This window comes from Variovorax sp. OV700 (assembly GCF_900099805.1).
In the GTDB taxonomy this organism is placed as follows: domain Bacteria; phylum Pseudomonadota; class Gammaproteobacteria; order Burkholderiales; family Burkholderiaceae_C; genus Variovorax.
The window spans coordinates 1-57,671 of the sequence record NZ_FNDR01000004.1; the positions used below are offsets into that span (position 1 = coordinate 1).

Sequence of the window (57,671 nt, forward strand, 5' to 3'; positions counted from 1 at the left end):
CCTTTAGCGCACACCTCCAAGCGGGTCTGCGATTCGGGTCAGATGCTTCCCGCAGCCTGCGCATCAGGCAAGGGCGGCCTTCGTCGGACTATTACCAACCTTACTTGCGCGCGAGTAGAAAAAGGCCGCTTTCCATTCATCTTCGTTCAACGCAGATCTCTTCTTCCGACGCTTGTCGTCCTCGGGCATTTAAACGCGCGCACCGCTTTCCCGAGGCGACGTGTCGACAACGAAGGAGTTTTGAATGACGTTGAAAGAACTGGCGTATGTTGCACAATCCCGGCTCCAGTCTCGCCTAACCTTCCCGGTCAAACGTGGGCATGTTCTCGAACTGCTTGCGGCGGCGGCGGGGTTTCGATCGTGGGCCGCGTTTGATTCGGCCGCACTGCTGGCAGACACAGGAACGGATGGCCGGGCCTTGCAAGCACGAGCGCTGATAGCCGGCCGCGCGATTCAACTCGAGTACTCGACGGCGGATGCCGAGACCACGGCGGCCATGCTGACCGAGCTAATTGGTGAACTGAAGCTGTCATTTGTTGAGTGGCAAACGCTTGCAACCGCGCTGCATGCGCCGCGCCCACCAGGGCACGAGTACCTCGACGACGAGGACGAACTGACGGACGAGGAGTTGGAGGACAACGATTGGGGTACAGAGCCCCAATCCAGCTCGGGCGGTCACCCGCCGGGCCACGTACCTCTTCCTGCCAGCTCTCCACTCCTCCTCGACAGCCTCGAACGTGCGGTTCAGCTTCGTCCGGCCGACGCGATTGCGCACTTTGCGCTTGCTGCGTATTACCGCTGCGGGCGGCCAAGCCCCTACCTGTATGAGGAATCGCTGAAGGGCCGAAAGCTGTCATCGATCGAGCAGGCCTGGGTCGACGACTACTTGCACGACGCGCCGTTGTACGAAAAGTACATGCAGCACCTTAAGGCTGCGGCGTCGCTGGGTGACCGAACGGCCGCGCTGGAATGTGCGGAGGTGCTGGGCGGCAGAGCGCTGTACGAGATTGCGGACCAGATGGATGGCCCCGTAGATGCCCGGCGCATGGTAGAAGTTGCCCCCGACGACACGCAGCGAATGAAGTGGCTCCGCGTCGCCGCTGCCGAGGGCGCAACCGATGCACTGGCCGTGCTGGCCCGGCGCGGTGACGCAGCCGCGCTGGCGCAACTGGCTGCGCGCGGCGACATAGACGCAATTCGAACACTGGCTACCGAGGCACTGGACTTGGGCAACGCGATGGACGCTTGGCAGTGGCAGCAACTGGCGTTGCTGTATGGGCACGACCTCACCGTTTCGACCATGCGGGCCTACCACGATGGTGGCGAGCGAGACGGAGAGTTCTATGACAGCGACTTTGGTGGGGGGCTGTATGCAGCGGGCGACGAAGGCCTTGAGCTGCCCCGCATCAGCAAATCGCAGATGGCCGATGCGGTGAAGCGAGCAAGGGTCATTTACCAGACGGCCGGAGCGCGGCGCTAAGGCCTAGACCGTCGCCTGCTTCTAGATTGATTGTGGCGAAAGAGAGCCACTCGAATTGCGAGTGGCTCTCTTTCTACTTGGCGCGCAGGTCGTCGGCCGACTTGCCGGCGTCGAGCGCCGCTTTAAACCAGGCAGGACGGGGGCCACGGCCGCTCCATTCGTTGCCTTGGTCATCCTTGAACTTGGGGGCACCGGTTGCAGCAGCTGTTGCCTTCTTGGGCTTGCCGGTCTTCTTCCCTGCCTCCTTCTTGGTCACGGCAACGCGGCCAAGGGCCTTTCTGAAGCCTAGGTCGGCCGCCGTAAAGCGATACACCGAGATGGCTTCCTTGATGCGGCTGAGCACGCCGTCAGCCTCCTTTTTGCGCAACTGCTCGGCCTCCTTCTGGAGCTGCTCGATCTGCTTTTGCACTTGGAGGAAAGTCTTTGCCATGAATAAGCCTTGAATTAGATGAAGGCGCGAGCATAAACGCGAAAAGAGAGTAGCTCCTGTCAGAGTGGAACGCCATTTCGACGCGAGACCCGACTTGCGGCGCAATAGGGCAAAGCGGTGTTCGACATGACAGCTATGTTGTTCCGAGTCGCGGGTGCACTGCCTTCAAACATAATCCGGCATGACCTCGCTCAACGACACCCCCAGATACAAGCTTAGCTACAACGGCACCCTTCGCACCCAAACGCGAGACCAATTGCTGGCTAGTGAAACCGTACGCGAATGGCAATACGTGCCACACGACCACGACGCGCTCGAAGAGATTGCAGGTCGGCTTGGCTGGGCCGCACGCACCAACACCACCTGGACGTACGGCGCGCTCGTCAAGGACGTGACCTTCTGCATTCCTTCAATTAACGAAGGTAAGCCCTATCTCCCGAATATGGACGTGAGCGGTGACACAGTGATCCGCCGAAAAGACCTAGAACTGGTAGACGAGTTCCTGACCTATCTGAGCTTGCATTCCTACAAGGAGGCGGACCTGATCGCCTCGGCACTTGTGACCGGGCCGGCAGCGGGGAAGCCAAATGCGGAGTTTCTTCGACTCGCGCGGAAGGTCCGGCGGGCGACACCTCGATTCACCCCTGACACCGAGCTTTGGGCCAGGGAATTACGGCTCAACTACAGCTACTTTGCCAACCTCAAGTAGTTGCTCTTTACTGCTCCGATAGGCTCCGAGTTCGCGGAGTCAGTCGGTGCCGACGCTCGGGCCTTTCCGTTACCAGGTATCGGAAAGGCCCGACGTCGATCTTAGAAGACTAGGCGACGGGAATATCTCGTGGCGTAGCAAGCATGGCACTGCCTAACGGCATTCACCCGCTACGGCAAACCGGCTAGTCACGAGCACCAACCGCTGAGGTTTCCAGAACAATCCGAGCCCAGGACTCCCATGTGTTCCAGTCGTCGACTCCAACGCGAAGGCGCTTCTCTGGGTCACGAGAATTCCGACAGGTCAACTCAAGCCCTGCAAGAAGATTCTTCTCACTGAGCGATTTTAAGCTGAAGGCGCCGCGTAGCTGCGCCCGCAGCAAGACGCCCGGATGCCCTTCTCGGAAGAGATCGACGGAATGCAACGCAAATTCCCGAGTCTGCTCCCACATGGCGATGTCCAGTACTTGTCTCCTAGTTGCCGTACAGGGCATCTCGGCTTTTTCGTGAGCATCAAGATGCTGACCAATCTGGAACCCACAGATTCTTCCCTCAGCATCGACCATGGTTTCGAGAGCACCGGCAAGGGTGGATTGGTGAACAGGTTCCACTTCTTCTATGGTCCGCTTGTCTAGGAAAAAAGCCGCATCGATATGCTCCACCGTGATGCGCGACTCGTCGAAAGGGCCCGGCTCGCCGCACAAAGCAGCAAGATATCGCATCAGCCACACCAATAGGCGGCGGTCCTTCCTAGCGCACTCGTCAATGATTACTCTTAGATGAGGCGGATCCAACTCGCCAGCGCTACGCAAACCGAGTTGAACCACGACTGGCCCGCCCTGATCGACCAAGGCTCCGAAACTGTATCGATACGCACTAGCTCCACTGAAATCGAAGCTCGCCGGCTCACCATTGCCGTCGAGCCCTGCGAAGGTGGCGGTGTCCCCCTCCACTTTCATTTTGCAGAAGGGGTAGTTCTCGCCCAAGGAGCGAACGAGCTCCTTCTCAGAAAGCGGAGCATCGGCGCCCGGGGGAACAAGTTCAATGCGAAACGCGAGACGGCGAATCACGATGAAGTCATTTGAATAGTTGAAGTTCATTTCTATTCCACGAAAAGATTAAGCACTGGTGGTTGTGCGAATTGAAGGAGCAGAGGGCATTCCTCTTCCCACGTATCTGCAGTTCTGGACGCTCGCCCCGAGGCATCTGCCGCTCGTTTCAAACGACGATCAGAGCTAAAGGATTGAGCCGAGCGCGCCTACCGAGCGCGCGACTGGTCAAGACCTCGGCGGCCGGCTTTCATGCGCCCCCACAAGTCGCTGCGATCGCAGACTGTCAGCCCGCCGACCAAGGCGTCACGCACAGTTTTCAGGGCCTCCCGCTGTTCGTCGGCGCTCAATGGGCTGTTGATATCGATGCCAGTACGCTCTAGGACCCGCTGGCGATATTGGCGCCGGGTCGACGGCGCAACGGCAAAGGCGTTCGCATCGCCAAGTTGCCAAGCACGCATGCGCAGAGCCAGCGCGCCTGGCAGCCCTTCGATGTCGGCGATCACGGGCAAGGGGCGCGCCGTGCCGGCAACCCGGTGAAACCAGTCCCAGAGCTGCTCAAACAAGTGCCAGGGGCGGAGTTCGTGGGCAATGACTACCCCTTGGCTCCGCAGCTCCTGCCCCGCAAGGCTAAGTTCGAAGCGCATCGAGTTCTCGGCGGCGGCCAGCAGATGCGCACGACGCCACACGCTGCGGCTCGGCGGTCGCTTGATGAGTTCGCGGTCCTTGCGATAGATCGTGAACGTGCGACGACGCGACCACGAACCGAGGGTTACCGTCTCGTTTTTAATTGCGGCCCAGTCGCCGTCCGCTGTGACGGCCAGGCGCCGCAGTGCGGCCATTACGGCGGCAGCTTGTTCCCCGCTCTCGCATTTCAGGTGCGCCGCGGCGTCAACGCGAAGCAACTCCATGGCACCGTCAGCCAAGGTGGTTTCGACCTCACTGTCGATCTCGAGACCCAGGCGCTCCAGAACTTCGTGACCCAGTTCATAGCAAGCGTCATCGAGGTCATAAAGACCGAAAACGTTCTGGCCGGTCAAGAACTTCGCGACGGATGCCTCGATAACCAAGCTCTGGTTGTCGGCGGGAGACCAGACGTTGGCACGCACACCCGGAAATTTACTGTCGACTGTGAACCGGGCACCGTGTCGGCGCAGGTTTGGGTTTCCTTCGACCATGTCGACGAGCGGCTCATGCTCGAGTCGAAGGCGGAACTTCACCGTGTCGATCAACGATGAGCCGAAGCCATCCGTCTGGTCGTAGAAAACGTTGTCTTTATCTTGAATAGGCATAGCAGCCCCCATTCCGCAGGAATCATGTCCATGCGGAGGTATTTGGAAGAAAATGGAACCGCCCGAAGGCGTTGAACTAGAGGTTGTTAGCCTCATGGTTCGAAGAATCTGAAGCTCATAGAGCACCATCTGCCTCGAACTGACACACCTGCCGTTACACCTACACAACAAGAAGGAAGTGATGTAAATGTGGCATGTTGTGGCGTATTACCGGGCCTGGGAAACTTCACAGCCCCTTGCGGCGACGGCCTTCTCTTTGACGGCTGTTACGGCGTAACGCCGTAACTGGGCAACCGCGCCTGGCTAGCCGTCATACCGAATCGATTTGCGGATGGCGTAAAAGCGTTTGGGCATGTCGCTCTCTGGTGTCCGCACCGAATACATGAGTCCATCCTTGTTGTGCTTGAGCATCCCCGATGCTTTAAGCACGCGCAGAACGTCCCTCTCCGCGTGGTTCTTCGCGATCTTGCCCAGTGATGACTTGAACACCAGATACAGATCTTCGTCCGCTACCGCGTGCTCGTAGCCCCACAGTCCGTCCTTCTTGCGATCAACCAGACTCAATGGCGGAAAACGACTCGGGTTTTCATCGATGGAGGCTCGAATCTCCTCGAGGATCTCTTGATCCATCGAACTGAGGCCACCTCTCGCACGCTCGTTGTGCGCCATGATGACTGTCGCGAACGCGTCTTTGATCTCGTCCACGGTAAGGTCGATGAGTTCATGTCGTCGGGCGAATATGAGTGCAAACAGCCATCCCGCATAGCCGTTGAGCATGCGCTTGAGGATGCGATCCTTCGTCTTCACTTTATTTTCCAGCCATGCGCGGATCTTCGGTATCAAGATTTTGGCGCTCTCGCGAAGCTCATCGTGATTCGTCACGAGAACTTCGACCCACGCGTCCCAAAGCGCCCCATAGAGCGATTCACTGCTCGAAGACAAATACTCCGCGAACGCCGCCGGCTCCATCGACTCAGGTACATCGTGAAATGCACCATGAGGGCCGTCGACGATGAGCTCGAGAACGCGAGCGCCGATGCCTGCATCGATGGTTACGTTTCGGCTGCGCACCATCTCGGCGATCGTGCGTTCGTTAGAAGCGATGAGTACGCAATGCAGGGCCTTGCCTTCTATGGCTTGCTGCGATGCGTGCCCCACCACTCGTTTGCCCGCGTTGCCGTGGTCGAACACCAGGTTGATGAGGTTGCTTGCATCGCTGACCTGGCGAGTCTCCTGAAAGAAGACGGGCTGGTCCGGCTGGAGGGACATCTGCTGCTGAAGCCCGAGCACGGTGCCAGAAGCAGAGTCGACGGGCCCAGGCCGGATGATCGATTGCACGGCTTCTTGAATAGCGGTCTTGCCAATCGAACTTTCTCCAACGAGCAAGAGCATCAGCCGCTCGAGTGCCAGCGGTCGAATCAGCAGTGCGGAGAGTGCCGCACCCAGAGTGACGATCATGTATGGGTTCTTGGCAAAGTGGGTGCCGATCTCGGCCTTCCACTCTTCAAGATCACCCAGAGGTTCGACGATCTCTGAGTTGACGGCGTCTTCAATGACGACGACTGCATCGGGTTCCTCACCGATCCAGTGCGCTTCTCCGCGCCAAACAACCGCCTTGTAGGATTCTCCCTTCCATCGCACCACGTGATAACCGGAGGAGGACAGCACCACGGCAGAGCCGCGCACGGCCTTCGCGATCTGGGCTCCGAGCTCCACGTACTCTCTCTTGGTCAAGTCGATCGGCAAGTTGCTCGCTTGCGACGCCTTGGCGAGGCTATCGATTTTTCCGTTGACCAGCTCAAGGGCATCGAGGAAGTGCCACTTGTTCCCTATTTGGATGGCGTGTTTGTTAGTGGCATTGCCATTGACATCGATTGCCCGGCGCACAGATTTGATCGCTTGCCGCAGTGCGCCATCTCCGGGCAGCACTTGGTCTTTTTCAGCGCTCCTCTTTTCGTTCTTTTTCACAGCGCCTCCTCCTTCTTAGAAGCGGAAGCCTTCTGCCCGGCGAGGAAGCCCTCAATCTCAGCGTCGCTGATGCGCACGCAGCGGGTGCCGACGCGGATGGCGGTCAGATGACCGTCATCGACCAGTTTGCGCGCTGTTCCGAGGGAAATGTTGAGGCGAGCGGCAAGCTGCCGAAGAGACGACATGGTCGTCAGTGGTTTCGAATTCATGAGTGATCTCCGATGGGTTTAAACAGATCTCAGCCGGGGCGGAGGTGTGTGTTGCGCAACGGGATCAATGATCGAAGCAAAGCTCGCTTGCAGTTTGCAACCTGCAGGGCGAGTAGCAGCCTGCAAGAATAGAACTTGCAGGTTGCAAGGCACGAATTTCTCAGCCTATTTGAAGACGCGCCAATTGACGAGGAAAGGCCCCCGCCCTACCGGCCAACAAGGCCCTGAGGAGTTAACCTTCCTCAGCTTCGCTACTCGGCTTCGACTTGGGATACGCAACGGCGTAGCCACGTAGCGCATCCCTAAGGTAGGTCCGAACGTTGCTGTCACTCATACCGGCGAGGTCGTGAGCTGTGGCTTTCTCTTCGGCGACGACGGCTTTGACTTCCTCTACGAGCGTGGTGAAGTTGAACGCGCCCTCGCGTAGATAGCGCGGGCGCGCCATCGTCTTCTCAGCGCGATGCAGAAGGACGAGAACCGCGCCGAGCACTTGAATTGCGCGCTCTTCCTTGCGGCTCGATTTCTCATTCGCGTTCGACTCTCGATTCACCGCGAAGGCGAAAGAGCCTGTCGCCGTGCTCAACGGCAGCGCCAGAGCACCGCCTATCGGCTCGATCGGCGCGGTGTGCATTTCTTGTCGGACGTCGGTGGCGCCGTCCATCAGTTCCAGATGCCGTGCTCGCATCAATGCGTTCTTGGCGTTTTTCGCAAGTGTCCATCCGGACTCCGATGCGAACTCAAGCGCGTTGCGCACGGTGACTCGACGTGGCAGGGTGTTTGCGCGTGGAATCCATTTGCTGATCCCATATTCGGCCTCGAGCGCCTTCTCGCGCTTGCGGAACTCGAGCTTCTTTCGCTCCCTGTTTTTCAGCAGCGCAATGACTCCCTTCTCGGGGGCCAGACCCATGGTCAGCAGCGCCGCCTGCCGTAGTGACACGCTCGGCCGTCCGAGCCAATAAACCCAACGGGGGGCCTTCAGCCGTTGCGACGGAAGCTTTGCAGATTTTTTGACGGGGGTCAGCTTCTTCTTCGCTTTGAGTGTACGTTGCACAGCGAATGTGCTTTTTTTGCCAGTTGCCATGCGGCGGATTCTATTCAGATCGGCAGTCTCGCCTTCACGCACGCTCGGGTCAACAATCGCACTACGGCGGTGTAGGTGCCCCAACCCACGATAACCACAGGCACGTAAACACCTGGTTATCGGTGGTTGGACTTTTCGCCAGCTCCAGCTCACGAGATGCCACCGCTTGCCAAGGCCGCTGAATGGACCCGCGAGTGGCCCACAGCAAGACGGCGCGTACCGCTGCACAGAACTCTCGCACGGTCTTCATGTTGACTCGCACGCAACGTCCGGACTGCCTCCTGACAGCGGCTGAGCGCTGATAGGGGCAAGGGAGCATAAAAAGCCGCCCAGGGAAAAAGCGCCTCGACGCCAGCTGCTGTTACTTTGCCTCAACCAACCTCACCAAGCGCCGTACCAACAGGCCCCTAAGCGCGGACCAGCGGCTTCGGGCCTCCGGCTGCCGCCAACGGCGGCCGATCATTTTTCAAATATCAAAGCACGTTTTCGTTATTTAACGGCACAAGCATCGCTGACTAGCATCCGGCTTCATCCAACCGGTCATAACAGGTCAGCCGCATGCAAGTCGCCAGGGCTCTCGAGCCGATAGCCTTTTCTCCCGTTCCGCTCTACACCCAGGTGCGCGAGGTGCTGCGCGAACGAATCCTCGACGGCACCTACGCACCGCATGCGCAACTGCCTTCCGAAAGCGAAATGGTCGCGCTGTTCAAGGTCAGCCGCATCACGGTGCGCCAGGCGCTGAGCGACCTGCAGCGCGAGAACCTGATCTTCAAGATCCCGGGCAAGGGCACATTCGTCGCAAAGCCCAAGGCGTTCCAGCACCTGGGGCAGCTCGAAGGTTTTGCCGAAGCGATGGTGCGCATGGGCTACGAGATACGCAACCAGGTCACGAGCCACAAGACCGTGCCCGCCTCCCCTCGCGTGGCGCAGCAGCTGGGTTTGGCAGAGGGCACGCCGGTGGCGCAGATCAAGCGTGTGCGGCACCTCAACCGCGCGCCGGTGTCCTACGAAGTGACCTACCTGCCCCACGCCATCGGCGAGCGGCTTCGCCAGGCGGATCTGGCTGGGCGCGACATCTTCCTGATCCTGGAAAACGACTACGGCATCGCCCTTGGCCACGCCGATCTGCAGATTGACGCCATGCTCGCGGACGAGGTGCTCTCCCGTGCACTGAGCGTGCCCGAGGGCACGGCCGTGCTGCGCGTGGAGCGCCTCACTCACACGGCAGACGGCGCGCCGCTGGATTTCGAAGACCTTTACTTTCGCGGCGATGCGTTCCAGCACCGGCTTCGCATCGCCCGCGCCAACCCGACGACGAAGGCCAATTCATGAACATCATCGCCCGAACCGTCGACGTGCTGGTCATCGGCGGCGGCACGGCCGGTCCGATGGCCGCCGTCAAGGCAAAAGAAGCTAATCCGAAGCTCGAAGTCTTGTTGCTGGAGAAGGCCAACGTCAAGCGCAGCGGCGCCATCTCGATGGGGATGGACGGCCTGAACAATGCGGTCGTACCCGGTTTTGCCACGCCCGAGCAGTACGTGAAGGAGATCACCACCGCCAACGACGGCATCGTCAACCAGAAGACGGTGATGGCCTATGCGCGCAACAGCTATTCGATGATCGAGGAGCTTGACCGATGGGGCGTCAAGTTCGAGAAGGACGAGACCGGCGACTACGCGATGCGCAAGGTGCACCACATGGGCACGTACGTGCTGCCGATGCCCGAGGGCCACAACATCAAGAACGTGCTGTACCGGCGCCTGAAGCGCACGCGCGTGGAGATGTCGCAGCGCCTGGTGGTAACGCGCCTGCTCACCGCAGCCAACGGCAGCATCGCGGGCGCCATGGCTTTCGACTGCCGCACGGCCGAGTTCCACGTGATCCGCGCCAAGGCCGTGGTGCTGGCCTCCGGCGCGGCCGGGCGCCTGGGTCTGCCGGCTTCCGGCTACCTCTTCGGCACTTACGAAAACCCCACCAATGCGGGCGACGGCTACAGCATGGCCTACCACGCGGGCGCGGAGCTCTCGGGCATCGAGTGCTTCCAGATCAACCCGCTCATCAAGGACTACAACGGCCCTGCCTGCGCCTACGTGACGGGCCCTTTCGGCGGCCACACCACCAACAACAAGGGCGAGCGCTTCATCGAGTGCGACTACTGGAGCGGCCAGATGATGATGGAGTTCTACAACGAGCTCCAAGGCGGCAACGGCCCCGTCTTCCTCAAGCTGAACCACCTGGCCGAAGAGACCATCGCCACCATCGAGCAGATCCTGCACACCAACGAGCGCCCCAGCCGCGGCCGCTTCCATGCCGGGCGCGGCACCGACTACCGCGACCAGATGGTGGAGATGCACATCTCGGAGATCGGCCTTTGCAGCGGCCATTCGGCCTCTGGCGTGTGGGTGGACGAGCACGCGCGCACCACGGTGCCGGGCCTGCACGCCGCAGGCGACCTGGCCTGCGTGCCGCACAACTACATGCTCGGCGCCTTCGTCTATGGCCGGCTCGCGGGCGAAAGCGCGGCGCGGCATTGCGCGGAAGTCGAGCTGCCTGCGCTCGACGAAGAACAGGTGGCGCGCGAGCATGCCCGCGTCGGCGCGCCGCTCCTGCGGCATGCCAACCTGCGGGGTGGCGGCCTGCCGCCCGCGCAGGTCGAATACAAGCTGCGCCGCATGGTCAACGACTACCTGCAGCCGCCCAAGGTCACGCGCAAGATGGAGATCGGCCTTTCGCGCTTCGAGCAGATCCACGAAGACCTCGAACAGCTCGCCGCCCCCGGCCCGCACGAACTCATGCGCGCGATGGAAGTGCACGCCATTCGCGACTGCGCCGAGATGGCCGCACGCGCTTCGCTCTACCGGACCGAAAGCCGCTGGGGCCTGTACCACCACCGCGTGGACTTTCCGGAGCGCAACGACCGCGACTGGTTCTGCCACACACAGCTGCGAAAGCAGGGCGACGCGATGGTGAGCTTCAAGCGTCCGGTCGACCCCTACATCGTGCCGCTCGACGCCCATGAGATGTCGGCCTACCAGCATCTGCGCGTACCCGCCGAGGCGCGCGATCCGGTCGCGGCATGACGCCCTCCCCTCCGCAAAACAAAGAGAACCCCACATGCCTCTCGCCTTCAACCCCACCAGCGTGCCCGTGCGCGTGGACGAGGACAAGTGCATCGCCCACAAGGGCTGCACCGTCTGCGTCGATGTCTGCCCGCTCGACGTGCTCGCCATCGACCTCAGCAAGGGCAAGGCCTACATGAAGTTCGACGAATGCTGGTACTGCATGCCTTGCGAGAAAGACTGCCCCACCGGCGCGGTCACCGTCGACATTCCCTACCTGCTGCGCTGAGCCGCGGCCACTGCATTCAAACCGGAGCATCACGATGAAGACCCAGAGAATCCTGAGCCGCACCCTGTCTTTGTGGGGCGCCACCCTCGGCTTGTTGCTGGCATTGCCCGCTGCGCAGGCTGAAACCATTCGCGTCGCCATCGGCACGCAAGACACCACCATCAACTGCGCCACAGGCGGCCTTTTGATCCGCGAGCTGAAGCTGCTTGAAAAATACCTGCCGCGCACCGGCAAGTACAAGGACGCGCAATACCAGATCGAATGGAAGAACTTCACCTCGGGCGCGCCGCTGACCAACGAAATGGTCGCGGGCAAGCTCGACCTCGGCTCGATGGCCGACTTTCCGGGCAGCTTCAACGGTGCGGCCTTCCAGAAGGCGGGACGCAGGAGCATTTTCATCACCGTGCTCTCGGGCAGCACCACGGGCAGCGGCAACGGCATCGTCGTGCCGAAGGATTCGAAGGTGCAGTCGCTCGCCGAGCTCAAGGGAAAGACCATCTCAGTGCCCTTCGCGTCCACTTCGCACGGCATGCTGCTGCGTGCCATCCAGGCGCAGGGCTGGGATCCGCTGAAAGACGTGAACATCACCACGCAGGCGCCCGAGGTGGCCGGCCCCGCGCTGCAGGCCGGCAAGGTCGAGGCGCATGCGGACTTCGTGCCCTTTGCCGAACTGTTTCCCTACCGCGGCTTCGCGCGCAAGATCTACGACGGCTCGCAGGCAAACGCGCCCACCTTCCATGGCAGCCTGGTCGACGAGGACTATGCGAAGAAATACCCCGAGGTCGTGGCTGCCTATCTGCGCGCCGCGCTGGAGGCCGACCGCCTCGTGGCTGCAGAGCCTGAAAAGTACAGCGAGCTGATCGCCAAGGTCACGGGCATCGAGGCGGAGGTCAACTACCTGTTCCACGGCCCGCTCGGCCTGCAGACGCGCGACCTGAGCTGGAAGCCCGAGTACCGCCAGGCCGTGAAGACATCGCTCGACACGCTGCGCCTGCTCAAGCGCACCGACAACGACATCGACGCCAATGCCTTCGTGCACGACAGCTACATTCGCGCCGCCTTCAAAGAGGCCGGCCTGGACTACGACAGGCAGCTGAAAAACTATGCCCGTGCCCCGCTGGTGGCCAAGGACGCCGCCACGGGCAAGCCGATCACCGATGTGAGCCGGGTGGCCCAGGTGTGGGTGGCCGGCGAGCCGCTCGTGCGGCACTATGCCTCGCCCGAGAACGCCTTTAGCGACCTGCAGAAGCTCGAGAAGTCGGGCAAAAAGGCGCGCGTGGTCTATGCGCAGGACCGCAACAGCGGCAACAAGCTGCTGGCGGCCGACGCGTGGTTTGTGCTCGGCGCCAAGGGCGAGGTCGATGCCTTCCTGCTCAAGGACCAGGCCGAAGGCTGGGCCGCAAAGCACGGCGGCAAGGTGGCGGACTTTGCGGGCGTGCGCGCCGCGCTGGCCGGCTGAGTCGTTCTTCTTCGCGAGCTCCACCATGGCCAGCTTCTTCAACGGCAACCTGCGGCGCACGGCCTGGCGCATTGCTGCGCTGGTGCTGTGCGTGGTTGCGTGGCACCTCGCCACGCGCGAGCGCATCAACCTGGGCGTCGTCACTTTCCAGAATGTGCCTCCGCCGGGTGAAGTGGCCGAGTCGGCCTGGTCGCTCCTGCAATCGCCGCTGGTACTGCAGCACCTGGGGGCGAGCCTGCGCCGCGTGTTCATCGGCTTCGGGTTGGCGGCCATCACCGGCGTGGTGCTCGGCCTTGCGATCGGCCGCGCCCGCTGGGCCGAAGACAGCTTGCTGCCGCCGCTCGAGGTGCTGCGCCCGATTCCGGCGGTGGCATGGATACCGCTGGCGATCCTGATGTTTCCGTCCTCGGAGGCGTCGATGGTGTTCATCACCTTTGTCGGTGCGCTGTTTCCGGTGCTGCTGAACACCGTGCACGGCGTGGAAGCCGTGGACGCGCGCCTGGTCGCTTCGGCGCGCAGCCTGGGCGCGGGCCGTCTCGCGGTGTTCCGCGAGGTGGTCCTGCCCGGCGCGCTGCCGAGCGTGGTCACCGGGCTGGCCATTGGCATGGGCACCGCGTGGTTCTGCCTGGTCACGGCCGAGATGATCTCGGGCCAGTTCGGCATCGGCTACTACACCTGGATGTCGTACACGATCCAGAACTACGCCGACATCGTCGTGGGCATGCTCTTCATCGGCGTGCTCGGCATGGGCAGCAGCGCACTCGTTCGACGGGCCGGGCAGGCGCTGATGCCGTGGCGCGCCGTGCAGGAGAAAAGAAAATGAAGGCCGACGTGCAGACCGGGCGGATCGCCCTTGACGGCGTGCGCGTGCGCCTTGGCCATGGTGCCCAGGCCTTCGATGCGGTGCAGGACATCACCCTGCACGTGAATCCCGGCGAGTTCGTCTGCCTGCTCGGCCCTTCGGGCTGCGGCAAGTCGACGCTGCTGGGTGCGCTGGCCGGCCATCTTTCGCCGGCAGGCGGCAGCATCAGCGTGGACGGCGAGCCTGTGCGCGGGCCGCATCCGGACCGAGGCCTGGTCTTCCAGCACCACACGCTCTTTCCGTGGAAGAAGGTGCTCGACAACGTCGCCTTCGGACTGAAGATGCAGGGTGTGGGCCGCCGCGAACGGCACGCGCGTGCGCATGAAATGCTGCGCCTCGTCGGCCTGGACGACTTCGCCGGCTTCTATCCGTCGCAGCTCTCGGGGGGCATGCAGCAGCGTGCGGAGATTGCGCGGGTGCTCATCAACCATCCACGCGTGATGCTGATGGACGAGCCCTTCGGCGCGCTCGACGCCCAGACCCGCCTCATGATGCAGCGCCAGCTGCTCGACGCCTGGGCGCGCGTGCGCACCACCATCGTCTTCATCACCCACGACATCGACGAGGCGCTGTTCCTCGGCGACCGCGTGCTCGTGATGGGGCCGCGGCCGGGCCGGATCGTGGCCGAGTTCGAGCTCGGTTTCGAGCGGCCACGCGATCCGTCGCTGGTCACGTCTTCCGAATTCACCGCGCTCAAGCGGCGCTGCCTGCAGCTGCTGCATCCGCATGCGGGCGCCGGCGCACCGCTCGAGCGCCTCACGCCGCTCGGCGCGCCTGCCGCCGCGCAGTTGCGCTTCGCCATCTGAAAGAAAAATGAACCCCGCCCTCCTCGATGATCCCGAACTGCAAGCCATCGCCGCGCGGCTGAACTCACCCGACGCCGAAGTGCGCCGCATCGCCGTGATGGACCTTGGCGACCTGGCCGACGAGGCGCACACGCCGCTCCTGGTCGCCGCACTGCGCGACGACGCACCCGCCGTGCGCGCCGCCGCGGCGCTGGCGCTCGAAACCATGGAAAACCAGGCGGCCGTCGAAGGGCTGGCGCAAGTGCTCGATGACGCCGATCCCCAGGTGCGCGAGGCCGCCGCCCACAGCCTTGCTGAACTGAAGGAGCCTGCGTCAGCCGCCTGGCTGCTGCCGTATGCAGGCGCCGGAGCAACGCGGGTGCGCGCCGCCGTGCTGCGCGCGCTGCGCGAGTTGCGGGTACCTGCCAGCGCTGGCCCTGCCCTGGCAGCCCTGCAGGAGCCGCGGTCTGCGCAGGACAGCGCCGAGGCCATCGCGCTGCGCCGCGAGGCGATCGGCGTGCTCGGGTATCTGAAGCACGCCCCAGCCCTCCCCGCACTGACCGGCATCGCCATGTCCGACCCCGTCGATGAAGTGCGCCGGGCGGCAGTGGGCGCGCTGGCGTTTGCCAGCGGCAATGCCGACGCGCGCGCCGCACTGGAAACCGCGCTGCGCGACGCGAGCTGGCAGGTGCGGGAAGAAGCCGCCACATCGCTCGGCAAGCTGCAGCAGCCGGCCGCGTCCGAAGCGCTGCTGGTGGCCCTGGACGACCCCTATTGGCAGGTGCGCCTGCGCGCCGCACGCAGCCTGGGGCGGCTGCGGAGCACCGGGAGCGTCGCGGCGCTGCTCGCGACGCTGGGCCACGGCATCAGCAACCTGCGCAAGGAAGCGGCGCTTGCACTGGGCGAGATCGGCGATGCTGCCGCAGTGCCGGCGCTCGAAATCGCCGCCGCCGACGCGGACCCGGAAGTGCGCAAATCAGCCCGGCTGGCCATCGCGCAGATCGGTGCGGCGGCACATGGCACCTGAGTCCATCGTCGACCATCGCGCGCGCGCTGTGCTGGAGTTTCGCTGGGCGGATGGCACGCAGCACCTGGCGGCATACCAGCTGCTGAGATCGAGTTGCCCTTGCGCCGATTGCAAGGCCCAGCGCGCGGCCGGGCACGATGGTCAAGCGAGATTGTTGCCGTCAGCTGCAGCCGTGCGGCTTGCGGACATTCGGCCCGTGGGGGCGTACGGCGTGCAGTTCGTGTTCGGCGACGGCCACGACCGGGGCATCTTTCCCTGGCGCTTCCTGAGAGAGCTGCTGGACAAAAACCGCGCCCAGGCGCTGGCGAGCGCTGATCAAGGCTGAAGGTACAAGTCCGCGAAGCTTCCCCGGATATGCTCCCCGGTAGGGGCATAGTTGTGTACCTTCGTCGCCAGCACAGTAATCGCAGGATTGGCCCCCAGTTCAATGGAGGGGATATCGCGATACACGATCTGCTGGAAATCGGTGAACAACTGTCGGCGCTTGCCTTCGTCAGTTTCGACTGCCGCAGCCTCCAACAGGCGATCGACTTCCGGATTCACGTAATGCGGCGCATTGGAGAACGGCAGCCCAACCTTGAAGTTCTTCGACCAGAACACGCGCTGCACGCCTACTGTGGGATCGAACTGGTTCGTGAGGCTTTCCAGCGTGATGTCAAATGCTCGCTCGGTATAGGCCTTGTTGACGTAGGTCGCAAAGTCGTAGCTCTCGACCACGGCATCGATGCCGATGCGGCCCAGCGACTGGCGCACGAAGTCCGCCGCTCGCCGCTCCTGAAACGGGTTGTAGAGCACCCGCAACTTCAGGCGCGTGCCACCGGCGCCGCGCTTGAATCCCGCCGCCTCGAGCGCCGCTTCGGCTTCCTTTGGATTGAAAGGATATGGCTGGATGCTTGCGTCGTGATAGCGCGAGATGCCCTTCCCTATCGGTGATGCCGAAGGTGTTCCATAGCCATACCACACCGTCTTCGCGAACGCATTGACATCGATGGCCTGGGCAATCGCTTTTCGCACTTCGCGCCTCTGCAACGCAGGCGTGTCCAGGTTGAAGTAGATCTGCTGATGGCTGCCGAGGTAAGGCGAGATGCGTGTGTCGATCTCGATGCCCGCCAGCTTCTTGAATCGCTCGACGTCCGAGAGTGGGATGCCGCCCGTTCCGTTCGCCAGGTCGGCCGCGCCCGACTCCAGCGCAGCTGCACGCGCCGCGGCATCGGGCACGAAGCGCACCACCACGCGATCGAGATACGGTTTGGGCTTGTCCCAGTAGTTCGGGTTGCGCTCGAGGATGATGTGGCTGCCCTGCACCCATTCCTTGAACACGAAGGGACCGGTACCCACCGGGGCGCTGTTGTACTTGCTGGACGCGATATCGGTGCCTTCGTAGAGGTGTTTCGGCACGATTGGCGATTCGGTCGAGGCCAACGCCGTGAGCAGGAACGGCGACGGCTTGCTCAGCACGATGATGGCGGTGTGCGGATCGGGCGTCTTAACGTCCACCACATTGGCAAAGGTACCTCGTCCTCGCGGGTGAACCTGCTTGAGCGTCAGGATCGAGAAGGCCACGTCAGCCGACGTGAAGTCTTTGCCGTCATGCCATTTCACTCCCTTGCGCAGCTCGAAGGTGTATTGCAGGCCGTCCTTGCTCAGCGACCAAGCGGTGGCGAGCAGCGGCTTGGGCTTGAGGTCGTAGTCATAGGTCAGCAGGCCTTCGACGATCTTCGGACCGATCTCGGCATTTCCGCCGGCCGTGGTCGTGAGCGGAACGATCGAGGAAGGAACGGGGTTGATCAGCCAGGTCAATGTGCCGCCTTGGCGCGGCTGGGCAGCCGCCGGCAATGCGGCAAAGGCGAAAGCGGCAGCCACGGCCCATGCCGCGAAGTGCGGCATCGCCCGCGTGTAGGTCCAACGTGTCATGTCTTTGTCGCTCAGAAGGCCGGAATCACGGCACCCTTGTATTTGTCCTGGATGAACTTGCGGACCTCGGCCGTATGGAGCGCAGCCACCAGCTTGGCGATGGCCGGCGAACTCACGTTGTCCTTGCGCGACGCAATGAAATTGGCATAGGGCGACTTGCGGCCATCCTCGATGAAGAGCGCATCCTTGGCCGGATCGAGCTTGGCCTCGAGTGCATAGTTGGTGTTGATCAGCGCGAGATCGACATCTGGCAGCGCGCGCGGCAGCTGGGCCGATTCGAGTTCGCGGATCACCAGCTTCTTCGGATTGGCAACGATGTCACGCGCGGTCGACTTGATGTTGGACGGATCCTTCAGCTTGATCAGCCCCTCGCGCGCCAGCAGTGACACCGCCCGGCCCGAGTTCGAGGGATCGCTCGGGATCGCCACGACGGCGCCCTCGCGCAGCTCGGACGCCTTGCGAATCTTCTGCGAATAGGCGCCGAAGGGCTCGATGTGCACGTCGCTGTTCGGAACCTCGACGATGTCCGACTTCCGGTCCTTGGTGAACGACTCCAGGTACGGGCGGTTCTGGAAGAAGTTGGCGTCCAGCTGCTTGTCGCTCACGGCAAGGTTCGGCTGCACATAGTCGTTGAACACCTTCACCTGCAGGTCAACACCCTGCGCCTTCAACTGCGGGCGGATGAACTCCAGGATCTCCGCGTGCGGTACCGGCGAAGCGGCCACGCGCAGCGCCTCTTGCGCCTGCGCGGCGGCGCCGAAACCGGTGATGGCGAGTGCCACGACGAAATAGGCGCGTCGAAATGAAAGCAACATGTTCAGGGTTCCCTCGAGGAATAGGTTTTTTCGGACTGCTTTCCTCGAATCGGGAAAGCTTGGGCGTCGCAGGTTAGCCGCGACACTCCCGGGCCCAAACAACGGATAAGCGCTTGCATATCTGTTTTTCGCATGCGCTGGGGCGAAGAGGCCGCGCGTAGCCTGCGGAATTCTTTTCGATGAATGCACGCGCGCGATCGCGGTGCTGCCGCGTCCGTTCAGCCGCGCGCAGGAAACACCGGCTCGCCCAGGTTCAGCATCAGCCGGTTGGCCCACGCGAAGATCGCCACCGCATGCACGGCGTCCAGGATCTCGAGCGGGGTGAGGCCGGCGGCACGCACGGCATGCAGTTGCTCCGCGCCGAAGCCGCCCGGCTCGCGCGTGAGCGCGATCGACAGCTGCACGATGGCGCGTTCGCGTGCCGTGGTGCCCGCCGTTTCCGGGTCGGTGAAGACCTGCGCGATCACGTCGTTGCGCCGCGCCAATTGCTCGAAGCGCTGCGCGTGCACCGAGGCGCAGTACACACAGCCGTTGACGCGCGACACCACCGCGCTGGTCAGCTCGCGCTCAGCGCGCGACAGGCCGCCCGGCGCGTACATGATGGCGTTGAACACCGTGGCGCGCTCCTGCAGGATGCGCGGCTGGTGCACCAGCAGCAGGTAGTAGTCGGAGCTGCGTGCCTTCGGATGGCTGCTGTCGAGCACCCGCACCTGCTCGGCCGAGGCCTGCGTCAGGTCGATCACCGGCAGCCAGGCCTTCCAGCCCAGCGTCTCGCTGGTGTAGCCGTCGATGCGCAGCGGCTCGCCCGGCGGCGGCAGGTTGGCCGGGTGGACGAAGGGCGCGGCCTGGTCGTCCACGACCGACGCTCTGCTGTCGTCGCTGTCGCCACGGAGGGCGGCCAGCGCCTGCAGGCCCGCGATCACGCGCACCTGGTAGGCCACGAACGCAATCAGCTGCGCCAGCGCCACGACCTCCGGTGTCGCCAGCCCGGCGGCCGGCAGCTTGAGCAAGGCCTCGCGGTCGCCTTCGACCGGACGATCGGCCAGCGTGCGCGTGAACGCTAGAACGGCCTGCAGCCGCGGGTCCGTGCCGAGCGATTCGACCGGAGCGCCATCGGCCGCTGCCTGCTGCGCCGCGCTCAGCGGCGCCAGCGCGTCGAACCGCGCGCGGTAGTGCGCCTGCAGCGCAACGCTGCCCGCGCTGCGCGCGATGGCATGGGCCGCGAGCAGCCGCTCGACCAGCGGCGGACCCGACAGTGCCGGATCGACCAGGGCCTCGTAGCTGCCCTGCGTGGCGGCCACCACCTTGTCGCGCTGGTGGCGCACCGCATGGATGGCGCTGCCCGCGGCGAGCGGCACGCAAGCTTCGACCAGATCGGCGGAAAGTTTCGAATCAGTCATGGGTTGTGTCTCCGGAAGATGCGGGGCGCGCGGCCACGGCCTGCTGCAGGAAGCGCAACACGCCCTGCCAGGAAGCCTCGTCCGCATGGGCGTTGTTCGCTGGCGAGCCGCCCGAGGTGCTGCGCCGGCCCGACACTGGATGCGCATAGCCGAGCTGCGTGGTCGGCACGTAGGGGAACAGGATCGAATGGCCCGCGCCCTCGAAATCGAGGTGGGCCACCACATGCGGATGCGCGAACTGCGCGAGGCGCTCGGTCACCATGCGGCTGTAGAGACTCGACGGCCAGGAGCCGTCATCGGTCGCCGACAGCAGCATCACCGGTCCGCGGATCTGCTCGACCGGGATGCGCGCGCGCTCGACTGCCTCGGGGTCCTGCAGCGCGGTCAGCAGCGCGTCGGCATGGCGGCGCGGCTCCGGGCCTTCGTCCCAGGGCGCCCAGGTTGCCGTGCGGTTGTGCTCCCACACATGCGGCAGCGGCCGCCCACGGAAGATCCAGGCCGGGCCCTCGCGGCCGAGCGCCGGGTCGCAGGCGTTCTGCGCGCAGTGCACCACGGCGCCGGGCACGTAGCCGACCACGGCCGAGACCGATTCCGGAAACAGCGTGCCAAGCAGCAGCACCAGTTCGCCGCCGCGCGACTGGCCGCTCAGCGCGACGAAGCCCTGCGCCGGCCGCACCGTGCGGTGCAGCCAGGCCAATGCCGTCTCGAAGTATTCGAGCCGGGTGTTCGAGATGTAGTCCGACAGGCCCGGCGCCTTGAAATAGGCGAGCGCGAAGGCCGCATAGCCGTGCGAGGCGTAGAGCGCGGCGCGCGGCTCGTTGATGCCGCCGCCGGAGCCGTTGAGGATCATCACAGCGGGATGCGGCCCCGGTCCCGCAGGCAGGTAGAGCGTACCGACCAGGCCTTGTTCGCGCACCTCGCGGCGCGTCACGTCCTTCCCCGCCAGGCGCTGCACGAAGCCGCCATGGACTTCGCTCGCATCGCCGGCGCGGCGCACGGCGATGTCGGTGCGCAACGCCGCGCCCGGCTCCGCGCCGAACTGCTCGCGCGCACCCGGTGTGTCGGGCACTTGCGACCAGACCAGGCCCATCGCCGACACGCCGTCGTAGCTGCCGGAGAGCGGCGCGTCGCGTTGCAGGTCGACGGTGCCCTGCGCATCGGCCGCGAAACGCGCCGATGCGCGCCAGGGCACGCCCGCACCGCGCAGGGTGTAACTGACGATCTCGATCTGCTCGCCCGGCGCCAGCCCGTCTACCGCGATGCGCCGCGGCACGTCGATCAGCGCGTCTTCCGGCGTGATGCTCAGCATGTGCACGCCCTCACTTGACGGGCGTGACCTGCATCGCCGTCGTGCGGTCGCTCAGCAGCGGCACGACCTTCAGGCCCTTCTTCGCGGCCCAGATGTTCTGGTAGTGGTAGAGCGGAATCTGGCCCACGTCGTCGGTCACCAGCTTGGCGGCATGGCGGAAGACGGCTTCGCGGCGCCTGGCGTCGAACTCGACGGTGGCGGCGTCCAGCGCCTTGTCGACCGACTCGTTGCTGTAGCGGCCCCAGTTGTTGGAACCCCGTCCGCGCTTGGCGTCGGGTGTGGTCAGCGTCTGCAGCAGGCCGTAGCCGGCCTCGCCGGTGCCGTTGCCCCAGGCGATCACGCTGACCGCATATTCGTTCTTGTTCGCGCGGCCCGAGTACACGGCCCACGGTACCACCTCGACACTGGTCTTCACGCCGATGCGGCTCCAGAACTGCGCCACGGCCTGCACCGTCTCGGGTGCCTGCGGGTAGCGGTCGCCCGGCACGTGGATCGCAATCTGAAAGCCCTGCGGAAAACCGGCCTCGGCCAGCAGCTTCTTCGCCTGCTCGGCGCTATAGGCGATGTCCTTGACGTCGGGGTTGTAGCCGAAGCTGCCCTTGGGCATCCACTGGTTGGCCTCGGTCACCGTGCCCTGCAGCACGCGATCGACGATGGCCTTGCGGTTGATGGCGAGCGACAGCGCCTGGCGCACCCTCACGTCGAGCAGCGGGTTCTTCTCGAGCGGCTTGCCCGCGTTGTCGGTGATGAACTCGTTCGGGCCGGCCTTGAAGGTCGGCTGCAGAAGCAGCACCCGCAGGCCCGGGTACGTGTACACGCTGACCTTCGGGTCCTTGCGCAGCTTCTCCACGTCGGTGACGGCCACCTTGTCGATCACGTCCACGTCGCCGGCCAGCAGTGCGGCCGTGCGTGCCGCGCCGTTGTTGATGAAGCGGTAGTTGACCTTCTCCCACAGCGGCTTCGGGCCGTAGTAGCCGGGGTTGCGCTCGAACACCGTGCGGTCGCCCGGCACGTACGACACGAACTTGTAGGGGCCGGTGCCGACCACGGCGCGGCCCGCGTTGTAGTCCTCGGTCTTCGACTTCTCGCCGACAAGCTTGCTCACGATGTAGATCGAGGCGATCTCCAGCGGCAGCATCGGGTTGGGCGTGTTGGTCTTGACGATCAGCGTGGCCGCATCCTTGGCGGTGGCCGACTCGACCGTGCGCAGCGCGCCCGAGTACGAGGCCACGCTGCCAGGCACGTTGCGCGCGCGCTGGAAGGCAAACACGATGTCTTCCGCCGTGAAAGGCGTGCCGTCCTGCCACTTGATGTCTGTGCGCAGCTTGAATTCCCAGGTCTTGTCGTCGAGCGCCTTCCAGCTCGATGCGAGGGCGGGCTCCAGCTTGCCGCCGTCGCGCGAATTGATGATCGAGTCCCAGAAGTGCAGTGCGAGCGAACGGTCGCCGGCATGGTTGTTGAGCTCGGGGTCGACCGAGGAGATCGGGTCGGCAAAGCCGATGGACAGCGTCTGGGCGGAGGCGATGACACCGGTGGCCAGCAGCGCGGCGGCAACGATGGGAAGCAGGCGGTTCATGAAGATCCTTGGAGGAAGACAGTGAAGCAAGAGGTCAGTTCGTGTCGTACGTCGTTTCGTACAGATGGCAGGCCGTGGCATGCCGGATCGCGATGCCGCGCAGCTGCGGCACCTCGGTGCGGCAGCGCGGCATCGCCTGCGGACATCGCGGATGAAAGTGGCATCCCGAGGGTGGCGCGATCGGGCTCGGAATCTCTCCGCGAATGGCGCTGAAAGTGGTGCGCCGCGCGTCGATGCTCGGAATCTCGGCCAGCAGCGCCTGCGTGTACGGATGGGCCGGCCGGGCGAACAGCTCGGCCACCGGTGCGCTTTCCACCACGCGGCCCAGGTACATCACGACCACGCGGTCGCACAGGTGCTCGATCACGCCGAGGTCGTGGCTGATGAACAGATAGGCCAGCCCAAGCTGGTCGCGCAGGTCCATGAAGAGGTTGAGGATCTGCGCCTGGATCGACACGTCCAGCGCCGCCACTGCCTCGTCGCACACCAGCATCGACGGCTGCACCGCGAGCGCGCGTGCGATGCCGATGCGCTGGCGCTGGCCGCCGCTGAACTGGTGCGGGTAGCGATGGCGCAGCGCGGGGTCGAGTCCGGCGCGCCGCAGCTGGGCGCACACGTAGTCGTCCTGCCCGGCTGCATCGGTCAGACCATGCAGCAGCGCGGCCTCGCCCACGATGCGCGAGACGCGCAGGCGCGGGTTCAGGCTCGCATACGGGTCCTGGAACACCATCTGGATGCGCAGCCGCGCCGCGAGCTGCTCCTCGGCCGACAAGCTCGCCACCGGCTTGCCGCCGACGATCACTTCGCCCTCCGTCGGCGCGAGCAGGCCCGCGGCGATGCGGCCCAGCGTCGACTTGCCGCAGCCCGATTCGCCGACCAGGCCGACCACCTCGCCGGGACGCGCCGACAGGTCGACACCGTCGACCGCGTGCGTGACCACCGGCGGCTTGCTCAGGCCGATGCTGCGCAGAGTGCGGCCCACCGCGCCGGGCGGCGGCGTGGCGCCGAAGCGCTGCGCGACTTGGCGCAGTTCGATCAGCGGCACATCGTGTTCCAGCGCGGGAGTACGCGCCGCGGCGCGCGGCGCGACCGGCACCGCGGGCGCGAGCTTGTCGCGCTGCGGATGAAAGCAGCGCACCTCGTGCCACGGCGCATCGTGCCGCGGGCGCGACATCTCGGGCCGCTTCTCGCAGGCCGCGTCCGCATGCGGGCAGCGCGGCGCGAAGGCGCAGCCGGCCGGCATGTCGAGCAGGCTCGGCGTCATGCCCTGTATCTGCCGCAGCCGCGCGCCGCGTTCGTTGGCGCTCGGCAGGCTGTCGATCAGCCCCCGCGTGTATGGATGCTGCGGATGGTCGAGCACATCGGCCACCGTGCCGTGCTCGACGATGCGCCCGGCATACATCACGGCGATTTCGTCGGCTAGGCTCGCCACCACCGAGAGGTCGTGGCTGATCCAGATCAGCGAGGTGCCGGTGTCGCGCACCAGCGTCTGCACTTCCGAGAGGATCTGCGCCTGGATCGTGACGTCCAGCGCGGTGGTCGGCTCGTCCGCAATGATCAGGTCGGGTCCGTGCAGCATCGCAATGGCAATCGCCACGCGCTGGCGCATGCCGCCCGAGAGTTGGTGCGGGTAGGCGCGCAGCCGCTCCTCGGGGCTGGAAATGCCCATTCGCCCCAGCGTGTCGCGCGCATGGCGGCGCGCCTCTTCGGTGGAGACGCGCTTGTGCGCCTTCACCGCCTCGATCATCTGCGTGTCGACCCGCAGCACCGGGTTGAGCGTGGCCATCGGATCCTGGAAGATCATCGCGATGCGGTTGCCCCGCAGCTCGCGCCGCTCGGTCGCCGGCAACTGCGTGAGTTCGCGACCCTGGAACAGCACCTGCCCGCCCTCGACCTTTCCCGGCGGATCGACCAGACCCATGATCGAGAAACCCGTGACCGACTTGCCCGAACCCGACTCGCCCACCAGCCCCAGCACCTTGCCGCGGCCCAGCGTGAAGGACACGCCGTCGACCACCGGCAGCACGCCAGCGCGCGTGTGGAAGCGCGTCTGCAAGTTGCGCACCTCGAGCGTCGGCACCTCGAGGTCTTGGACGGGAACGGCGCTCATTTCTGCAGCCTCGGGTTGAGCACGTCGCGCAGCTGGTCACCGACCAGGTTGATCGCGACGATGGCGGCCAGCAAGGCAACGCCGGGGAAGAAGCTGATCCAGTACTCGTTGGACAGCAGGTACTGGTAGCCGTTGGAGATCAGCAGCCCGAGCGATGGCTCGGTGATCGGCACGCCCAGCCCCAGGAACGACAGGGTCGCCTCCAGCGTGATGGCGCGCGCGATCTGCAACGCGCCGATCACCAGCAGCGGCGGCAGGCAGTTCGGCAGGATGTGGCCGGTGACGATGCGCCAGCGCGGAATGCCCTGCCCCTGCGCCGCGTCCACATACTCACGGCGCGCCTCGACCAGCGCCTGGCCGCGCGCGGTGCGCGCGTAGTAGGCCCATTCGAGCAGCACCAGCGTGAGCATCACGTTGCCCACGCCCTTGCCGACGTAGGCCAGGATCATCAGCGCCATCAGGATGGTCGGGAAGGACAGCAGCAGGTCGACCAGCCGCATCAGCAGCGCGTCGACCTTGCCGCCCGCATAGGCGGCCACCAGCCCGACCAGCGTGCCGATCACCGCGGCGATCAGCGCAGAGCCCACCCCCACCGTCAGGCTGATGCGCAGCCCGTAGACGATGGCCGAGTACAGGTCCCTGCCCTGCCCGTCGGTGCCGAGCCAGTAGATGTAGCCACCCTCGCTGCTGCGGGAGCCCGGCGGCAGGCGCGCGTCGAGCACGTCGAGCTGCAGCAAGTCGTAAGGATTCTGCGGCGTGATCCACGGCGCGAGCAGCGCGGCGAGCACCACGATGCCGAGCACCACCAGTCCGCCGATCGCGATGCGCGAATGCAGGAAATCGGCGGCCACGCGCCACCAGATCGAGCGCTCGTCGTAGCTTTTCACTGCACTCATTTCGCGCCCTCCAGCCGCACGCGCGGGTCGAGCAATTTGTAGAGCAGGTCGACGATGAGGTTCAAGGTCACGAAGATCACGACGACCACCATCAGGTAGGCCACCACCACGGGCCGATCGAGCGAGTTGATGCTGTCGAGGATCAGCTTGCCGGCCCCCGGCCAGGCGAAGATGCTCTCGGTGACCACCGCATAGGCGATGGTCGCGCCGAGTTCCAGCCCCAGCACCGTGACCAGCGGGATCATGGTGTTGCGCATCACGTGCATCAGCACCACGCGCGTGGGCGTGAGGCCCTTGGCGCGCGCGAATTTCACGTAGTCCTGCGGCAGCACCTCGCGCACGCCGGCCCGCGTGAGCCGCAGCACCAGCGAGATCTTGAAGAGGGCGAGGTTGAACGCCGGCAGCAGCAGGTGCTGCCAGCCGTCGAGCGTGAGCCAGGACCACTGCACGCCGAACAGCTCGCGCGTGGCCCCTCGCCCGCTCGCGGGCAGCCAGCCGAGCTGCACGCTGAACACCATGATCAGCATCAGCGCGACCCAGAAGGCCGGCAGCGAGAAGCCGACGATGCTGGTCGCCATGAGCGTGCGCGACACCGGATGCTCGGGCTTCATGCCCGCGAACAGCCCCAGCGGCACGCCCACCACGATGGCCATCAGCAACGCCGCGAAGGCCAGCTCCATCGTTGCGGGCAGGCGCTGCAGGATGAGACGCACCGCATCTTCCTGGTAGACGAAGCTGCGGCCCAGGCTGCCGTGCAGCGCGCCATCGACGAAGGCCAGGTACTGGCGCCACAGCGGCTGGTCGAGTCCGAGCCGGGCGATGGCGGCCAGGCGCTCCTGCTGGTTCATGTCCTCGCCGATGAGGATGTCGATCGGGTTGCCGATGGCATGCAGGCCGACGAAGACGATCAGCGTCATCGCCACCACCACAAGCAGCGCCTGCAACAGCCGGCGCAGCAGCCAGCCGGTCACGGCTTCACCTCGCGGCCGGGCGCAGCGTCATGTTCGATGGACTCGGTGTAAGGCGGCAGCGCCGAGGGCGTCCATTCGTCGCCGTCGAGCTCGGGCTCGGCATAGCGCTGCATGGCGTCGAAATGCCGCCTGGCGTCCTCGCTCAGAAGACTTGCCGCGAGGCCGCGCGCCAGGCGCTGGGCACCGTCGGTGATCTGCGGAATGTCGCCGGCCGCCGCGCCGTGCGAGAGCGAGGCCGCGTAGTTGAAGCAGTGCACGCGCTCCAGGCCCGGGCAGGCGCCGGGCGTCCTTGGCTGGAACTCGAACAACGGCCCGAGGTCCGGCGATTCCGCGAGTTCGCTGTCGGTCGTGCCTTCGGGCGGCGTGAAGCGGTCCTGCCACACGCGCACCTGCGACGCGAAGGCGGCGAACTCGGGCCGCAGCGCCCAGTCGGTGCGAAAGCCCGTGCTGAACACGATGAAATCCACCGCCAGCGGGCCCTTGGCCGTGTCTAGGCGCAGCGCACCGTCGGCGCGCCGCGCGGCACCCAGTACCGGCGTGCCAAGCTGGAAGTGCGCATTCGCATGGCGCGACACGCGCAGCGTGCTGCCGTGCGGCGGGGGAACCTGCTGTACGTTGATGTAGTGGCGCATGCGCCATTTCCACTCGTCCGGCAGTTGCCAGAAACCGTGGACCATGCCCGGGTTGCCCGCGCCCTTGCCCTTGTTGATGCGCGGCAGGTCGGCGCGGCGGATCAGCAGGTCGACGCGCGCAGCACCGGCCTCGAGCGCGGCCGCGGCGGCGTCCATCGCCGAGGCGCCGCCGCCGACCACGGCGACACACTTGCCGCACAGGCTCGCGGCGTCCCAGCACTCGGACGAATGGGCCCAGCGGTCGCGCGGCAGCGAAGCCGCCCAATCGGGTACCCAGGCGCCGCCCAGGCCGTCGCGGCCGGTCGCGAGCACCACATGGCGCGCCTGCACGCTGTACGGCTTGCCCTCGACGGCAAGGTCGGCCAGGTCGAGTTGCACCACACCGTCGGTGCGGGGCAGCACCGTCCTCACCTGCTGTTCGTTGCGCACGTCGAGACCGAGCACATGGCGGTACCAGCGCAGGTACTCGGCCCACTGCAGGCGCGGAATCTTGTCGAGCGCGTCCCAGGCCGCAAGGCCCCATTGCGCCTCGAACCAGGCGCGAAAGGTCAGCGCCGGCAGGCCGAGCGCGGGGCCGGTGAGCTCCTTGGGCGAGCGCAGCGTCTCCATGCGCGCGGTGGTGGCCCAGGGGCCTTCGAAGCCGGCGGGCGACCGGTCGTAGATGCGGGCGTGCAGGCCCAGGTGCGTGAGCGTGGCCAGCAGCGCCAGGCCCGCCATGCCGCCGCCGACGATGGCGACGTCGAGCAGCGCATCGCCCTGCGCCGGGTTCGGCGGCACCCAGCGCCTGGCCGGCAGGCCGAGCCACGACAGGTCTTGCCGCAGGCGCGCCTCGAGCGCGGCCAGGCCGACAGGGGCGGCCGCGACGGGTGGTTCGGTGGGGGCGTTCATCGCTGGTGCCTCAGGAAGGACTGTCGTCGCCGGCTGCGGCATCGCTGCTTTGATCGTCATGGTCATTGCCGCGGTCATCGCCATAAAGGGTGCGCAGCAGCGCGGCATGGGCCGACGCGTCGTGCTGCACGAAATGCGGCAGCGCGCTGGCGGCGGCCAGCAGCGCGTCGATCAGCGCGCGCACCGGCGGCGTGATCGGCTTGGCCTGCGGCGTGACGACGCCGAAGACGAAGGGAATGTTCGTATCGAGCGGCCGAACGGCCAGGCCTTCGAGCGGCGCACCGTAGGCGGTCAGTGGTTCCAGCACCGCCACGCCCAGGCCGGCGCGCGCCAGCGCCTGCGCATTGACCGAGGAGTTGGTCTCGATCAGCGCTTCCCTGCGCGCCGGGCTGTGGCCGGCACGTGCCAGCGTCGCATCGAGCCGGTGGCGCAGGCGGAAGGGGTTGCTCATGGTGATCAGGCGGCGCTGCGCCAGCGCCTGCAGTGGCACCGCCTCGTGCGCGGCGAGCGGGTCGTCATGCCGCAGCACCGCCACGCACGGCATCTCGCCGATCCAGTGCACCTCGAGGCCCCGATGCTCCAGCGGCAGGCTGCTCGCGCCGAGCTGCACCGCGCCACTGAGCACCGCATGCACCACCTGTTCGGGCGAGGCGCTGCGCAGCTGGATGGGCACGGCACCGGTCTGCGCCTCCACGCGCCGCAGTGCCTGCGGAAGCAGTCCGAGCGCCAGCGCGGAGGTCGCGGCCAGCAACAGCGGCTGCGCATTGCCGCGCGCGATCTCGGCCGCGCGCAGGTGAATCTGCTGGAGGCTGCCCAGCGCACGGTCGACGTCTTCATAGAGCAGGAAGCCCTGCTCGGTGGGCGTCACGCGGGGGCCGTGGCGGGTGAACAGCGCATAGCCGATCTCGGCTTCCAGTTCCTGTACCAGGCGGGAAACCGCCGGCTGCGACCTCGAAAGCAACCGCGCAGCGCCCGTGACGCTGCCGGTCGACATGACGGCAGCGAAGGCCTCAAGCTGCCGCAGTTCCATCGGTTTTAGTATCCATTTTCATGATCATCTGGCATTTATCATGCAAATGGCAAATACTTCCTCTTCATAAGCTTAGGCAGAGGGCGTCTAACACGACGTGATCGGCAAGAGCCATCTCGGCGTTCCGGGGGCCCCGTCAGGCAGCAACGCGGCGCTCAGCGCGCCAGCAGCTGGTTGAGCTTCTGCTGCGCGTATTCCTCGTTGGTGGTGCCGTCCGGTGCCTTCGCACCCCAGAAGTCGGCGTTCCACTTGATCGCCTTTTTCTCGACATCAGGGCTGTTGGTCCAGTAGTCGCGCAGCTTGGGGTCGGCCGCCGCGTACACGCGTGGCGATGGCAGTGCGACGCTGGTGGCTTCGGCCACGCGGGCGGCGCGCTCGGCGTCCAGGCGGAACGACAGCAGCTGGAGCGCGGCGTCGTGGTGCGGCGCGTCCTTCGGGATCGAGAAAAAGTCGTAGTAGGTGAAGGCCTGGTCCCAGGTCAGCTCCAGCGGCGCGTTGGCGTCTTCCTTCTTCAGGCGTGCCACCGGGCCGGTGTACGACAGGCAGGCGGATGCTTCACCGTCGAGCAGCAGTTGCGGCGCCTGCGAGTTGGTCAGCCACCACTTGACCACGTGCGGCTTGATCTCCGCAATCTTGCGCAGCGCGCGGTCGAAGTCGACCGGGTAGATCTTGTCGGCCGGCACGCCGTCGGCCAGCAGCGCCGACTCGAACACGAAGCGCGACCATTGCGGCAGGCAGCGCTTGCCCGGAAAGTCCTTCACGTTCCAGAAGTCGGCCCAGGTCTTGGGGTACTTCTTCGAAGGGAATGCTTCCTTGTTGTAGACCAGCGCCACACCGATGACTTGCAGCGCCACACCCTTGGGCCGCACGGCCCCCTTGGGCAGCGACGCGACGGTCTTCTGCGCCTCGGGCGAGAGCTTCTTGTAGTCGATCTCGGCAAGGTAGGCGTCGAGCAGGCGCACCTCCTGGTCGAAGATGAAGCTGAGGTCCCACTCGGTGCGCTTGGCTTCCACCTGCGCCTTGACGCGCGGGCCGCCGCGCGCCTCCTGCACGGTCAGCACCTTGATGCCGGTTTCCTTGGTGAAGGGGTCGTACACCAGGCGGCGCAGGTTCTCGCCGTAGGTGCCGCCCGGGTCCTGCGTGACGACTTCCTTGGTCTGGCTCCAGGCCGGGCCGACGCCGCAGGCGCTGCCGAGCGCGATCGCCAGGGCGAGCAGGGCCTGCATCGGGCGGGGACTTGATTGCTTCATGCGGATGCTTTCTTTCTTCGGATGACAAAAGGAAATGGAGTGGCTTGGCGCCTCAACTGCGCTTGCGCGCGGCCCAGGCCGAACGCGCAAGGAACAGGCCGACGACGATCAGCGCCACCTCGAAGGTGGCCACCACCGCCGGCACGGGGTCGAGCTTGTAGTTGACGTTGCCCCACAGCCGCAGCGGCAGCGTGGTCATGCGCGCGCCGCTCAGGAACATGGACAAGACCAGGTCGTCGAACGAATGCAGGAACGCGAAGAACGACGCCGCCAGCACGCCCGGGCGAATGGCCGGCAGCGTGACGAACCAGAACACGCGCAGCGGCGACGCACCGTGCACGGCAGCGGCCTGCTCCTGGCGCATGTCCACCGCCTGCAGGCTGGCTGAGACGATCACCAGCACCAGCGGAATGCCGCCGATGGCGTGGGCCGCGGCCAGCCCGGGAACGCTGCCCGCGAGGCCGGCTCGCAGGAACAGGCTGTACAGCGACAGGCCGAGCACCACGCCCGGGACGATCAGCGGGCTCACGAGGAAGGTCATCCATGCCGTCTTGCCCGGCAGCGACGAGCGCACCAGGCCGAATGCAGCCGCCGTGCCGAGCACCACGGAGATGACGGTGGCCAGCAGCCCGACCGCGACCGAGGTGCCCAGCGAAGACATCCATACCGGGTCGGACAGGAACTTCTCGTACCAGCGCAGCGAATACGCGGGTGGCGGAAAGCGCATGTAGGCCGAGTCGCTGAACGAGATGAGCGCGGCGATGGCGATGGGCAGCAGCAAGGTCAGGAAGGCCATGGTCGCGAGCGCGCCCGAGACCCCCCGCCCGAGCCGCGCCGGCACCGCGCCGAGCGCGCGCAGCAGCGGCCAGCCGAACAGGTCGGCGGCGCGGTCGAGCACGGCGCGCCGCCAGGAAGCCACGAGGCCCTGCGTTGCCGCACGGGAGGGCTTGTTCGCCCGCTGCCCGCCCCAGATGAATTCCAGCCCGAGAAAGCGCGCCGCCACCGCGACCACCAGCAAGGTCACCGCCAGCAGCACGGTCGCCAGCGACTGCAAGAAGCCGCCGCTCGCCAGAAAGTCCGCCTGCTGCGTGATGTGCATCGCGAACATCTGGTCGGCCGGACCGCCCAGCAGCGACGGCGTGATGAAGAAGCCCAGCGCCGAGATGAACACCAGCAGCACGCCCGCCAGCAGCCCCGGCAGCGTCTGCGGAAACAGCACGCGCCAGAACACCGCCAACGGCCCTGCCCCGCTGGCGGTGGCCGCGCGCTGCACCAGCGGATCGATGCGCGCCAGGCTGCCACCCACGGTGAGCACCATCAGCGGCAGCAGCACCGCGCCGATCGAGATGAGCACCGACGCACGGTTGAAGATGAGCGCCAGCGGCGCATCGACGATGCCGAGCCCGAGCAGCAATTTGTTGATGGGCCCGTTGCGCCCGAGCAGCACCATCCACGAGTAGGTGCGGATCAGCACCGAAATGAAATACGGCAGCACCACGGCCGCCGTCAGCACCAGCTTCCAGGTGCCGCGTGCGCGATGGATGAGCAGCGCGGTCGGATACCCGAACAGCGCGCACAGCGCCGCCACCGCCGCCGCGATGCCGAAGGTGCGCACCAGCGATTCCCAGTACAGCGGCACCTCGAACACGCGGGCGTAGTACGAGAGTCCGGCCTCGCCCGCCACGCTCAGGTGCAGCAGGTCGGCCAGCGGCAGCACGTAAAAGAAGGCGAAGAACAGCAGCGCGGGCGCGAACAGCCACGCAGGGTTGCGCAGGTTGACGCGGGCCGGCCAGCGCGGGCCCGAGTTCGCGGCTGCAGTACTCACGCCAGCACCCATGCATCGCCCGCCTGCCAGGCCAGGTGCACGGTTTCTCCAAGAACCGGTGGGCGGCCGTCGCGCGGATCGAGGCAACGCACCTGCACCTTGCCGCCACCGGGCAAGGCGGCGTCGACGCGCAGGATCTCGCCAAGGAACACGGTCGATTCGACGGTGGCCGCCAGCGAGCCCGCCGTGGCCGGGTCCACCAGCGACACGCGCTCCGGCCGCACCAGCACCTGTACCTGTTGACCCACAGCCAGCGGTGCGCCGCCATGCCTCGCCTCGAAGCCGTGACCTTCGCCGGCCCGCAGGGTCACAGCGTTGCCGTGCACACGCAGCACCCGTGCATCGAGCACGTTCGATTCGCCCACGAACCGCGCCACGAACTCGTTCCCGGGCTCGCGGTACAGCGCGCCCGGCGCGCCGACCTGCACGATGCGCCCCTTGTCCAGCACGGCGATGCGGTCGCTCAGTGCCAGCGCCTCGCCCTGATCGTGCGTGACGAAAACGATGGTGGTGCCCAGCGTGCGGTGCAGCGCGCGAATCTCGATCTGGATGGCCTCGCGCAGCCGACGGTCGAGCGCGCTCAGCGGCTCGTCCATCAGCACCACGCGCGGGCGGCGCACGATGGCGCGCGCAATGGCCACGCGCTGCTGCTGGCCGCCGCTGAGCTGCGCGGGCAGCCGCCCGGCGTACTCGCCCAGGTGCAGCAGTTCCAGCGTTTCGCCGATGCGGCGCGTGCTCTCGGCGCGGCCCAGGCCCGCCATGCGCAGCGGAAAGCCGACGTTCTGCGCCACCGTCATGTGCGGGAACAGCGCGTAGTGCTGGAACACCATGCCGAAGCCGCGCTGGTGCGGCGGCACGCCGCGCACCGAGCGGCCGTCCACAAGGATGTCACCCTCGTCCACCGCCGCGAAGCCCGCGATGGCGCCCAGCAGCGTGGTCTTGCCGCTGCCGCTCGGGCCGAGCAGCGTGACGAATTCGCCAGGCTCGATCTGCAGGTCGACGTTGTCCACCGCGGCGAAGCGGCCGAAGCGGCGGCTCAGGCCGTGAATGGCGATGCGGCTGCCGATGGAAGTAGACGCAGCGCTGCGCACGGCGGCCGGGGCGCGCAGGGCGTGAGCGCCCAGGGGAATGTCGATGCCGATGGAACTCATGAAAGAACAGGCTCCGTAGGGGGTTGGTCATGCACCACGCAGCCGCCGACCAGCGTCAGCTCGGCGTGGATGTGGGAACAAGGGATTCCGCAGGGCCGCAAGGAGCGAGGGAAGCGCTTGACAAGGGAGCCGGCGAGTCTAGGAACGCCTGTGCACCCATGGAACGAAGAATTCCGCATGACCACATGCGCAACCCGTCTTGCAAAGAGCATCCGTTCTGCGCTCAGGCACGCGGATGCACAGGCATCGGCAGTCTCAGGTGCTCGCGCAGCGTGCGCCCCGTGTACCCGGTGCAAAACAGCCCTAGAGCGAGCTGTAGAACGCGTGCGCAGCCTCCGCCGCCTGCTGCGCCGTGAACACCACCTCGGCCGTGTCGACGGCCAGGTGATGACCGATGCCGAAGAAGAAAGGGCCCGAGTGCATGTGTTCAGTGGAGGCTGTCAGCGCCTCGACGAGCTCAATGCTGCGCCACGCCCGCGCGGAACAAAAGAACGATTCAATGCGAGCTTATGCCGCCGCAGCGCTGGCGCCTGTCGCCGGTACACGGCGCCGCCAGGCATCGATGCTCCAAGGGCCGGCTCCAGCCGCCGCGATGAACAGGAAGACGAACGAGAACAGCACTGCGGCCTCTCCCTGGTTGAGCGAGGGAGCGAGCACGAAACCCTTGGGCGCATGGCCGATGAAATACGCGAACGCCAGCAGACCCGACAGCACGAACGCGACCGGCCGCGTGAACCACCCGATCAGCAGCAGGATGCCGCCGAAGAACTCCAGCACACCCGCCGCGCCGAGCAGCGAGACCAGCTGGAGGTTGTCGAAGTACGCCACGTGCGGAAAACCGAACAGCTTCGCCGAGCCGTGCTGGATCAGCAGATAGGCCGAGACGATGCGCAGCACCGAGAGAGCGGGCGGAACCAGACGGTCTGTATTGGCAATGGTCATGGCAAGGGGCCTATGGAAGGATTGAACGAGGAGAGACGCGCCGGAATTCTGTGGCGCCGGCCGGCCCGGGGCCAAGCGAGATTTGCGCATAAGCACATGCGCAATGGGCGCATGCGGCGGGCGCGAACTTTTCTAGCATGCGGCCATTGCATTCCGCCCGAGACACCACTCCCATGTCCCTGTCGACCGACACCCTTGCTGCGCCCCCTGCCCTCGACCAGGGATGCGGACTCCCGGAAGAAAGCTTGCGCATCGTGCCCATCGACGCGGCGCTCGGCGCCGAAGTGACGGGTCTGGACGCCACGCGTCCGCTGCGCGCGGGCCAGGTGCTGGCGCTCAAGCGCGCACTGCTCGAGCGGCATGTGCTGGTCTTCAAGCGCCAGCGCCTCGACGATGCGCAGTTCGAGCGCCTCGCGAGCTACTTCGGCAGCGTGTTTCGTCCACCCGCAAATGTTCCGGTCCTCGGCTCCGATCCGTACGGCGGCAACACCCCCGACATCGTGCACGTGTCGAACCTCGAAGGCGGCGTGCTCGGGTACGACGAACTGGCCGCGCATGCCGATCATCACTGGACGCCGGTGCCCTCGTCGGGCTCGCTGCTCTACGGCATCGAGGTGCCGTCCGAGGGCGGCGACACGACCTGGTTCAACCTTGCCGCCGCCTGGGACGCGCTCGACACCGGCACGCAGCGCGAAATTGCGGAGCTGAAACTCATCACCTACAACCCCTTCCTGCGCAAACTCAAGCCGCTACCCACCGGTTTCCCGCTCTACCGCACACCCGACATCGAGCCGCTCACGCCCTTCGAGGTGCACCCGCTGGTGCGCACGCACCCCGACAGTGGACGCCGCATCCTGCACCTGGGCGAAAAGACCGAGGTCGAGATCGTCGGTGTCGATCCGCAGTACGGCGCCGCACTCATCGCCCGGCTGCGCAAGCACCTGCTGCAGCCGCGCTTCGCGTACACGCATCGCTGGTCGGTGGGCGACATCGTCTACTGGGACAACCAGGCCACGCTGCACGCGCGCAGCGCCTTCGACAGCGGCGAGCGCCGCCTGCTCAAGCGCATCAGCCTTTCGGGCAGCCGGCCCTTCTGAACGAAGCATCCAGCATCGAACACGCGCGGGCCGGCAAAAGCCCGCGCGCCGAACCTTCCATGGCCTCCCGCCGCCCCATCCTGCTGAACGCGTTCGACATGAACACGGTCGGCCACGTGTCACACGGCCTGTGGCGGCACCCGCGCGACCGCGCCACCGAGTACAAACGCCTGCCCTATTGGCTCGAGATGGCCCGCACGCTGGAGCGCGGCCTGTTCGATGGGCTGTTTCTCGCGGACGTCACAGGTGTCTACGACGTGTGGGGCGGCAGCGCCGACGCGGCGTTGCGCGACGCGATCCAGCTTCCGATCAACGACCCTGCCGTGCTGGTCAGCGCCATGGCGAGCGTGACCCGGCACCTGGGCTTCGGCATTACCGCCACGATTGCCGCCGAAACGCCGTATGCGTTCGCGCGGCGCATGTCCACGCTCGATCATCTGAGCGAAGGCCGCATCGGCTGGAACATCGTCACCGGCTTTCTCGACAGTTCGGCCCGCGCGCTCGGCGAGAAGGTTGCTGCGGACCACGACCGGCGCTACGACCGCGCCGACGAATTCATGTCGCTCGTCTACCGGCTGTGGGAATCGAGCTGGGACGATGACGCAGTGATCGCCGACCGCGCGCGCGGCATCTATGCCGACCCGGCGAAGGTGCGCCCGATCCGCCACGAAGGCGAGTTCTACAGGCTCGACGTGGTGCATCCCTGCGAACCTTCGCCGCAGCGCACGCCACTGCTGTTCCAGGCCGGCGCCTCCGCGCGCGGCACTGCTTTCGCGGCACGCCATGCCGAAGTGGTCTTCGTGCCCAACCAGGGCCTGCAAGCGACCGCCGCCGTCGTGCGAAAGCTGCGAGCCGCGATGGCCGAGGCCGGACGAGCCCCCTCGGACGCGCGCTTCGTCACCACTTTGCAGGTGGTGGTCGGCCGCACCGAAAGCGAAGCGCGCGAACGCCATGAAGACTATCGCCGCTATGCCCGGCCCGAGGCTGGACTGGTGCAGTTCTCGAGCGCCATCGGCGTCGACCTCTCCCGTCATGGCTTGGACGACCCCGTGACCGGCGGTAGCGCGGATGCAATCCAGAGTTCGGTCGCCTCGCTGCAGCGGCACAGCGCCGGACCCACCGTGCGCCAGTTGCTGGCCCAGATGCCGCTCGGCGGACGGCACACGCCCGTGGTCGGCACGCCGGCACAGATCGCCGACGAGATCGAGGCCTGGGTGGACGAGGCGGGCGTGGACGGGTTCAACCTCGTGCGCACCGTCAGCCCCGAAGGCCTCGAGCATTTCGTCGAGCTGGCGGTGCCCGAGCTGCAGCGCCGCGGCCTGCACAAGCGTGCCTATGCCGAAGGCAGCTGGCGCGAAAAGATCTTCGGGCGCGCGAGCGCGCGCCCGCCCGCCGTGCACGCGGCACGACAGCCTCACGCGACCCCATGACCCACCTGATCAAGACCGATGCCGAAGCCATCTCCGTGGCTCGCGCACTGGCAGCCGAGTTCGCGCCGACCGCCTCCGAACGTGACCGCGAACGGCGGCTGCCGCACGAGGAAGTCGAGCGCTTCTCGGCCAGCGGCCTATGGGGCATCACGGTGCCGCGTGCCTTCGGTGGCGCGGCGGTGTCGCATGTCACGCTGGCTGAAGTGATTGCGCTCATCTCCGAAGCCGACCCGGCGCTCGGCCAGATTCCGCAGAACCACCACTGCCTGGTCGATGCGGTACGGCTGATCGGCAGCCCCGCGCAGCAGGACTTCTTCTTTCGCGAGGCGCTGGCAGGCAAGCGCTTCGGCAATGCGGTGTCGGAGAGCGGCACGCCCAATGCCAAGGTGGTCACAGCGCGCCTGAGCAAAGGCACCAACGGGCTTCGCCTGGATGGGCGCAAGTTCTATTGCACCGGTGCGCTGTTCGCCCACTGGGTGCCGGTGGCGGCCAAGGACGAGGAAGACCGGCAGGTGCTGGTGTACGTGCGGCGCGATGCACTTGGCCTGCAGGTGCTGGACGACTGGAGCGGCTTCGGCCAGCGCACCACCGCCAGCGGCACCGTGACGGCACAGAACGTGGCCGTGGAGGCACTGCAGGTGTTGCCGCGCGCCCAGCTGTTCGATCCCCCGACGATTCACGGCCCGTTCGCGCAGATTCTTCATGCGGCCATCGATCTGGGCATCGGCCGTGCGGCCATGGCCGACCTGCGCTCGTGGGTGCGCGACCGCGCCCGTCCCTGGCCCGACAGCGGCGTGGCACGGGCTGCGGACGACCCGCTCACGCTGGCCAAGCTTGGCGAACTGGTCATTCGGCAGCATGCCGCCGAGGCCCTGCTGGAGCGCAGCGGCCGCTACCTCGACGAGGCCCGCGAGCACAGCACGCCCGAGCGCGTGACCGAGGCGTCCATTGCCGTGGCCGAGGCCAAGGTGGTCACGACCGAATTCGCGCTGCGCGCGGCCACCACGCTGATCGAACTCGGCGGCACGCAGGCCACACTCGCCGAACACAACCTCGATCGCCATTGGCGCAATGCACGCACGCACACCGTGCACGACCCCGTGCGCTGGAAACCCCACGCCATCGGCAACCACTGGCTCAACGGCGCTACGCCACAGCGCCACGCCTCGCTGTGAGGCGCCCGCCCCTCCTTCACGAAAGCATCTCCATGGACCGTCGTCGCTTCATTCAACAAGGCGGTGCCGCCGCCTCGCTCGGCGGCATTGGCCTCGGCCTGCCACTTGCCGCCCTCGCCCAGCCGCGCAAGGAAACCGCACGCGTGCTGGCTGAGGGCGCACCCAACTCGCAGGACCCGCACGGCGAGGGCGTGAGCCGTGAGTCGCTCGGGCTCTTCACCAACGTGTATGACCGGCTGATCAACTTCGACCGGGTGCCGGTGTCGCCCGGCGTCTTCAAGTACGACTACGGGCGTTTTCGCGGCGAGCTGGCCGAAAGCTTCGAGCAGTCCGCGGACGGCCGCACGCTGACCTTCAGGCTGCGCCGCGACGCCACCTTCCACGACGGCCGCCCCGTCACCGCCAACGACGTGAAATGGTCTCTCGACCGCGCGGTCTCCCTGCCCGCGAGCAGGCGGCAATTGGGAACCGGCTCGCTGGAGAACCCGTCGCAGTTCAGCGTGGTGGACGCACACACCTTCCGCATCACGCTGCCGCGCGCGGACCGCTACACGCTGCCCAACCTCGCGCTGTCCTTCGCGTCGGTGCTCAACGCCGAGCTCGCCCGCTCGCACGCGACCGGGGCGGACCCCTGGGCCACCGAATGGGTGAAGGCCAACGCGGCCGGCGGCGGCGCCTACCGCGTCGAGAACTTCACGCCGGGCCAGCAGGTGATCTACACACGCTTCGACGGCTGGAAGAGCGGTGCGGTGCCGCGGGTGCGGCGCGCGGTGTTCCAGGTCGTGCCCTCGGCCTCGAACCGCGTGGCGGCACTGCTCAAGGGCGACGCCGACGTGGCGCTGCAGCTGCCGCCAAAAGACCTCGATGCGCTCACCGACACCACGCGCGCCAAGGTGCTCTCCGTGCCGGTCACCACCAGCTTCCGCTTCGTGGCCTTCAACACGCAGGCCAAGCCCTTCGACGACGTGCGCGTGCGCCAGGCCATCGCCTACGCCTTGCCCTACACCTCGCTGCTGCGCGGCGCCAACCTGGGCCGTGGCGAGCCGCTGTACGGCGCGAAGTCGGACAAGCCCACCAGCAGCCGCTTTCCGCAGCCTTACCCGTACGAGACGCAATTGCTGCGCGCGCGCGAATTGCTCGCTCAAGCCGGGTTGGCCAAGGGCTTCAAGACCAGCTTCAGCTACAACGTGGGCGACGCCACGCTGGCGGAGCCGGCCGCGCTGCTGATCCAGGAGGCGCTGGGCAAGATCGGTATCGAGCTGTCCATCGAGAAGGTGCCGGGTGCGCAGTGGGGCACGCTGCAGACCGAGAAGAAGCTGCCCTTCTTCATCGACAGCTCGTCCGCATGGTTCAACGACCCCGACTACTTCTTCCGCATCTTCTTCCAGGGCGACTGGCGCTGGAACTTCGGCTCGTTCAGGAACGAGGAACTCGCCAAGCTGGTCGAGCAGGCGCGCTGGGAAACCGATCGTGCCAAGTACGACCGCGCCATCCGGCGCGCGATCGAGATCGCCTTCGAGCAGGTGCCGCTGGTCCCGCTGTGGCTGCCCTCGTTCGAGGCGGCGCTGCAGCCCGACCTCCAGGGCTTCACCTACTACATCCACGGGCAGGTGGACTTCAGGCCGCTGACCCGATCGTGAGCACCGGCGGCAACTTCGCGGCGCGCATCGGCGCCCGGGTGCTGGCCACCGTCCCGGTGCTGCTGGGCGCGGTCGTCTTCACCTTTTTGCTCACGCACGTGCTGCCCGGCGACCCGGCGGCCTTTCTGGCGTCGGGGCCGAGCGCGGGGCCGGAGGAAATTGCGCAGATTCGTGCCCGCATGGGCCTCGACCAGCCGCTGCCGACGCAGCTGTGGCACTACCTCGTGGCCCTCGCGCAGGGCGACTGGGGCCAGTCGCACACCACCGGCCAGCCAGTGTGGACCGACCTGCGCCAGCGCCTGCCCGCCACGCTCGAGCTCACCTTCATCGCCTTCGCGCTGACGCTGGCCATCGCATTGCCGCTGGGCGCCGCGGCCGCGCTGCGGCCGCGCTCGGCGTGGGACCGGGCCTGCACGCTGCTCACGGTCGGCGGCAGCTGCATGCCGACCTTCGTCATCGCGCTGATGCTGGTGTACGTCTTCTACTTCCTGCTCGGCTGGGCTCCGGAGCCCACCGGGCGCATCGATGCCATGCTGACGCTGCCGCCCACCGTCACCGGCTTCTTTCTGTTGGACGCCACGCTCGCGGGCCGCTGGGACGCGTTCGCCTCGGCGGCCGGTCGGCTGCTGCTGCCGGCGGCGGCCATGGCGCTGTTCTCGCTCGCGCCGGTGGCGCGGCTCATGCGGGCGTCGCTGCTCGGCGTGCTGCGCAGCGACCCCGTGCGCACCGCGCGCGCGCTCGGCTTTCCGCGCCGCGCGGTGCTGGGGAGCGCGCTGCACCTGGCATTGCTGCCGGTCGTCACCGGGGCGGGTATGGTGTTCTCGTACATGCTGAGCGCCAACGTGGTGATCGAGAAGGTGTTCGCCTGGCCCGGCATCGGCAGCTATGCGCTCGATGCGCTGCTGGCCGCCGACCATGCGCCGCTGCAGGGCTTCGTGCTGCTGGTGGCGCTGCTGTTCGTGGGCGTGAACCTGGGGGTCGACCTGCTGCACAGCCGGATCGATCCGCGCGCGGGGGCAGAGGCATGAAGGCGCGGCTGCCGCATGCCGGCGCGCCGCTGGGTCTGTTGCTGCTCGCGCTGTTCCTGGCGGCCGCCTTGCTCGGCCCCGCGCTGGCGCCTTTCGATCCGCTGGCCACCGATGTACTGAACCGCCTGCAGCCACCCGGCGCCAAACACTGGTTCGGCACCGATGCGCTGGGCCGCGACCTGTTCTCGCGCGTGCTCGTCGCGACGCGGCTCGACCTGGGCATGGCCGCCGGGGCGGTGGTGCTGTCTCTGCTCACGGGCAGTGCGTTGGGCGCGTGGTGCGGCTTTGTCGGCGGGCGGTTGGACCGCTGGGTGGGCCGGCTGGTCGATGTGCTGATGGCCTTTCCGCTCTTCGTCGTGGCCATGGCGCTGGTCGCGGCATGGGGCAACAGCGTGGCCAACATCGTCTACGCGACGGCACTCATCAACCTGCCCTTCTACATCCGGCTGGCGCGCAGCGAAGTGGGGGTTCGGCGCAACGCCGGCTACGTGCTGGCGGCGCGGCTGGGCGGGGCCACCGCGCCACGGCTGCTGTTCGGCGTGCTGCTGCCCCATGTGTTGCCGATGCTGGCGGTGCAGGGTTCCATCAACCTCGGCTGGGCGCTGCTGAACGGCGCCGGGCTGTCGTTCATCGGGCTGGGCGTGCGCCCGCCGACGGCGGAATGGGGCGTGCTGGTGAGCGAAGGCGCGCCCTACATCATCACGGGCCAGTGGTGGCTGGCTTTCTTCCCCGGGCTGGCGCTGTTCGCGGCCGTGGGCTGCTTCACGCTGCTGGGCGACGCGCTGCGCGACCTGCTCGATCCGCGAGGCGCGGCCGAAGCGGCCAAGCCATGAGTGCGCCGATGCTGGAGGTCGAAGCCCTCACGCTGCGCTTTCGCACGCCCTCAGGCCTGGTGAACGTGCTCGACAACGTCGGCTTCACGCTGCAGGCCGGCGAGACGCTCGGGCTGGTCGGCGAGAGCGGTTCGGGCAAATCGGTGACTGCCCTGGCGCTGGCCGGCCTGCTCGATGCACAGGCGCAGGTGCAGGTGCAGGCGCGCAGGCTGCGCTTTCAGGGGCGTGACCTGCTGAACAGCCAGGGCGAACCCGACGCCGCCGCATGGCAAGGCGTTCGCGGACGCCGCATCGGCTTCGTGTTCCAGAGCCCGCGCCGCGCACTACACCCGCTGCGCACCATCGGCGATCAATTGCAGCAGGTGCTGCAGGTGCATCGCGGCCTGAAAGCCGCCCCGGCGCGGCAGGAGGCGCTCGCGTGGATCGAGCGCGTGGGCCTGAGTGATCCGGCGCGCCGCTTCAAGGCCTACGCGCACGAGCTTTCGGGCGGACAGTGCCAGCGAGTGATGATCGCGCTGGCGCTGGCCGGCGAACCCGAGCTGCTGATCGCGGACGAGCCGACCACGGGTCTCGACGTGAGCACGCAGGCCCTTGTGCTCGACCTCATCGCCGAACTCGCGAGCGCGCGCCGCTTGGCGATGTTGCTCATCACCCACGACCTGGCCCTGGCGGCTCAGCGTTGCGCGCGCATCGCAGTCATGCACGCCGGCCAGTTGGTGGAGACACTGCCGTCCGCTCGCCTGCGCGAAGGTGCGGCGCACATTTACACGCGACAGCTGCTGCGCGCCACGCCGCAATCGGCGTCCACGCTCGACGCCTTGCGCAGCGTGGACGGCACATTGCCGGACCTGACCCGCGTCGACCTGCCTGCCTGCCGCTTCGCCGAACGCTGCGAGAAAAGCGACGCACGCTGCCGCAGCCAAGCCGCCCCGTGGACCCGCATGGGTGCGCAACATGCGCTGGCATGCTGGCACCCCGTGCTCGAAACTCAGCGCGTCGGACTGCGCTGAACACACGCCATGTCCGAGCTGCCTTTGCTGGACGTACGCGACTTGGTGGCGCGCTATCCCCTGTCGGGCATTACGGGCGCGCCGTCGTTCGCCGGCCTTGTGAGACGCCAGCACTGGCTGCAGGCTGTCGATGGCGTGAATTTCACGCTCTCGCGCGGCGAGGCAGTAGGCCTGGTTGGCGAATCGGGCTGCGGCAAGTCTACGTTGGCGTCGCTGCTCGCGCGGCTGAGCGACCCGTTCTCGGGACGCATCGTGTTCGATGGCATGGACCTTGCCACCCATCGCGCGGCAGACGCCGCGCAGGCGCCGTGGCGGCGCCGTGTGCAGATGGTGTTCCAGGATCCGCTCGACAGTCTCGATCCGCGCAAGACGGCCTTCGATGCCATCGCCGACCCCATCCGCAGACTCCTGGACCTGAATGCCCAGGCGGTGCGCCAGCGCGTGCTCGATGTGGCGCAGCGCGTGCAGCTCGGCGCCGATCTGCTGCAACGCCGTCCGCACGAGCTTTCCGGCGGGCAGGCCGCGCGCGTGGGTATTGCGCGCGCACTGGGGCCTGGGCCGGAGCTGCTGATCCTCGACGAGCCCACGGCAGCGCTCGACGTGTCGGTGCAGGCCGGCGTGCTGACCCTGCTCGACCGGCTACGGCGCGAACTGGGTCTGGCTGTCTTGTTCGTCTCGCACGACCTGAGTGTGGTGCGCCTGCTGTGCGATCGCGTGCTGGTGATGCGGCAAGGCCGCATCGTGGACCAAGGACCGGCGCGCGAACTGTTCGATCAGCCGCGCCACACCTACACCGCGGCGCTGGTTGCGGCGATTCCGCGCTTCCCTTCCCGGTGACGGTCAGTTCCTGCGGTTTCCTTCAGAGGATGGCGTAGGTGTCCATGTTGCCGCCGCGGCCTCGATGTTCATGCCATGGCTCTCCGCCGCCGGCGCGATCAGGTTGCGCGAGCCCGGTCCCTTTTGGCTTCAAGCGGCCGTGCGATGCCGCGGCAACCGCCCGAAGAACGGATGGCTCGGATCGTTGAATCCCGGCAGCGACGAATGTCCGGTGGTCACGAGCGCATCGACCAGGGCCTCGTCGTCTTCGGTGAAGCGATATTGCAGCGCGGGCAGGTAGTCTTCCCACTGCTCCAGCGTGCGCGGGCCGGCAATGGCCGAGGTGATGAGGCGGTTGTTCAGCACCCAGGCCAGCGCGAACTGGCCCGGCGTGATGCCGCGTCCCTCGACGTGCTCCTTCACGCGCTGCGCGATGTCAAGCGACTCGGCACGCCATTCGGTCTGCAGGATGCGTTTGTCGTCGCGGCCTGCACGCGTGCCCGGCGGCGGTGCCTTGCCGGGTTCGTACTTGGCGGTGAGCACGCCGCGCGCGAGCGGGCTGTAGGACACCACGCCCACGCCGTAGTACTCGGCCGCGGGCAGATGCTCGGCCTCAATCTGCCGGTTCGCCAGGTTGTAGAGCGGTTGCGTGGCCGCGGGACGGTCCACGTTCAATGCATCGGCCGTGCGGGCGAATTCCGCGACCTTCCAGGCAGGGTGGTTCGACAGGCCGTAGCTGCGCAGCTTGCCGGCGCGGATCAGGTCGCCGAGTGCGCGCACGGTCTCGGCCACGGGCGTGGCCCGGTCCTCGCGGTGCAAATACAGGAGATCGATGTGATCGGTGCCCAGGCGCTTCAGGCTGGCCTCCACCGATTGCACGATGCCGTGCCGCCCCGTGCTCCTGTTGTTGGGACCGGCGATGTCCGGATCGGGGTTGGCGAACTTGGTCGCGAGCACCCAGCGGTTGCGGTTGGGTGCCACGAGCTCTCCCACGACCTTTTCGGACTCGCCCTTGTTGTAGGCATTGGCGGTGTCGATGAAGTTGACGCCCTGCTCGAAGGCGCGCTCGGCAATGCGCTGCGCGGTAGCGCGGTCGGTCTGGCCGCCGAACATCATGGTGCCGAGGGCGATCGGCGACACGAGGATGCCGCCACGGCCGAGGGGACGGTAGTCGACGCTGCTCATGAGGAAAAAAGCTCCCTGTATCTCTGTCTGGCGAAAGGAAAGGCGTTAGAGACGAAGCCCGGCCTGCTTCATCAGCGGCAGGATGCGGTCGCCGAAGAATTCGAGGTCGGGCTTGAAGTCGAAGAAGCTCAGTTGCAGGCCGTCGATGCCCGCGCGCTTGAGCTGCACGAACTGCTCGACCACCTGCTCTGGCGTACCGATGACCTCGATGTTTCCGCCAATGGCGCGGCGCCTGGGTGCGTCGTTGCCGACGCGGCCACGCCAGGCATGCGCGTCGCTGTCGAAGCGGTTGTAGCTGGCGTTGGGGTCGGCATCGAGGTGGTCGACGATGGCATCGTGGTAGTCCCAGGTCTCGCGCTCGGTCTCGCGGCTGATGACCATCGGGTTCAGCAGCGTGCGCACCTCACGCCCCACGTGCCGGGCCGCCTGCTTCACGCGCGCGGCGTGCGCGGGCAGCGCCTCGATGGCGCTTGCGAAGCTGGAGCCGCTCGGGCTGGTGATGAAGACGATGTCGGAGTAGCGTGCTGCGAACTCGATACCTGCATCGGAGCCGGTGGCGTTCACCAGCACCGGACGGCCGAAGCGCGGCTTCGGCGAAACGAACGCGCCGTCGAGCTTCCAGGGTGATTCGCCCTTGAACGACCAGTTTTCGGTGTCGGCCCACAGGCGCTGCACCACCTCGAGGAACTCCGCCGCGAGTTTGTAGCGCCGGTCGTGTTCGATGCGCTGCGAGCCGAACATCTCGTGCTCTACTGCGCGATGGCCCGTGACTACGTTGATGCCCCAGCGCCCGCCCGAGATATGGTCCAGCGTGGCGGCGTACTTGGCCAAGTGCAGCGGATGCAGCGGACCGTAGAGCACGTGGATGGTCGAGATCAGCATGATCCGGCTGGTCACCGCGGTGAGAGCGGCTGTGGTCATGAACGAGTCAAGCGCCTGTCCGTTGAAGACCCCGCCGTAGCCGCCTTTGGGCAGCCACTGCGAGAGCGCGAACACGAGGTCGAATCCGAGTTGCTCGGCGTGCAGCACGAGATCCCTGTTGTAGTCGAAGCGCCAGTCAGTGGTGCGCGGCAAGGTCGAGGCGCTCCAGCCGCCCGCCTGGATCGGCAGGAACAGCCCGAGCAGCACGGGCTGCCTGAAGGCCTGGGAGACCGGGCTCTCGCTGAATTCGGTCGGTGCGGCAAAGCGCTCCCAACCGGCGATGGCGCCGGGCTGGTGGGTCAGGGACATTGTTGAATTACCTTCCAGAGGCCCGAATTCTGACCAGCCACTGAGCAAATGGCACGGCCGGAATTCGCATATCGAAACTCAGAAAACCTTGCCTTCCTCCAGATGTTTCGTCGTGCCGTTGAGGTGGTAGTCGCCGATCACGCGCGCCTTCTGCAGCAGCGGGTTGTGGTTGAAGATGGTGCGCAGGTTGCGCCAGTGGCGATCGAAGTTTTGCTTGCGTGAGGTGGCGGATGCGCCGCCCGCTTCGAACAGGCGCTCGGCCGCCTGCAGCGCGATCTTGCTGACGGCCAGCTGTGTCTTCGCGGTGGCGAGTGCGCCGTCGAGCACCAGCTGCTGCAAGCCCTCTTCTTCCACATCGCCGTCCGCTGCACCACGCCTCAAGGCCTCGGCCGAGCGGTCGAGCTGGCGCGCATTGTCGGCAATGAGCGCATCCACCGCATGGGTGCTGGTCGCCAGGTCGCCCACCACCCATTGCGTGAAGTGGTCTTCCGCAGCCGCCGATGCAGGGCTGTGCGCCGCGGGCCGGGCGTTGTGGCGCACGTAGTGCAAGGCATCGCTGAACACATTGCGCACGATGCCCGCGGCCACCGCCACCAGGTAAAGCTGTCGCAGCGCCGCCGCGTGGCGCCGTTGCAGGCTGCGCGGCGATGTGAAAACGATTTCGTCGGGCTGCACCTCCAGTCCGTCGAATTCCAGGCTGCCGCTGGCCGTGAGGCGCTGGCCCATGCCGTCCCAGTCGTCCCTCACAAGCAGGCCGGCGCGATCGGTGGGTACGATCACCGTCGCATCGCGGCCCTCTTCGTCGCGCACCGCGATGCTCGCGAAATCGGAGAACGCGGTGCCGGTCGCGTAGTACTTGCTGCCGTTGAGCACCCGCCTGTCGCCCTGCCTTTCGAGCGTCGTGGTTACCGTGCCCGAGCGCGGCGTGCTGAGCTCGGTGAAGGCGCCGCCGAACAGCGCGCCTTCGCGCACGCGGGCCAGCTGCCGGTCGGCATCCGGGTTGGGCGGGGCCGTGGTCCACAGCTCGATGGCGTTGTAGTGCGTGCGCAAGGCATGCGCCACGTTGGAGTCAGCCGCCGCGAGCGTGGCGACGACCTGCACGAGGTCTTCGATCGAACCGCCGGGGCCGCCGCGCTCGACAGGAACGCGCAGTGTGCCAAGTCCCGATGCGCGGAACAGCTCAAAGGCCTCGAAAGGCAGCGTACCTTCGCGTTCACGCTGCGAGGCACCTTCGGCGATCGCCGCGCACAAGGCCGGCAATCGATCGATCAGCGTCTGGAGCGGCATGCCCAATAGGGCGCGATCGATGGTATTCATTGCATTTCCCGGGAGCGATGGAGAGCCGCGAATATAGGCTCCCTTCCTCATCGGTTCCCGCATAAGAAAACTCGGTTCTCGTACGTGCCGCACCGCGGGCGCTCACGCGCAATCAGCGCATTTCCAAGATCGAAAAAATGCTAAGTGCCGGCTCCATTTTCCCGGACCATCGTCTGCCCTTTTGCACCAGTCGCGGACACGGCGACCCACTCCATGGCTCTCTCTTCCCTCCTCCGGAAACTCTCGTCCAGCCAACGGCTGCTTCAGCTGGCGCTGGCCTTCCTGCCCTTCACGGCGGTCGCGCAGGTCAAGGCCCCCGCGCCGGTGGACGGCGGCACGCTGACCTATGCGGTGTCGCAGGAACCCACCTCGCTCGTATCCTTTCTCGACACCAAGACCGACAACCGCAACATCAGCGCCAAGGTCACCGAGGGCCTGCTTCGCTACGACGCGAAGTTCAACCCGCAGCCGCTGCTGGCGACCTCGTGGCAGGTGAGCGCCGACGGGCTGAAGTACACCTTCAAGCTGCGCGCGGGCGTGAAGTTCCACGACGGCCGCGATTTCACCGCCGAGGACGTGCGCTATTCGGTGCTGACCCAGAAGAAGCAAGGCCCGCGCGGGCGCATCACGCTGACGAGCGTGGAGCGCGTCGACGCACCCGATCCGCTCACCGCCGTGATCGTGCTGGCCAAGCCGGCGCCGTTCCTGATCAAGGCGCTGTCGTCGGCGGAGCTGCCGATCGTGCCCGCGCACCGCTACGCCGACGGCGACCCGCTGGGCAGCGCGAACAATTCCGCGCCCGTGGGCACCGGCCCCTTCATCTTCGAGCAATGGGTGCGCGGCAGCCACCTGGTGCTGCGCAAGAACCCCGGCTACTGGCGCCGGGGCCATCCGCGCATCGACCGCGTGATCGTGAAGTTCGTGCGCGATCCGGCCGCGATCTCCACCGCCGTCGAGACCGGCGAGGTGGATGTCGCGCAAGGCGTGAGCCTGGCCGACCTCGAACGCTTGTCGACAAATTCGAAGCTCAAGGTGGACGACGGCTACGACGGCTATCTCAACAATGCGTCTTTCCTCGAATTCAACGTCGAGAATCCGCGGCTTGCGAACGCCAGGGTGCGCCATGCCATCGCGCAGGCGATCGACCGCAACTTCATCCGAAACACCATTTACTACAAGCGCGCGGAGGTGGTGAACTCGCCGATCCCGCGCGTGCTCGCCGACTACTACGACGACAGCACCTTCCGCGACACCTTCGACGTGGCAGCAGCCAACAAGCTGCTGGACGAGGCGGGCCAACCGAAGAGGGCCGACGGCCAGCGCTTTTCCCTGCGCCTGAGCTACATCCCCGGCGCGGAGTTCAAGCGCACAGCCGACTACCTGCGCTCCGCGCTCGCGCGGGTGGGCATCAAGGTCGAAATCGTCGACGGCGACCTTCCCACCTTCCTCAAGCGCGTCTACACGGCGCGCGAATTCGATCTCAACATCAACGGACTGGGCCGCCTGTTCGACCCAACGGTGGGCGTGCAGCGCATCTACTGGGGCGACGGCGTGCGCAACCCGCTGATCTGGGTCAACGCGGCCCATTACGACAACCCGCAGGTGGACGAACTGTTTCGGCAGGCGGCAGCGGAGGTCGACGCGGGCAGGCGCGCCGCGCAGTTCAAACAGATCCAGCAGATCGTCGGGCGCGAGTTGCCGGTGCTGCCCATCGTCACCGTACCCTCGATCGTGGTGCACAGCGCGCGCCTGCACGACTTCCACAACAGCATCGACCTGATGTCCGGCGATCTGGCCGACGCATGGATCGAACCCAGGAAGTGACCACACAAGGGCAACCATGACCACACAAGGGCAACCATGACCACCCAGGACCTCCATTCCCCCCTTCTGGATTCGCTGACCTTCGCGAGCGCCCGCACGCAGGCCGAGGCACTGGCGGCGGGCCGCATTTCGGCCGTCGACCTGCTGGAACATGCGCTGGCGCGCATCAGCCATTTCGACAACGACCTCAACGCCGTGGTGGTGCGCAACGACGAAGGCGCCCGTGCGGCCGCCCGCGAAGCCGATGCGGCGCTGGCGCGCGGCGAACGCAGGCCGCTGCTCGGCGTGCCGATCACGGTGAAGGAATCGTTCGACGTCGCCGGCTTCGTCACGACGAGCGGCAGCCCCGACCATGCGAACAACGTGGCCGCCCAGGACTCGCTGGCGGTCGCGGCGCTGCGCGCGGCCGGCGCGGTGATCGTCGGCAAGAGCAACGTGCCGCTCGCGCTGGCCGACCTGCAGAGCTACAACGCCATCTACGGCGTGAGCAACAACCCCTGGGACGCCACGCGCACGCCGGGCGGCTCCTCGGGCGGCTCGGCCGCGGCACTCGCGGCAGGCTATGTGGCGCTCGAGCTGGGCACCGACATCGGCGGCTCCATCCGCATTCCCGCGCACTTCAACGGCGTGTACGGCCACAAGCCTACGGCGGGGCTGGTGGCCATGCGAGGCACAGGCGTGCCCTCGGGGCGGCTGGCCGACCGCGACCTGAGCGTGGCGGGGCCGCTGGCGCGCACCGCGTCCGACCTCGAGCTCGCGCTGGACCTGCTCGTCAATCTCGAGCCGCTGGCCGCCAAAGCCTGGAGGGCCACGCTGCCGCCGGCGCGGCACCTGCAGCTCAAGGACTTTCGCGTGCTGGTGATCGACGAGTGGCCCGGCAGCGCCCGCAGCCTGCACGAGGCGCTGGTGGTCGAGCGCGTGGTGGAGCGGCTGCGCACGCAGGGCGCGAAGGTGAGCCGGCCCTCGGAACTGCCGCCCGGCCTGCTGCCCGATCTCACGGCGTCGCACCGCGTCTACCGAAGCCTGCTGGGCTCGTCGCTTGCGTCGCCGCCCGCGCTGAGCAAGGCGGCGCAGAAACGGCTCGAATCGCTGGCGGCCGACGACGACAGCGCCGATGCCGCGTGGCTGCGCGCGCCCATGCTGCGCCACAGCGACTGGCTCCAGGACAACGAGCGGCGCGTCGCGCTGCGCCACCAATGGGAGCGGTTCTTCGAGGCCTTCGACGTGGTGGTGACGCCGGTCGCGCCGCTGCCGGCCTTCCGCCACAACCACAGCGAACCGAAGGATGCGCGCACCTATCCCGTCGAGTTCGAGGATGGCACGCGGGAGGTGCGTTTTTTTGATCTTTTCCATTGGGCAGGCCTGCCGGTGCTGCCGGGCCTGCCGGCGACGAGCTTTCCGGTCGGGCTCGACGACAACGGGCTGCCGGTGAGCGCGCAAGCCGTCGGCCCGTACCTCGAAGACCGCACGACCATCGCCTTTGCGCAGCTGCTCGAAGAGGTCTATGGGGGCTTCATCGCACCGCCCGGATTCGGCGCAGGCCCGGCAACCGGGGCATCGCGGCCATGACCGGGAGCACCATCGATCGCCGCGCCTTCCTGCAGGGCGGCGCGAGCCTCGGTCTCGCGGGCCTTGCACCTGCGTGGGCACAGGGCCAGCCCGCCTCCGCGGCCGCGGCTGCGCCCGTGCGCAGCGGCACGCTCACCGTGCTGATCGACCCGGAGCCGCCCACGCTCACCACCATTGCGCATTCGGCGGGCTCGTCAGTGCTGATCTCGGCCAAGGTCACCGAAGGCCTGCTGAGCTATGACTTCGACCTGGCGCCGCAGCCGCAGTTGGCCACCGCCTGGGCCGTGAGCAGCGATGGCCTGCAGTACACCTTCACGTTGCGCCGCGGCGTGAAATGGCACGACGGCCGGCCCTTCACCTCGGCCGACGTCGCGCATTCCATCGGCCTGCTGAAGCAATACCACCCGCGCGGCCGCGCCACTTTTTCCAGCGTGGCCGAGGTCCGCACGCCGGACGAATTCACCGCCGTGCTGGTGCTGACCAAGCCGGTGCCCTACCTGATCACCGCGCTCTCGGCCTCCGAATCGCCGATCGTGCCCCGGCACCTGTACGACAGCGGCAAGGCCGACGCCAATCCGGCGAACAACGCCCCCGTCGGCACCGGCCCGTTCATCTTCAAGGAATGGGTGCGCGGCAGCCACGTGAGCTACGAGCGCAACCCGAACTACTGGGATGCGCCGCGCCCCTACGTCGACCGGCTCATCGTGCGCTTCATCCCCGATGCGGCGGCGCGCGCGGCGGCCATCGAGAGGGGCGAAGTGCACCTGAGCCCCGGCACGCCGGTGCCGCTGGGCGACGTCGAGCGGCTGCGTGCCAGGCCGAACCTGGTGTTCGAGCCGAACGGCTACCAATACATCAACAGCGTCTCGCGCGTGGAGTTCAACCTCGAGAACCCGGCCCTGCAGGACCTGCGCGTGCGCCAGGCCATCGCGCACGCCATCAACCGCCAGGTGGTGCGCAAGACCGTGTGGTACGGCCAGGGCACGCTCATTCCGGGGCCGGTGCATCCGGCGCTCAAGAAGTTCTACGTGCCCGATCTTCCGGTGCTGCCCTACGACCTGAAGCAGGCCGAGGCGCTGCTCGACGCGGCGGGCCTCACGCGCGGCAGGGCCGGCGCCAACCTGCGGCTGAAACTGGCCCTGGTGCCGATCCCCAACGAAGGCGGCCAGCGCACGGCCGAGTACCTGAAGCAGAGCCTCGCCCGCATCGGCGTGGAGGTCACCATCAACGCGCAGGACTTTGCGACCTACGTGCGCCGCATCTATGCCGACCGCGCCTTCGACCTGCACGTGAGCGTGATGAGCAACACCTTCGACCCGACTATCGGCATCCAGCGCCTGTACTGGTCGAAGAACTTCAAGAAGAGCCTGCCGTTCTCCAACGGATCGGGCTACAGCAACCCCGAAGTGGACCGGCTGCTCGAAGCCGCGGCCGTCGAGGTGGACGAGGGCCGCAGGCGCCAGGCCTTTACCGAGTTCCAGCGCCACATCGTGCGCGACCTGCCCGACATCACGCTGCTGGCCATCGACAGCTACACCATCGCCGACCGCCGCGTGCGCGGCCACACGGTGAGCGCGGACGGCATTGCCGGCAACCTGGCCGGCGCGTGGATCGGCACCTGATCCGCCGCGTTTGCTTATGCGGAAGTCTTCGTAGCTTCGCATCCGCCCCGGAGCTATGGTGCCGCCGACCTCTTTCTTCTTCAGCGCACCCATGTCCCTCACTGCCGAAATCCCCATTCCCGCCCACGCGGCCCCATCGGCATTCGCACCCGCCATCTCCGCGGCCACCCAGCACCAATGGCTGCAGGACGGCCGCGAACTCGCCCTGCTCGACGTTCGCGAGCACGGCCAGTACGGCGAAGGCCATCCCTTCTTCGCGGTGCATGCCGCCTACAGCCGTCTCGAAACCGAGGTTGCCCGCCTCGTGCCGCGCCGCGCCACCCGCACGGTGCTGTTCGACGGCGGCGACACGGAGTCGGCGCTGGCGCGCAAGGCCGCAGGACGCCTTGCAGCGCTCGGCTATGACGACGTGTCGGTGCTCGCAGGCGGCGCACCGGCCTGGTCGCGCGCCGGCCACACGCTGTTCAAGGGCGTGAACCTGCCGTCCAAGACCTTCGGCGAACTCGCCGAACATGCCTTCGAAGTACCGCACATCGACGCGCACACCCTGGCTGCCCGGCAGCGCGCGGGCGAACCGCTGGTGCTGCTCGACGGCCGCACGCTGGAGGAGCATCGCAAGATGACGCTGCCCGGCGCCATTCCCGTGCCCAACGGCGAACTGGCATTGCGCTGGCGCACGCTGGTGCCGGACCCGGCCACGCCGATCGTGGTGCACTGCGCGGGGCGCACGCGCAGCATCGTCGGCGCGCAGATCCTGCGCGACCTTGGCGTGCCGAACCCCGTGCTTGCGCTGGAGAACGGCACACAGGGCTGGGCACTCGCGGGCCTCGAACTCGAGCGCGGCAGCGCCCGGACGCTCCCGCCGGCACCCAATGCCGCGCAGCGCCGGGCCGCACGCGACGATGCCGCTGCGGCGGCACAGCGCGCGGGCGTGCCCGTGCTCAGCGCCGCCGAGGCGCAGGCATGGCTCGACGACGGCACCCGCACCACCTTCGTGTTCGACGTCCGCACCGCGGAGGAATTTGCCGCCGGCGGCCTGCAGGGCGCGCGCCACGCGCCGGGCGGCCAGTTGCTCCAGGCCACCGACCTGCAGATCGGCGTGCGCCACGCGCGCGTTCTGGTGCTCGACGACGACGGTGTGCGCGCCCCGGTGGTGGCGCTGTGGCTGCGCCGGCTCGGCCTCGACGCTGCGCTGGTCGAAGACGGCCTGGCCAGCGAGCTGCGCGTTCCGGTTCGTGCACCGGCGAGGCTTCCACCGGCGGTGGCGGAACTGGACGCCGCCGAACTGGCCACGTTGCGCGAAGACGGCACCGACCCGCCCGCCGTGCTGGATCTGCGCCCTTCGCGAACCTACAGGGCGCGCCATGCGCGCGGCGCCGCCTGGTCGATCCGTCCCCGCGTGGTCGCCAATGCCCTGGCCGCGACCGGCGGCAACCTGCAGCATCCGGTGCTGCTGATCGCACCCGACGAAACCATCGCTCGCCTGGTCGCGCAAGACCTGCGCGAGGCCGGCTGGCAGCAGCTCTCATGGGCCCGCGCCGAAGCGGTCGAGTCCGCGGGCTGGGCCCAGCAGGCCACGTCCGCGTCGCCATCCGACGCCGAGGCCATCGACTACCTGCTGTTCGTGCACGACCGCCACGACGGCAATCTCGACGCGGCGCGCCGCTACCTCGACTGGGAATTGGGCCTGATCGCCCAATGTGCGCCCGATGAACTGGCCAGCTTCAGCCTGCCGGCCGCTGCGCACGAAAGTTCGCGCCAAAAACCGCATATCGATAGTTGAAGGCGTTCGTTGCAGCGGCAGGCGCGGCCTCGCAAGATCGCCGCCTGCCTGGTCTCCTTCGAATTCCGCCATGCCACACCGGCCATGGACCGGCGATGCGCCCGTGCTGCGGCCGCATGTCGGACTCGAGGAGCCGCAGGACCCGATCGCCCACCAGGCGCAAGCCTTCGCCGCCCGCTGTGCCGGCACCCTGACTCCAGCCAGCGAATATCTCTTCTCCATGTCCTCGAAAGCCAATTCCTTCTCCGAAACACCCGACCCGCGCGTGCGCGTGGCGGTCGATGTCGGCGGCACCTTCACCGACGTGGTGCTGCTGCGCGGCGTCGAGAAGCACACCCTCAAGGTGCTCACCACGCCGGCCGCCCCCGAGCAGGCCGTGCTCGGCGGGGTGCAAGAGGTGCTGCAGCAGGCGGGCATCGGCTGGGCCGATGTCGACCTGCTGATCCTCGGCACCACGCTGGCCACCAACGCGCTGATCGAGCGCAAGGGCGCGTCCACGGCGCTGCTCACCACGCACGGGTTCCGCGACCTGGTGGAGATCGGCCTCGAAGACCGTTTCGCGCAGTACGACGTGTTCCTCGACAAGCCCGCACCGCTGGTGCCGCGCCACTGGCGCCACGGGGTGGTCGAGCGCGTGGATGCGGCCGGCCGCGTGATCACGCCACTGGACGAAGCGCAGGTGGCCGTGCTCGCGAAGCAGCTGGTGGCCGACGGTATCGAGAGCGTGGCCGTGTGCTTCCTGCACGGCTATGCCAACCCCGCGCACGAGCGCCGGGTGCGCGAGCTGCTGCGCCAGCACGCGCCCGGCCTGTGGGTGTCGCTGGCCTCCGACGTGTGTCCCGAGATCCGCGAGTACGAGCGCCTGTCGACCATCAGCGCCAACGCCTATGTGCAGCCGCAGGTGGCAGGCTACCTGCGCCGCCTGCAGGAAGGTGCGAGCGCACGCGGCCTGCATGCCGAACCCTTCCTCATGACATCGGGCGGCGCCATCACCACGCTGCAGGCCGGCATCGACGAGCCCGTGCGCCTGGTCGAGTCGGGCCCCGCGGGCGGTGCGGTGCTGGCGCGGCAGGTGGCCGAGCAGATCGGCGCCACGCGCGCGCTCTCGTTCGACATGGGCGGCACCACCGCCAAGATCTGCTTCATCGACGACTACCAGCCGCAGATCAGCCGCAGCTTCGAGTTCGGCCGGGTGCACCGGCACCTGAAGGGCTCGGGCCTGCCGATCCGCATCCCGGTGATCGAGATGGTGGAGATCGGCGCGGGCGGCGGCTCCATCGCGCGCGTCAACCACCTGGGCGTGGTGCAGGTGGGTCCCGACAGCGCGGGCTCCGCGCCCGGCCCGGCCGCCTACGGCCTGGGCGGCGAACAGCCCACCGTGACCGACGCGCACGCCGCGCTCGGCACCATCGATCCGGCGCGCTTCGCGGTCGGCAAGGTGCGGCTCGATCCGCAGCGTGCACGCGACGCACTGCTGCAGGGCCTCACGGCGCAGACCGGCCTCGATGTGGAAACTGCCGCGCAGGCCGTGATCGAGATCGTCACCGAGAACATGGCCAACGCTGCGCGCGTGCATGCCTCCGAACTCGGCAAGGCGGCGGAAGAAAGCACGCTGATCGCCTTCGGCGGTGCGGCGCCGCTGCATGCCGCCCTGCTGGCGCGCAAGCTGGGCATCGCACGGCTCGTGATTCCCAATTCGGCCGGCGTCGGTTCGGCGCTGGGTTTTCTGTGGGCGCCGGTGGCCTACCAGACCGTGCGCAGCCTCGCGCAGCGGCTGGACCGCATCGACCATGCCGCGGTGGACAAGCTGCTGATCGAGCTCACAGCCACGGCCGACGACGTGGTGCTGCGCGCCGCGCCCGGGGCCGCGCTGGTGCGCCATCGCCAGGCCTTCATGCGCTACGCCGGCCAGGGCCACGAGATTCCGGTCGAGTTGCCCGAAGGCCCGTTCGATGCGACCGCGAGCAAGGCTTTGCATCGACGCTTCGAGGAACGCTATGCCGCGCTCTACGGCCGCAGCCTGCCGCACATCGCGGCCGAGGCGGTGAGCTGGTCCGTCGCGGTGGAGGCCGGGGGCCGCGCGGCGCCGGAGCCCGACGAGGTGGCGGCCGACACGGGCCGCGCCGCACCTTCGGGCACGCGCCGCCTGTACGACGCCGACGCCGGCCGGTGGGCCGAGGTTCCGGTCTATGAACGCACCGCGCTCGGTGTGGGCAAGTGGATCGAAGGCCCGGCGCTGATCGTCGAAGACGAGACGACCACGCACGTCATCGCCGGCTTTGAGGCGCGTATCAGCAGGCTGGGCGCGCTGGTGCTCGACGACACGACCGCCGTCCAGCTCGACCACGCCGAGGCCGCCGAAGCGGTCCCTGCATGAGCGCTACGGGCCGTCAGGCGCTGCGCCAGCAACTGGTGTGGAGCCGCCTGCTCGCGGTGGTCGAGGAACAGGCGCAGGCGCTCATTCGCACCGCCTTCGGCACACCGACGCGCGAGGCCGGCGACCTGTCGGCCGGCGTGTTCCTGCCCGACGGACGGATGGTCGCGCAGGCCGTGACCGGCACGCCGGGCCACGTCAACTCGATGGCCGATTCGGTGCTGCATTTCCTGCGCGCCTTTCCGGCCGACACCATGCGCGACGGCGACGTGTGCGTCACCAACGATCCGTGGAAAGGCACGGGCCACCTGTTCGACGTGGTCATGGTCACGCCGGTGTTCCACCGCGGCAAGCTCGTGGCGCTGTTCGCCTCCACCGTGCACGTGGTGGACATCGGCGGCGTCAACGCCGGGCCCGATGCGCTGGAGATCTTCCACGAAGGCCTGTTCCTGCCGCCGCTGCGCTTCGTGAGCGAAGGCGCGATCGAAGAGGCGGTGCTGGACATCGTGCGCGCCAACGTGCGCGAGCCCGGCCAGGTCGAGGGCGACTTCCATGCGCTGGTGGCCTGCAATGCCGTGGGCGCCGCCAGACTCCAGCGCCTGCTGCGCGAGTTCGGCTTGGCCGACCTCGAGGCGCAAGGCGACTACATCATCGAGCGCTCGCGGCTCGCAATGCGCGAGGCACTGCGCGAATGGCCCAAGGGCACTTGGCAGAACCACATGACGGTCGACGGCTACGACACGCCGGTCGAACTGCATGCGGCCATCACCATCTCGGACGACGGCGTGCTGGTCGACTTCGAAGGCACTTCCGCCACCATCGCACGCGGCATCAACGTGCCCAAGGCCTACACCGATGCCTACACCTCCTTCGGCATCCGCTGCCTGGTGGGTGCGGACGTGCCCAACAATTCAGGCTCGCTCGCGCCCATCCGCGTGGTAGCGCCCGAAGGCTCGATCGTCCATGCGCTGCCGCCTGCCGCGGTGGCAGCCCGCGCGGCGATTGGCCAGATGCTGCCCGACCTCGTGTTCGGGGCGCTGCGCCAGGCACGGCCTGACCGCGTGCCGGCCGAGGGCGCCTCGTCGCTGTGGAACATCCGGCTGTCCGGCGGCCAACCGATCGAGGGCGGTCCCAACGAGGCGCTGCGGCGCGGGCGCCGCTTCAACATCGTGAGCTTCAGCACCGGCGGCACCGGCGCGCGGCCGGGCAAGGACGGGCTCTCGGCCACCGCCTATCCGAGCGGCGTGCGCAACGTGTCGCTCGAGATCCTGGAGACGCAGGCGCCGCTGCTGTTCCGCCGCAAGGAATACCGGCCCGGTTCGGGTGGCGTC

At 67.0% G+C, this 57,671-nt stretch carries 47 protein-coding genes and 1 pseudogene (1 of these 48 running past the window's edge); 24 read left to right on the top strand and 24 right to left on the bottom strand.

Annotation, left to right across the window (positions count from 1 at the left end; translation table 11 throughout):
- Positions 1-244: 244 nt before the first annotated feature.
- On the top strand, positions 245-1,480 hold the full coding sequence (locus BLR24_RS09910) for a hypothetical protein (RefSeq protein ID WP_093016355.1): 1,236 nt from the start codon (positions 245-247) through the stop codon (positions 1,478-1,480).
- A gap of 73 nt (positions 1,481-1,553) precedes the next feature.
- On the opposite strand, the gene BLR24_RS09915 is transcribed toward BLR24_RS09910, so the two are convergent.
- Entirely contained in the window at positions 1,554-1,889 is a 336-nt protein-coding gene (locus tag BLR24_RS09915; RefSeq protein ID WP_254787227.1) for an H-NS histone family protein, read from the bottom strand.
- Between the two features lie 202 nt (positions 1,890-2,091).
- On the opposite strand from BLR24_RS09915, the gene BLR24_RS09920 reads away from it, so the two are divergent.
- On the top strand, positions 2,092-2,619 hold the full coding sequence (locus BLR24_RS09920; RefSeq protein WP_093016359.1) for a hypothetical protein: 528 nt from the start codon (positions 2,092-2,094) through the stop codon (positions 2,617-2,619).
- 184 nt (positions 2,620-2,803) lie between these two features.
- Here BLR24_RS09920 and BLR24_RS09925 read toward each other — a convergent pair whose 3' ends face one another.
- The 5 genes from BLR24_RS09925 to BLR24_RS09945 all read right to left on the bottom strand — a co-directional run bounded on the left by BLR24_RS09925 (position 2,804) and on the right by BLR24_RS09945 (position 8,217).
- Complete coding sequence (locus tag BLR24_RS09925) at positions 2,804-3,718, bottom strand: hypothetical protein (protein WP_093016361.1); 915 nt, start codon at positions 3,716-3,718, stop codon at positions 2,804-2,806.
- 158 nt (positions 3,719-3,876) lie between these two features.
- On the bottom strand, positions 3,877-4,959 hold the full coding sequence (locus tag BLR24_RS09930; protein WP_175543237.1) for a phage/plasmid replication protein, II/X family: 1,083 nt from the start codon (positions 4,957-4,959) through the stop codon (positions 3,877-3,879).
- A 303-nt stretch (positions 4,960-5,262) separates the two neighbouring features.
- Positions 5,263-6,927, bottom strand: a complete 1,665-nt coding sequence (locus tag BLR24_RS09935; RefSeq protein WP_093016365.1) for a DUF927 domain-containing protein — start codon at positions 6,925-6,927, stop codon at positions 5,263-5,265.
- Positions 6,924-7,136 carry a helix-turn-helix transcriptional regulator gene (locus BLR24_RS09940; protein ID WP_093016367.1) on the bottom strand — a complete coding sequence of 71 codons (213 nt, stop codon included), beginning with the start codon at positions 7,134-7,136 and terminating at the stop codon, positions 6,924-6,926. Before BLR24_RS09940 ends, BLR24_RS09935 begins: the two co-directional genes overlap by 4 nt.
- A gap of 232 nt (positions 7,137-7,368) precedes the next feature.
- Positions 7,369-8,217, bottom strand: coding sequence for a hypothetical protein (locus BLR24_RS09945; RefSeq protein WP_139188748.1), 849 nt, complete (start codon positions 8,215-8,217; stop codon positions 7,369-7,371).
- Between the two features lie 558 nt (positions 8,218-8,775).
- Between BLR24_RS09945 and BLR24_RS09950 the strand changes: the two genes are divergently transcribed.
- From BLR24_RS09950 to BLR24_RS09985, 8 genes are read left to right on the top strand one after another with little or no spacing between them, the layout of a single operon-like run.
- Positions 8,776-9,549 (top strand): GntR family transcriptional regulator, encoded by a 774-nt coding sequence (locus tag BLR24_RS09950; RefSeq protein WP_018904226.1) that lies wholly within the window; start codon positions 8,776-8,778, stop codon positions 9,547-9,549.
- On the top strand, positions 9,546-11,297 hold the full coding sequence (locus BLR24_RS09955; RefSeq protein ID WP_093016371.1) for a fumarate reductase/succinate dehydrogenase flavoprotein subunit: 1,752 nt from the start codon (positions 9,546-9,548) through the stop codon (positions 11,295-11,297). Before BLR24_RS09950 ends, BLR24_RS09955 begins: the two co-directional genes overlap by 4 nt.
- A 34-nt stretch (positions 11,298-11,331) precedes the next feature.
- Positions 11,332-11,565, top strand: a complete 234-nt coding sequence (locus BLR24_RS09960; RefSeq protein ID WP_018904228.1) for a 4Fe-4S dicluster domain-containing protein — start codon at positions 11,332-11,334, stop codon at positions 11,563-11,565.
- A 34-nt stretch (positions 11,566-11,599) separates the two neighbouring features.
- Complete coding sequence (locus BLR24_RS09965) at positions 11,600-13,024, top strand: ABC transporter substrate-binding protein (protein WP_175543238.1); 1,425 nt, start codon at positions 11,600-11,602, stop codon at positions 13,022-13,024.
- A gap of 25 nt (positions 13,025-13,049) precedes the next feature.
- A complete protein-coding gene (locus tag BLR24_RS09970; protein ID WP_093016373.1) occupies positions 13,050-13,847 on the top strand; it encodes an ABC transporter permease in 798 nt (265 codons plus the stop codon).
- Positions 13,844-14,692 (top strand): ABC transporter ATP-binding protein, encoded by an 849-nt coding sequence (locus tag BLR24_RS09975; protein ID WP_093016375.1) that lies wholly within the window; start codon positions 13,844-13,846, stop codon positions 14,690-14,692. The genes BLR24_RS09970 and BLR24_RS09975 overlap by 4 nt, the downstream gene beginning before the upstream one ends.
- 7 nt (positions 14,693-14,699) lie before the next feature.
- Positions 14,700-15,698: a HEAT repeat domain-containing protein gene (locus BLR24_RS09980; RefSeq protein ID WP_093016377.1), complete on the top strand. Its 999-nt coding sequence runs from the start codon at positions 14,700-14,702 to the stop codon at positions 15,696-15,698.
- Complete coding sequence (locus BLR24_RS09985; protein ID WP_093016379.1) at positions 15,688-16,023, top strand: gamma-butyrobetaine hydroxylase-like domain-containing protein; 336 nt, start codon at positions 15,688-15,690, stop codon at positions 16,021-16,023. The genes BLR24_RS09980 and BLR24_RS09985 overlap by 11 nt, the downstream gene beginning before the upstream one ends.
- Here BLR24_RS09985 and BLR24_RS09990 read toward each other — a convergent pair.
- From BLR24_RS09990 to BLR24_RS10050, 15 genes and pseudogenes are all read right to left on the bottom strand, one after another.
- Positions 16,014-17,585, bottom strand: coding sequence for an ABC transporter substrate-binding protein (locus BLR24_RS09990; RefSeq protein WP_093017304.1), 1,572 nt, complete (start codon positions 17,583-17,585; stop codon positions 16,014-16,016). The genes BLR24_RS09985 and BLR24_RS09990 overlap by 10 nt on opposite strands.
- 38 nt (positions 17,586-17,623) lie before the next feature.
- Positions 17,624-18,427 (bottom strand): MetQ/NlpA family ABC transporter substrate-binding protein, encoded by an 804-nt coding sequence (locus BLR24_RS09995; protein ID WP_093016381.1) that lies wholly within the window; start codon positions 18,425-18,427, stop codon positions 17,624-17,626.
- Positions 18,428-18,645: 218 nt separating this feature from the next.
- On the bottom strand, positions 18,646-19,827 hold the full coding sequence (locus BLR24_RS30675; protein WP_175543239.1) for a CMD domain-containing protein: 1,182 nt from the start codon (positions 19,825-19,827) through the stop codon (positions 18,646-18,648).
- Positions 19,820-21,136, bottom strand: a complete 1,317-nt coding sequence (locus BLR24_RS30680; RefSeq protein WP_175543240.1) for an acyl-CoA thioesterase/bile acid-CoA:amino acid N-acyltransferase family protein — start codon at positions 21,134-21,136, stop codon at positions 19,820-19,822. Before BLR24_RS30680 ends, BLR24_RS30675 begins: the two co-directional genes overlap by 8 nt.
- Before the next feature lie 10 nt (positions 21,137-21,146).
- Positions 21,147-22,712, bottom strand: a complete 1,566-nt coding sequence (locus BLR24_RS10005; RefSeq protein ID WP_093016383.1) for an ABC transporter substrate-binding protein — start codon at positions 22,710-22,712, stop codon at positions 21,147-21,149.
- A gap of 34 nt (positions 22,713-22,746) precedes the next feature.
- Positions 22,747-23,757, bottom strand: a complete 1,011-nt coding sequence (locus BLR24_RS30895; protein WP_254787257.1) for an ABC transporter ATP-binding protein — start codon at positions 23,755-23,757, stop codon at positions 22,747-22,749.
- Between the two features lie 75 nt (positions 23,758-23,832).
- Positions 23,833-24,822: pseudogene (locus tag BLR24_RS31025) on the bottom strand (ABC transporter ATP-binding protein); the annotation flags it as partial.
- The gene (locus tag BLR24_RS10015) at positions 24,819-25,718 is read right to left on the bottom strand and encodes an ABC transporter permease (protein ID WP_093016387.1); all 900 of its coding nucleotides are present in this window, start codon (positions 25,716-25,718) and stop codon (positions 24,819-24,821) included. The gene BLR24_RS10015 and the pseudogene BLR24_RS31025, both read right to left, overlap by 4 nt.
- Positions 25,715-26,689, bottom strand: a complete 975-nt coding sequence (locus BLR24_RS10020) for an ABC transporter permease (RefSeq protein WP_093016389.1) — start codon at positions 26,687-26,689, stop codon at positions 25,715-25,717. Before BLR24_RS10020 ends, BLR24_RS10015 begins: the two co-directional genes overlap by 4 nt.
- Positions 26,686-28,209 carry a SidA/IucD/PvdA family monooxygenase gene (locus tag BLR24_RS10025; RefSeq protein ID WP_093016391.1) on the bottom strand — a complete coding sequence of 508 codons (1,524 nt, stop codon included), beginning with the start codon at positions 28,207-28,209 and terminating at the stop codon, positions 26,686-26,688. Before BLR24_RS10025 ends, BLR24_RS10020 begins: the two co-directional genes overlap by 4 nt.
- 10 nt (positions 28,210-28,219) lie before the next feature.
- Positions 28,220-29,239: a LysR family transcriptional regulator gene (locus tag BLR24_RS10030; protein ID WP_093016393.1), complete on the bottom strand. Its 1,020-nt coding sequence runs from the start codon at positions 29,237-29,239 to the stop codon at positions 28,220-28,222.
- A gap of 155 nt (positions 29,240-29,394) precedes the next feature.
- Positions 29,395-30,489, bottom strand: a complete 1,095-nt coding sequence (locus BLR24_RS10035) for an extracellular solute-binding protein (RefSeq protein WP_217636308.1) — start codon at positions 30,487-30,489, stop codon at positions 29,395-29,397.
- A gap of 52 nt (positions 30,490-30,541) precedes the next feature.
- Complete coding sequence (locus BLR24_RS10040; RefSeq protein WP_217636309.1) at positions 30,542-32,314, bottom strand: ABC transporter permease subunit; 1,773 nt, start codon at positions 32,312-32,314, stop codon at positions 30,542-30,544.
- Positions 32,311-33,465, bottom strand: a complete 1,155-nt coding sequence (locus tag BLR24_RS10045) for an ABC transporter ATP-binding protein (protein WP_175543241.1) — start codon at positions 33,463-33,465, stop codon at positions 32,311-32,313. The genes BLR24_RS10040 and BLR24_RS10045 overlap by 4 nt, the downstream gene beginning before the upstream one ends.
- Positions 33,466-33,972: 507 nt before the next feature.
- On the bottom strand, positions 33,973-34,407 hold the full coding sequence (locus BLR24_RS10050) for a DoxX family protein (protein ID WP_093016399.1): 435 nt from the start codon (positions 34,405-34,407) through the stop codon (positions 33,973-33,975).
- Positions 34,408-34,580: 173 nt separating this feature from the next.
- Between BLR24_RS10050 and BLR24_RS10055 the strand changes: the two genes are divergently transcribed.
- From BLR24_RS10055 to BLR24_RS10090, 8 genes are read left to right on the top strand one after another with little or no spacing between them, the layout of a single operon-like run.
- Entirely contained in the window at positions 34,581-35,504 is a 924-nt protein-coding gene (locus BLR24_RS10055; RefSeq protein ID WP_093016401.1) for a TauD/TfdA dioxygenase family protein, read from the top strand.
- A gap of 59 nt (positions 35,505-35,563) precedes the next feature.
- A complete protein-coding gene (locus BLR24_RS10060) occupies positions 35,564-36,934 on the top strand; it encodes an LLM class flavin-dependent oxidoreductase (protein ID WP_093016403.1) in 1,371 nt (456 codons plus the stop codon).
- The gene (locus BLR24_RS10065; RefSeq protein WP_093016405.1) at positions 36,931-38,109 is read left to right on the top strand and encodes an SfnB family sulfur acquisition oxidoreductase; all 1,179 of its coding nucleotides are present in this window, start codon (positions 36,931-36,933) and stop codon (positions 38,107-38,109) included. Before BLR24_RS10060 ends, BLR24_RS10065 begins: the two co-directional genes overlap by 4 nt.
- Before the next feature lie 32 nt (positions 38,110-38,141).
- On the top strand, positions 38,142-39,749 hold the full coding sequence (locus BLR24_RS10070; protein ID WP_093016407.1) for an ABC transporter substrate-binding protein: 1,608 nt from the start codon (positions 38,142-38,144) through the stop codon (positions 39,747-39,749).
- On the top strand, positions 39,746-40,777 hold the full coding sequence (locus tag BLR24_RS10075) for an ABC transporter permease (RefSeq protein ID WP_093016409.1): 1,032 nt from the start codon (positions 39,746-39,748) through the stop codon (positions 40,775-40,777). Before BLR24_RS10070 ends, BLR24_RS10075 begins: the two co-directional genes overlap by 4 nt.
- The gene (locus BLR24_RS10080; protein WP_093016411.1) at positions 40,774-41,610 is read left to right on the top strand and encodes an ABC transporter permease; all 837 of its coding nucleotides are present in this window, start codon (positions 40,774-40,776) and stop codon (positions 41,608-41,610) included. Before BLR24_RS10075 ends, BLR24_RS10080 begins: the two co-directional genes overlap by 4 nt.
- Positions 41,607-42,620, top strand: a complete 1,014-nt coding sequence (locus BLR24_RS10085) for an ABC transporter ATP-binding protein (RefSeq protein WP_217636310.1) — start codon at positions 41,607-41,609, stop codon at positions 42,618-42,620. The genes BLR24_RS10080 and BLR24_RS10085 overlap by 4 nt, the downstream gene beginning before the upstream one ends.
- A gap of 9 nt (positions 42,621-42,629) precedes the next feature.
- Positions 42,630-43,457: an ABC transporter ATP-binding protein gene (locus BLR24_RS10090; RefSeq protein ID WP_093016413.1), complete on the top strand. Its 828-nt coding sequence runs from the start codon at positions 42,630-42,632 to the stop codon at positions 43,455-43,457.
- 129 nt (positions 43,458-43,586) lie between these two features.
- Here the strand turns inward: BLR24_RS10090 and BLR24_RS10095 are convergent, their stop codons facing one another.
- The 3 genes from BLR24_RS10095 to BLR24_RS10105 all read right to left on the bottom strand — a co-directional run bounded on the left by BLR24_RS10095 (position 43,587) and on the right by BLR24_RS10105 (position 47,168).
- Positions 43,587-44,621: an aldo/keto reductase gene (locus BLR24_RS10095; protein WP_093016415.1), complete on the bottom strand. Its 1,035-nt coding sequence runs from the start codon at positions 44,619-44,621 to the stop codon at positions 43,587-43,589.
- Between the two features lie 45 nt (positions 44,622-44,666).
- Complete coding sequence (locus BLR24_RS10100; protein WP_093016417.1) at positions 44,667-45,851, bottom strand: LLM class flavin-dependent oxidoreductase; 1,185 nt, start codon at positions 45,849-45,851, stop codon at positions 44,667-44,669.
- A gap of 78 nt (positions 45,852-45,929) precedes the next feature.
- A complete protein-coding gene (locus tag BLR24_RS10105; RefSeq protein WP_093016419.1) occupies positions 45,930-47,168 on the bottom strand; it encodes an acyl-CoA dehydrogenase family protein in 1,239 nt (412 codons plus the stop codon).
- Between the two features lie 213 nt (positions 47,169-47,381).
- Here BLR24_RS10105 and BLR24_RS10110 point away from each other — a divergent pair, with 213 nt between their 5' ends.
- From BLR24_RS10110 to BLR24_RS10135, 6 genes are all read left to right on the top strand, one after another.
- Positions 47,382-48,992 (top strand): ABC transporter substrate-binding protein, encoded by a 1,611-nt coding sequence (locus BLR24_RS10110; RefSeq protein ID WP_254787228.1) that lies wholly within the window; start codon positions 47,382-47,384, stop codon positions 48,990-48,992.
- A 36-nt stretch (positions 48,993-49,028) separates the two neighbouring features.
- A complete protein-coding gene (locus BLR24_RS10115) occupies positions 49,029-50,561 on the top strand; it encodes an amidase (protein ID WP_093016423.1) in 1,533 nt (510 codons plus the stop codon).
- Entirely contained in the window at positions 50,558-52,183 is a 1,626-nt protein-coding gene (locus BLR24_RS10120; protein WP_093016425.1) for an ABC transporter substrate-binding protein, read from the top strand. The genes BLR24_RS10115 and BLR24_RS10120 overlap by 4 nt, the downstream gene beginning before the upstream one ends.
- Positions 52,184-52,274: 91 nt before the next feature.
- On the top strand, positions 52,275-53,966 hold the full coding sequence (locus tag BLR24_RS10125; protein WP_254787229.1) for a rhodanese-like domain-containing protein: 1,692 nt from the start codon (positions 52,275-52,277) through the stop codon (positions 53,964-53,966).
- 70 nt (positions 53,967-54,036) lie between these two features.
- On the top strand, positions 54,037-56,343 hold the full coding sequence (locus tag BLR24_RS10130) for a hydantoinase/oxoprolinase family protein (protein WP_254787230.1): 2,307 nt from the start codon (positions 54,037-54,039) through the stop codon (positions 56,341-56,343).
- Positions 56,340-57,671: the 5' portion of a hydantoinase B/oxoprolinase family protein gene (locus BLR24_RS10135; RefSeq protein ID WP_093016429.1), read on the top strand. It continues 354 nt past the right edge of the window; 1,332 of the gene's 1,686 nt are visible here — the first part of the coding sequence; its start codon is at positions 56,340-56,342; the stop codon falls past the right edge of the window. Before BLR24_RS10130 ends, BLR24_RS10135 begins: the two co-directional genes overlap by 4 nt.

Excerpts from the sequence above, each read along its gene's own strand:
- BLR24_RS09990 (WP_093017304.1), bottom strand. The coding sequence starts at position 17,585 with ATGCCGCACTTCGCGGCATGGGCCGTGGCTGCCGCTTTCGCCTTTGCC.
- BLR24_RS10065 (WP_093016405.1), top strand. The coding sequence starts at position 36,931 with ATGACCCACCTGATCAAGACCGATGCCGAAGCCATCTCCGTGGCTCGC.
- BLR24_RS10030 (WP_093016393.1), bottom strand. The coding sequence starts at position 29,239 with ATGGAACTGCGGCAGCTTGAGGCCTTCGCTGCCGTCATGTCGACCGGC.
- BLR24_RS10080 (WP_093016411.1), top strand. The coding sequence starts at position 40,774 with ATGAAGGCGCGGCTGCCGCATGCCGGCGCGCCGCTGGGTCTGTTGCTG.
- BLR24_RS09960 (WP_018904228.1), top strand. The coding sequence starts at position 11,332 with ATGCCTCTCGCCTTCAACCCCACCAGCGTGCCCGTGCGCGTGGACGAG.
- BLR24_RS10015 (WP_093016387.1), bottom strand. The coding sequence starts at position 25,718 with ATGAGTGCAGTGAAAAGCTACGACGAGCGCTCGATCTGGTGGCGCGTG.
- BLR24_RS10085 (WP_217636310.1), top strand. The coding sequence starts at position 41,607 with ATGAGTGCGCCGATGCTGGAGGTCGAAGCCCTCACGCTGCGCTTTCGC.
- BLR24_RS09995 (WP_093016381.1), bottom strand. The coding sequence starts at position 18,427 with ATGTTGCTTTCATTTCGACGCGCCTATTTCGTCGTGGCACTCGCCATC.
- BLR24_RS30680 (WP_175543240.1), bottom strand. The coding sequence starts at position 21,136 with ATGCTGAGCATCACGCCGGAAGACGCGCTGATCGACGTGCCGCGGCGC.
- BLR24_RS10025 (WP_093016391.1), bottom strand. The coding sequence starts at position 28,209 with ATGAACGCCCCCACCGAACCACCCGTCGCGGCCGCCCCTGTCGGCCTG.
- BLR24_RS09940 (WP_093016367.1), bottom strand. The coding sequence starts at position 7,136 with ATGAATTCGAAACCACTGACGACCATGTCGTCTCTTCGGCAGCTTGCC.
- BLR24_RS10060 (WP_093016403.1), top strand. The coding sequence starts at position 35,564 with ATGGCCTCCCGCCGCCCCATCCTGCTGAACGCGTTCGACATGAACACG.
- BLR24_RS10115 (WP_093016423.1), top strand. The coding sequence starts at position 49,029 with ATGACCACCCAGGACCTCCATTCCCCCCTTCTGGATTCGCTGACCTTC.
- BLR24_RS10070 (WP_093016407.1), top strand. The coding sequence starts at position 38,142 with ATGGACCGTCGTCGCTTCATTCAACAAGGCGGTGCCGCCGCCTCGCTC.
- BLR24_RS09925 (WP_093016361.1), bottom strand. The coding sequence starts at position 3,718 with ATGAACTTCAACTATTCAAATGACTTCATCGTGATTCGCCGTCTCGCG.
- BLR24_RS09970 (WP_093016373.1), top strand. The coding sequence starts at position 13,050 with ATGGCCAGCTTCTTCAACGGCAACCTGCGGCGCACGGCCTGGCGCATT.
- BLR24_RS09950 (WP_018904226.1), top strand. The coding sequence starts at position 8,776 with ATGCAAGTCGCCAGGGCTCTCGAGCCGATAGCCTTTTCTCCCGTTCCG.
- BLR24_RS09955 (WP_093016371.1), top strand. The coding sequence starts at position 9,546 with ATGAACATCATCGCCCGAACCGTCGACGTGCTGGTCATCGGCGGCGGC.
- BLR24_RS09930 (WP_175543237.1), bottom strand. The coding sequence starts at position 4,959 with ATGCCTATTCAAGATAAAGACAACGTTTTCTACGACCAGACGGATGGC.
- BLR24_RS10100 (WP_093016417.1), bottom strand. The coding sequence starts at position 45,851 with ATGTCCCTGACCCACCAGCCCGGCGCCATCGCCGGTTGGGAGCGCTTT.
- BLR24_RS09945 (WP_139188748.1), bottom strand. The coding sequence starts at position 8,217 with ATGGCAACTGGCAAAAAAAGCACATTCGCTGTGCAACGTACACTCAAA.
- BLR24_RS10055 (WP_093016401.1), top strand. The coding sequence starts at position 34,581 with ATGTCCCTGTCGACCGACACCCTTGCTGCGCCCCCTGCCCTCGACCAG.
- BLR24_RS09980 (WP_093016377.1), top strand. The coding sequence starts at position 14,700 with ATGAACCCCGCCCTCCTCGATGATCCCGAACTGCAAGCCATCGCCGCG.
- BLR24_RS10105 (WP_093016419.1), bottom strand. The coding sequence starts at position 47,168 with ATGAATACCATCGATCGCGCCCTATTGGGCATGCCGCTCCAGACGCTG.
- BLR24_RS10090 (WP_093016413.1), top strand. The coding sequence starts at position 42,630 with ATGTCCGAGCTGCCTTTGCTGGACGTACGCGACTTGGTGGCGCGCTAT.
- BLR24_RS10035 (WP_217636308.1), bottom strand. The coding sequence starts at position 30,489 with ATGAAGCAATCAAGTCCCCGCCCGATGCAGGCCCTGCTCGCCCTGGCG.
- BLR24_RS09920 (WP_093016359.1), top strand. The coding sequence starts at position 2,092 with ATGACCTCGCTCAACGACACCCCCAGATACAAGCTTAGCTACAACGGC.
- BLR24_RS30675 (WP_175543239.1), bottom strand. The coding sequence starts at position 19,827 with ATGACTGATTCGAAACTTTCCGCCGATCTGGTCGAAGCTTGCGTGCCG.
- BLR24_RS10095 (WP_093016415.1), bottom strand. The coding sequence starts at position 44,621 with ATGAGCAGCGTCGACTACCGTCCCCTCGGCCGTGGCGGCATCCTCGTG.
- BLR24_RS10050 (WP_093016399.1), bottom strand. The coding sequence starts at position 34,407 with ATGACCATTGCCAATACAGACCGTCTGGTTCCGCCCGCTCTCTCGGTG.
- BLR24_RS09910 (WP_093016355.1), top strand. The coding sequence starts at position 245 with ATGACGTTGAAAGAACTGGCGTATGTTGCACAATCCCGGCTCCAGTCT.
- BLR24_RS09975 (WP_093016375.1), top strand. The coding sequence starts at position 13,844 with ATGAAGGCCGACGTGCAGACCGGGCGGATCGCCCTTGACGGCGTGCGC.
- BLR24_RS10125 (WP_254787229.1), top strand. The coding sequence starts at position 52,275 with ATGTCCCTCACTGCCGAAATCCCCATTCCCGCCCACGCGGCCCCATCG.
- BLR24_RS10005 (WP_093016383.1), bottom strand. The coding sequence starts at position 22,712 with ATGAACCGCCTGCTTCCCATCGTTGCCGCCGCGCTGCTGGCCACCGGT.
- BLR24_RS10110 (WP_254787228.1), top strand. The coding sequence starts at position 47,382 with ATGGCTCTCTCTTCCCTCCTCCGGAAACTCTCGTCCAGCCAACGGCTG.
- BLR24_RS10045 (WP_175543241.1), bottom strand. The coding sequence starts at position 33,465 with ATGAGTTCCATCGGCATCGACATTCCCCTGGGCGCTCACGCCCTGCGC.
- BLR24_RS10120 (WP_093016425.1), top strand. The coding sequence starts at position 50,558 with ATGACCGGGAGCACCATCGATCGCCGCGCCTTCCTGCAGGGCGGCGCG.
- BLR24_RS09985 (WP_093016379.1), top strand. The coding sequence starts at position 15,688 with ATGGCACCTGAGTCCATCGTCGACCATCGCGCGCGCGCTGTGCTGGAG.
- BLR24_RS10130 (WP_254787230.1), top strand. The coding sequence starts at position 54,037 with ATGCCACACCGGCCATGGACCGGCGATGCGCCCGTGCTGCGGCCGCAT.
- BLR24_RS09965 (WP_175543238.1), top strand. The coding sequence starts at position 11,600 with ATGAAGACCCAGAGAATCCTGAGCCGCACCCTGTCTTTGTGGGGCGCC.